General features: G+C 71.6%; 36 protein-coding genes and 1 pseudogene (1 of these 37 running past the window's edge). 17 read left to right on the top strand and 20 right to left on the bottom strand.

Annotated elements, in window-relative coordinates:
- Window positions 1-155 carry the beginning of a serine/threonine-protein kinase gene (locus ABZ267_RS31545; protein WP_356753984.1) on the bottom strand. It extends 1,093 nt beyond the left edge of the window, so the window shows 155 of its 1,248 coding nt (coding positions 1-155); the start codon lies at window positions 153-155; the stop codon falls past the left edge of the window.
- A gap of 170 nt (window positions 156-325) precedes the next feature.
- Window positions 326-2,008 (bottom strand): serine/threonine-protein kinase, encoded by a 1,683-nt coding sequence (locus ABZ267_RS31540; RefSeq protein ID WP_356753982.1) that lies wholly within the window; start codon window positions 2,006-2,008, stop codon window positions 326-328.
- Window positions 2,009-2,484: 476 nt separating this feature from the next.
- Between ABZ267_RS31540 and ABZ267_RS31535 the strand changes: the two genes are divergently transcribed.
- The 5 genes from ABZ267_RS31535 to ABZ267_RS31515 all read left to right on the top strand — a co-directional run bounded on the left by ABZ267_RS31535 (window position 2,485) and on the right by ABZ267_RS31515 (window position 12,556).
- Entirely contained in the window at window positions 2,485-6,123 is a 3,639-nt protein-coding gene (locus tag ABZ267_RS31535) for an FHA domain-containing protein (protein WP_356753980.1), read from the top strand.
- Between the two features lie 308 nt (window positions 6,124-6,431).
- Window positions 6,432-7,793: an ABC transporter substrate-binding protein gene (locus tag ABZ267_RS31530; protein WP_356753978.1), complete on the top strand. Its 1,362-nt coding sequence runs from the start codon at window positions 6,432-6,434 to the stop codon at window positions 7,791-7,793.
- A gap of 91 nt (window positions 7,794-7,884) precedes the next feature.
- The gene (locus ABZ267_RS31525; RefSeq protein ID WP_356753976.1) at window positions 7,885-9,171 is read left to right on the top strand and encodes an ABC transporter permease subunit; all 1,287 of its coding nucleotides are present in this window, start codon (window positions 7,885-7,887) and stop codon (window positions 9,169-9,171) included.
- A gap of 100 nt (window positions 9,172-9,271) precedes the next feature.
- On the top strand, window positions 9,272-10,150 hold the full coding sequence (locus tag ABZ267_RS31520) for a carbohydrate ABC transporter permease (RefSeq protein ID WP_356753974.1): 879 nt from the start codon (window positions 9,272-9,274) through the stop codon (window positions 10,148-10,150).
- Window positions 10,151-10,336: 186 nt separating this feature from the next.
- Entirely contained in the window at window positions 10,337-12,556 is a 2,220-nt protein-coding gene (locus ABZ267_RS31515; RefSeq protein WP_356753972.1) for a bifunctional glycosyltransferase family 2 protein/CDP-glycerol:glycerophosphate glycerophosphotransferase, read from the top strand.
- Window positions 12,557-12,583: 27 nt separating this feature from the next.
- On the opposite strand, the gene ABZ267_RS31510 is transcribed toward ABZ267_RS31515, so the two are convergent.
- The 6 genes from ABZ267_RS31510 to ABZ267_RS31485 form a co-directional block, all read right to left on the bottom strand.
- On the bottom strand, window positions 12,584-13,726 hold the full coding sequence (locus ABZ267_RS31510; protein WP_356753970.1) for a glycosyltransferase: 1,143 nt from the start codon (window positions 13,724-13,726) through the stop codon (window positions 12,584-12,586).
- Window positions 13,723-16,566, bottom strand: coding sequence for a CDP-glycerol glycerophosphotransferase family protein (locus tag ABZ267_RS31505; RefSeq protein WP_356753968.1), 2,844 nt, complete (start codon window positions 16,564-16,566; stop codon window positions 13,723-13,725). The genes ABZ267_RS31510 and ABZ267_RS31505 overlap by 4 nt, the downstream gene beginning before the upstream one ends.
- Window positions 16,563-20,060 carry a CDP-glycerol glycerophosphotransferase family protein gene (locus ABZ267_RS31500; protein WP_356753966.1) on the bottom strand — a complete coding sequence of 1,166 codons (3,498 nt, stop codon included), beginning with the start codon at window positions 20,058-20,060 and terminating at the stop codon, window positions 16,563-16,565. Before ABZ267_RS31500 ends, ABZ267_RS31505 begins: the two co-directional genes overlap by 4 nt.
- Window positions 20,061-20,301: 241 nt before the next feature.
- Complete coding sequence (locus ABZ267_RS31495; protein ID WP_356753964.1) at window positions 20,302-21,186, bottom strand: TylF/MycF/NovP-related O-methyltransferase; 885 nt, start codon at window positions 21,184-21,186, stop codon at window positions 20,302-20,304.
- 11 nt (window positions 21,187-21,197) lie between these two features.
- Complete coding sequence (locus ABZ267_RS31490) at window positions 21,198-21,956, bottom strand: methyltransferase domain-containing protein (protein WP_356753963.1); 759 nt, start codon at window positions 21,954-21,956, stop codon at window positions 21,198-21,200.
- A gap of 40 nt (window positions 21,957-21,996) precedes the next feature.
- Entirely contained in the window at window positions 21,997-23,193 is a 1,197-nt protein-coding gene (locus ABZ267_RS31485) for a CDP-glycerol glycerophosphotransferase family protein (RefSeq protein WP_356753961.1), read from the bottom strand.
- A 101-nt stretch (window positions 23,194-23,294) separates the two neighbouring features.
- Here ABZ267_RS31485 and ABZ267_RS31480 point away from each other — a divergent pair, with 101 nt between their 5' ends.
- A complete protein-coding gene (locus tag ABZ267_RS31480) occupies window positions 23,295-26,825 on the top strand; it encodes a CDP-glycerol glycerophosphotransferase family protein (RefSeq protein ID WP_356753959.1) in 3,531 nt (1,176 codons plus the stop codon).
- An 82-nt stretch (window positions 26,826-26,907) separates the two neighbouring features.
- A complete protein-coding gene (locus tag ABZ267_RS31475) occupies window positions 26,908-28,131 on the top strand; it encodes a hypothetical protein (protein ID WP_356753957.1) in 1,224 nt (407 codons plus the stop codon).
- Window positions 28,132-28,215: 84 nt separating this feature from the next.
- On the opposite strand, the gene ABZ267_RS31470 is transcribed toward ABZ267_RS31475, so the two are convergent.
- Complete coding sequence (locus ABZ267_RS31470; RefSeq protein ID WP_356753955.1) at window positions 28,216-28,824, bottom strand: TetR/AcrR family transcriptional regulator; 609 nt, start codon at window positions 28,822-28,824, stop codon at window positions 28,216-28,218.
- Between the two features lie 206 nt (window positions 28,825-29,030).
- Between ABZ267_RS31470 and ABZ267_RS31465 the strand changes: the two genes are divergently transcribed.
- On the top strand, window positions 29,031-29,936 hold the full coding sequence (locus ABZ267_RS31465) for an ABC transporter permease (protein ID WP_356754127.1): 906 nt from the start codon (window positions 29,031-29,033) through the stop codon (window positions 29,934-29,936).
- Between the two features lie 61 nt (window positions 29,937-29,997).
- Window positions 29,998-30,789, top strand: coding sequence for an ABC transporter ATP-binding protein (locus tag ABZ267_RS31460; protein WP_356754125.1), 792 nt, complete (start codon window positions 29,998-30,000; stop codon window positions 30,787-30,789).
- 108 nt (window positions 30,790-30,897) lie between these two features.
- Here the strand turns inward: ABZ267_RS31460 and ABZ267_RS31455 are convergent, their stop codons facing one another.
- The 3 genes from ABZ267_RS31455 to ABZ267_RS31445 all read right to left on the bottom strand — a co-directional run bounded on the left by ABZ267_RS31455 (window position 30,898) and on the right by ABZ267_RS31445 (window position 37,663).
- Complete coding sequence (locus tag ABZ267_RS31455; RefSeq protein ID WP_356753953.1) at window positions 30,898-35,895, bottom strand: NAD-glutamate dehydrogenase; 4,998 nt, start codon at window positions 35,893-35,895, stop codon at window positions 30,898-30,900.
- Window positions 35,896-36,425: 530 nt separating this feature from the next.
- Window positions 36,426-37,103, bottom strand: a complete 678-nt coding sequence (locus ABZ267_RS31450; protein ID WP_356753951.1) for an HAD family hydrolase — start codon at window positions 37,101-37,103, stop codon at window positions 36,426-36,428.
- 53 nt (window positions 37,104-37,156) lie between these two features.
- On the bottom strand, window positions 37,157-37,663 hold the full coding sequence (locus ABZ267_RS31445; RefSeq protein ID WP_356753949.1) for a hypothetical protein: 507 nt from the start codon (window positions 37,661-37,663) through the stop codon (window positions 37,157-37,159).
- Window positions 37,664-37,937: 274 nt separating this feature from the next.
- On the opposite strand from ABZ267_RS31445, the gene ABZ267_RS31440 reads away from it, so the two are divergent.
- Window positions 37,938-38,375 (top strand): Rv3235 family protein, encoded by a 438-nt coding sequence (locus tag ABZ267_RS31440; RefSeq protein ID WP_356753947.1) that lies wholly within the window; start codon window positions 37,938-37,940, stop codon window positions 38,373-38,375.
- A gap of 68 nt (window positions 38,376-38,443) precedes the next feature.
- On the opposite strand, the gene secA is transcribed toward ABZ267_RS31440, so the two are convergent.
- The gene (gene secA, locus ABZ267_RS31435; RefSeq protein WP_356753945.1) at window positions 38,444-41,260 is read right to left on the bottom strand and encodes a preprotein translocase subunit SecA; all 2,817 of its coding nucleotides are present in this window, start codon (window positions 41,258-41,260) and stop codon (window positions 38,444-38,446) included.
- Window positions 41,261-41,500: 240 nt separating this feature from the next.
- Between secA and ABZ267_RS31430 the strand changes: the two genes are divergently transcribed.
- Window positions 41,501-42,118, top strand: coding sequence for a GNAT family N-acetyltransferase (locus tag ABZ267_RS31430; protein WP_356753943.1), 618 nt, complete (start codon window positions 41,501-41,503; stop codon window positions 42,116-42,118).
- Between the two features lie 67 nt (window positions 42,119-42,185).
- Window positions 42,186-43,373, top strand: coding sequence for a crosslink repair DNA glycosylase YcaQ family protein (locus tag ABZ267_RS31425; protein ID WP_356753941.1), 1,188 nt, complete (start codon window positions 42,186-42,188; stop codon window positions 43,371-43,373).
- Window positions 43,374-43,385: 12 nt separating this feature from the next.
- On the opposite strand, the gene ABZ267_RS31420 is transcribed toward ABZ267_RS31425, so the two are convergent.
- From ABZ267_RS31420 to mtnA, 7 genes are all read right to left on the bottom strand, one after another.
- Complete coding sequence (locus ABZ267_RS31420) at window positions 43,386-44,138, bottom strand: response regulator transcription factor (protein ID WP_356753939.1); 753 nt, start codon at window positions 44,136-44,138, stop codon at window positions 43,386-43,388.
- A gap of 185 nt (window positions 44,139-44,323) precedes the next feature.
- Window positions 44,324-45,013 carry a ribosome-associated translation inhibitor RaiA gene (gene raiA, locus ABZ267_RS31415; RefSeq protein ID WP_356753937.1) on the bottom strand — a complete coding sequence of 230 codons (690 nt, stop codon included), beginning with the start codon at window positions 45,011-45,013 and terminating at the stop codon, window positions 44,324-44,326.
- A 330-nt stretch (window positions 45,014-45,343) separates the two neighbouring features.
- Entirely contained in the window at window positions 45,344-46,072 is a 729-nt protein-coding gene (locus ABZ267_RS31410; RefSeq protein ID WP_356753935.1) for a ComF family protein, read from the bottom strand.
- 85 nt (window positions 46,073-46,157) lie between these two features.
- Window positions 46,158-47,993 (bottom strand): LpqB family beta-propeller domain-containing protein, encoded by a 1,836-nt coding sequence (locus ABZ267_RS31405; protein ID WP_356754123.1) that lies wholly within the window; start codon window positions 47,991-47,993, stop codon window positions 46,158-46,160.
- 28 nt (window positions 47,994-48,021) lie between these two features.
- On the bottom strand, window positions 48,022-50,037 hold the full coding sequence (mtrB, locus tag ABZ267_RS31400; RefSeq protein WP_356753933.1) for an MtrAB system histidine kinase MtrB: 2,016 nt from the start codon (window positions 50,035-50,037) through the stop codon (window positions 48,022-48,024).
- Window position 50,038: 1 nt separating this feature from the next.
- A complete protein-coding gene (gene mtrA / locus ABZ267_RS31395) occupies window positions 50,039-50,728 on the bottom strand; it encodes a two-component system response regulator MtrA (RefSeq protein WP_007448372.1) in 690 nt (229 codons plus the stop codon).
- A 4-nt stretch (window positions 50,729-50,732) separates the two neighbouring features.
- Complete coding sequence (gene mtnA / locus ABZ267_RS31390; protein ID WP_356753931.1) at window positions 50,733-51,875, bottom strand: S-methyl-5-thioribose-1-phosphate isomerase; 1,143 nt, start codon at window positions 51,873-51,875, stop codon at window positions 50,733-50,735.
- 140 nt (window positions 51,876-52,015) lie between these two features.
- Between mtnA and ABZ267_RS31385 the strand changes: the two genes are divergently transcribed.
- The 5 genes and pseudogenes from ABZ267_RS31385 (at window position 52,016) to ABZ267_RS31365 (ending at window position 57,489) form a co-directional block, all read left to right on the top strand.
- The gene (locus ABZ267_RS31385; RefSeq protein ID WP_356753929.1) at window positions 52,016-53,212 is read left to right on the top strand and encodes a hypothetical protein; all 1,197 of its coding nucleotides are present in this window, start codon (window positions 52,016-52,018) and stop codon (window positions 53,210-53,212) included.
- Between the two features lie 4 nt (window positions 53,213-53,216).
- The gene (locus ABZ267_RS31380; RefSeq protein ID WP_356753927.1) at window positions 53,217-53,903 is read left to right on the top strand and encodes a DUF4129 domain-containing protein; all 687 of its coding nucleotides are present in this window, start codon (window positions 53,217-53,219) and stop codon (window positions 53,901-53,903) included.
- Window positions 53,900-55,149, top strand: a pseudogene (locus ABZ267_RS31375) (DUF4350 domain-containing protein). Before ABZ267_RS31380 ends, ABZ267_RS31375 begins: the two are co-directional and overlap by 4 nt.
- The gene (locus tag ABZ267_RS31370; RefSeq protein ID WP_356753925.1) at window positions 55,146-56,165 is read left to right on the top strand and encodes a MoxR family ATPase; all 1,020 of its coding nucleotides are present in this window, start codon (window positions 55,146-55,148) and stop codon (window positions 56,163-56,165) included. The pseudogene ABZ267_RS31375 and the gene ABZ267_RS31370 overlap by 4 nt, the downstream one beginning before the upstream one ends.
- A gap of 10 nt (window positions 56,166-56,175) precedes the next feature.
- Complete coding sequence (locus tag ABZ267_RS31365) at window positions 56,176-57,489, top strand: DUF58 domain-containing protein (RefSeq protein ID WP_356753923.1); 1,314 nt, start codon at window positions 56,176-56,178, stop codon at window positions 57,487-57,489.
- The last annotated feature ends 182 nt before the right edge of the window (window positions 57,490-57,671 follow it).

Here is a 57,671-nt window from a genome sequence, read left to right as displayed (position 1 = left end):
AAGCGGCCCACGAGCTCCTGGTCGGACGCGAGGTCCTCACGGAGCAGCTTGATGGCGACCGGCCCCTCGGGCCCGTCGCCGAGCCACACCGTGCCGGCGCTGCCGCGCCCCAGGATCTGGCGGGCCGTGTACCGGCTGCCGATATTCCGTGCCAAGACTGCTCCCTCAGCGGCTGGCGGTGGACCCCCGGTCGACAAAGTTACGCGGCGTTCGGAGTGGTGCGTGCCCGGGATGGCGCCAACCTGCACTTCTCCGGGCCGAATCCGCCCGGAGAAGTCGACAAAGGGACAGAGTCGGGACCGTTGAGGCCCCTCGCCTGCGGCCGTCAGGCGCCGCTCGCGCCTCCGCCGCCGGTGGTCTCGCCGATCTTGGAGATCCAGTCGGTGACCGTGCCGATCGCGTCGCCGATGGCCTCCCAGTAGCCCTTGCCCTGGGCGACCCAGTCCTGGAGCGGGGTCAGCTCCCAGATGAGCCAGCCGGCGATGATCAGCAGCACCACGGTGAAGAGGCAGCCCTTCAGGCAGCCGAGACCGGGGATGCGCATCGGGTTGGCACCGCGCTGCCTCGGCGGACGCGGTTCGCGCGGCGGGCGCTGAGCGGGCTGCTGGGGCTGCTGCGGCTCAGGCGCGTACTGCCGGCGCTGGGGCTGCTGCGGGGCCTGGTAGCGCTGCGGCTGCTGTTGCTGTTGTTGCTGCGGGTACTGCTGCTGGAGCGGCTGCTGCCGGTGCTGCGGAGGCTGCTGGCGCTGCGGAGGCTGCTGAGGCGCCTGGCGCTGCGGGCGGCGGCGCAGCGGGTCCTGGCTCGGGTCCAGGTACTGCACCTGTGTCTGCTCGTTGCGGTCGCGGGCGGCCTGGAGCTGCGACTGCCAGGGGTGCGGGCCGTCCGGCTGCTGTCCGTCGGGGTGCTGCGGCGGTACGGGCGGCATGACGGCGGTCGGGTCGGCGTGGCCTTGGCTGCCGTGACCTTGGCTGCCGTGGCCCTGGTTGCCGGTCTGCGGGAGCACGCTGGTCGCGGCGGCCGGGTCGTACGAGCCCGCGTTGCTCGGCAGCACCTGCGTGGGGTCGGCGGCTCCGGGCGTATCCGGGACGGCGGTGGGCGCCGGGTCCGGCGCGAGCAGGGCGCCTACGCCGTCGGCGGCGGCGATCTGGGCCGAGTTGGCGTGGACGCCGATTCCGGCGGCGACCGTACGCAGGCCGCGGGCCAGGTTCTCGGCGCTGGGCCGGCGGTCCGGGTTCTTGCTCAGGCAGCGCTCTATGACCGTCCACAGCGGTTCCGGGACGGTGGAGGGGCGGCGTGGCTCCTCGCTGAGGTGGCGGTGCAGGACCTCCAGAGCGGTGCCGCCGGCGAACGGCGGGCGGCCGGTGACCAGCTCGTACAGCAGGATGCCGGCGCCGTAGATGTCCACGGCGGAGGTCTGCGGGCGGCCTTCGGCGGACTCCGGCGCCACGTACGCGGGCGTGCCGACGAACTCGTGCGTCCGGGTCAGTCCCGGGGAGTCGGCGAGGCGCGCGATGCCGAAGTCGGTGAGCATCGGCGTCATGCCGCCGTCGCGCTCGTCGAGCAGCACGTTGGCCGGCTTGAGGTCGCGGTGGACGACGCCGTCGGCGTGGCTGGCGGCGAGCGCGTCGGCGATCTGCGCGGTGAGCAGGGACGCGGCGACCGGCGTGAGCGGGCCGTTGGCGCGTAGGTAGCGGTGGAGGTCGGGACCGTCGATCAGGTCCATCACCAGGGCGAGGAGATCGCCTTCGACGACCAGGTCGCGGGTGCGCACGATGTTCGGGTGCGTGAGCCTCAGGAGGACCGAGCGCTCCCGCAGGAACCGCATCACGACGTCGGCGTCGTTGGCGAGCTCCTCCTTGAGGACCTTGATCGCCACGGTCTCGCCGGGCTGCCCGGCGACGGCCGCCTCGGCGCCCGCGGTCTCCCGCTGGCGGGCTCGCCAGACGGTGCCCGTGGCGCCGCGTCCGAGCGGTTCCTCGAGCAGGTATTTGCTGCCTACCGGCCGCACGTCATGCGCTCCCTGCTGATCGTGGTGCTTGCGGTCCCCCGGGCCCGCCCGGATGTTCCGGGCCACTCTAATGCCGTTGGACAAGAGGCCGGGGAGTCGCGTTTCGGGGGAAGACGCGCACACCGGACAGATGGTTGCCGCACACGGTTAACGTTCGGACGTCGGAGGCTCGAACGGCCGTGCCGTACGCCTGTGCGGAATGCGGCGGACAACCCTCGCCACCAGGGTCCGAGCGTCGGGAACCGGACGCAAGCAGGCACTTTTGCGCCCACAGCCGACCATTCAAGATCATTTAAAGGTGACCGCCGGGCGTGTTGTCAGTGGCAGGTGCGAGGATGCCTCCAAGGACGGATCTGACGGGTCGGGAGCCCGGGGTCCGTGACGACCTGTACGGACGACCTGTCCGTGCCGGGTGGGGGGAATCACAGGGCGTTTCCCCTGCCGGGCACCCCGCGCAGAAGGGACCGCCGACGGCGATGCAGATCCGGCTGACCGTCCTCGCGCCGCGCAGCGGCCAGACCCCGGCGCGCGCCTGCGACGTGCTCGTCACCGCTCCCGCCGGGACAGCGCTGGCCGCGGTCGCCTCCGGCCTGGCCCAGGCAGTCTCCGGGCCCGAAGGGTCCCAGGGCGGCGGGGCGGTGGTGCTGTTCGCCGGGCGGGAGCGGCTGGACGCCCACCGCATCGCGCTCGGTGAGCCGCCGCTGGTGGACGGCGCGGTGCTCTCGCTTCAGGTCCCCGGCGAGGACGAGGCGACGGACGACACCGTTCCGGCCCAGCTCCACGTGGTCGCCGGGCCGGACGCGGGCGGGGTCCACCTGCTGCACGGCGGCCGGATCCGGATCGGCCGCTCCGCCGAGGCCGATGTCCCGCTGGACGATCCGGACGTGTCCCGGCTGCACTGCGCGGTGACGGTCTCCGAGGACGGCCGGGTCGCGGTCGCCGACCTCGGCTCGACGAACGGCACCTCTCTGGACGGTACGGAGGTCCGCGAGCGGCCCGTCCCCTTCCCGTCCGGCGCGCTGCTGCGGCTCGGCGAATCGACCCTCCGGCTCACGGCGGGCGTGCGCACGGTGACGCTGCCGACGGCTCCGGACGGCGAGGGCCACCTGCGGGTGAGCCGCGCCGAGGTCGAGCCGTACGCGCCGGGTCAGGCCTCCGCCTCCGCGGCCACCGCTCACGCGTACGGCGACGGGCCGGCGGCCACGTATGAATCCCGGCCCGAAGCGGCGGCGTACGAGGAGCAGGGGCTTGGGTCCGGTCTCGGCGGGCCGGAGGCGGCCTCGTACCGGGGCACGCACGGCGGCCGGGAGCCGTTCGGTGGAGGCGAGGCGCCTCGGCGCGGCGGCATAGGCGCCTGGGCCCGGCGGCTCAAGGGCGGCGGTGGCCGGAACGAGCAGGCGCAGGGCGCGGAGCGGTCGGGCCGGGAGGCGTGGCAGGAGGCCGGGAGCGCCGCGTCCGGTCACTATCCGGAGGCCCCGGGCACAACGGCGTACGGCTACTCCGGCTCCTCCGGTCCAGGCGGTCCAGGCGGTTCGGTCGGCTCGGTCGGTTCGGTCGGCGACTCCGGTCACGCGCACCTTTCCTCCCCTTCCTCGCCGCTGTCTCCGTTCTCCGCCGTGCCGTCCGCGCCCGAAGGCACGTGGCCGGATCCGGCGGCGGTGCTGCTGACCGCGCTGGGCCCGGGGCCGCGGCTGTGGGAGCGGCACGACGGGCATCCGGAGGCGCTGGTGGTGCGGCTCGGGACGACCGACCGGGCCGAGGTGAAGTCGGTGCCGGTGACGGTGGGGCTGCGGGAGGCCGGTTCGCTGGGCCTGGCCGGACCGCGTGCGCGGCTGGCGGGGCTGGCCCGCGCCACGGTGGCGCAGCTCGCCGCGTTGCACTCGCCGTTCGACCTGGAGATCGTGCTCATCTCCACGGACCGCGCCCGCTCCTTGGAGGAGCGGCGGCGCGAGTGGTCCTGGCTCGGGTGGCTGCCGCATCTGCGCCCGATGCACGGGCAGGACTGCCGGCTCCTCCTCGCGTACGACCGTGAGCAGGCGGCCGCCCGGACGGCCGAGCTGGTCCGCCGCCTGGACGAGGGCCCGCTCGGTCCCGGCTGGCCGAACCTGGACCGTACGGAGGTGGCCGACGCGGCCCGCGCGCACAAGGGCCCGCACACGGTGGTCGTCGTGGACGGCGATCCCGGTACAGCGGCGCTGCGCGAGGCCACGGCCCGGCTGGCCGGCGCGGGAGCGGCGGCGGGCATCCACCTGATCTGCCTGGCCGAGACCCCGGCGGCCTCGCCGACCTCGCCGGTGGCCGCGACGTACGACGCCGCCTGCCGGGCCTCGATCGCCTTCCGCGAGTGCGGGGCGGTCGCGATGCTGAGCGGCGATGTGGCGACGGCGTTGCGCCTGCTGCGTACGGCGGGCGGTCAGGCGGCGGGCCACGGCACGGTGGCGGCGGTGGACGCGGTGTCGGCGGCCTGGGCCGAGCGGTTCGGCCGGGCGCTGGCGCCGCTGCGGGACGAAGGTTCGGCCGCACTGGCGGGCCGCCCGACGACGGCCGCGCTGCCGCCCTCGGCCCGCCTGCTGGACGAGCTGGGCCTGGCCCGCGCGACCCCGGCCTCACTGATGGCCCGCTGGGCCTCCACGGCAGAGGACCAACCGGGCGCCTCGGTCCCGCGTACCACCGCCGCGCCTCCGTCCCTGATGGACCTGGAGACCCCAGGCTCAGGCCGCACCTTGAGCACGGGCCCCCGAGTCGGCCCTCAGCGCACGGCGTCACCGGGCGACCGGGACTCGAGCCGTACGCCGTATCCACCGGCGGGCGAGGGAAGGGGCTCGGGGCGTTCGGCGTATCCGGGAGCCGACGGCCGGGATTCGACCCGTACGCCGTATCCGGCTGCCGACGGCCGGGATTCCAGCCGCACCCTGTACCCGGAGGGCCTGGACTCCGGCCGTACGCCGTACCCGGGCGTCTCGACCCACGACTCCAGCCGCACCGCCTCCCGGGTCGGCCCGCAAGGCGGCGAGGCTCAAGGGCAGGCCGGTCACACACCGCAAGCCGGGCGGCCCGTGCTCGTGCTCGGGGCCGGGCCTCGGGGTGCCCTCAGTGTCGATCTCGCCGACGAGGGACCGCACCTGCTCATCGAGGGCCCGGCCGGCAGCGGACGTACCGAGCTGCTGCGGGCCATCGCCGCCTCGCTCGCTTCCTCCGCACGGCCCGACCGGCTCGGCATCCTGCTGGTCGACGGCGCCGGCGGAAAGCCCGAGGAGCGCGGCAGCTCAGCACCGGGACTGCTCCCGTGTACGGAGTTGCCGCACGTCTTCACGCACCTCGTCGCCTCCGACCCGGTCCGGATGCGGGAGTTCGCGCAGGCCCTCGGTGGCGAGCTGAAGCGCCGCGCCGAGCTGCTCGGCCCGCTGGACTTCGCCGCCTGGCACGCTCGGTACGCGGAGGCGGCCGAGCAGGAGGAGCCCCGGCGGGTCGTGGGCCAGCGTCCGCCGAGCGGCGCCGAGCGGCGGGGCGACCTGGACTCCGCAGCCAGCGGTACGCTGCGGCTGCGCCAGGTCACGCCACGGGCGTCGGACCCGGGCCCCTCACCGCTGCCGCGCCTGGTCGTGCTGGCCGACGACTTCGACGCACTGGTCGCTCCGGGGCTCGGCAGCCCCGGCCGGCCCGCCGCCGGTTCCGTGGTGCGGGCGCTGGAGGCCGTGGCGCGGGACGGCGGCCGGCTCGGGGTGCACCTGGTCGCCACCTCGGCGCGCCCGGACCGCACGGAGGACACCGAGCTGGCCCGCGGAGCGAGGCTGCGCATCGTGCTGGACGCGCCGGTCCTGCCGCCTTCTCCGGACGAACCGGCCCCTGGCCGAGGCCGGTTGGGCCATCCGGACGGCCGGGTGACGCCGTTCCAGGGCGGCCGGGTCACGGGCCGCATCCCGCGTACGGCGACCCTGCGACCCACCGTCGTACCGCTGGAGTGGGAGCGGATGGGCGATCCGCCGACCCGCCGCCCGGTCCGCGAGCTGGGCAACGGGCCGACGGACCTGGCCCTGCTCGCCAGCGCCTTGGAGCGCGCGGCCCGTTCGGTCAACGCCGAGCGCCTGCCCCCGCTGATCCCGTTCCCGACGTGAGGCCACGAGCCTGACGAAAGCCTGATCCCGTACCTGACGTGAGGCCATGAACCTGCCGAGCTACGGATGCAGCCCCTGAGGCACACACCCGACCTGTCACTCCTGCTCCTGCCCGCCCGTCCCTCACCTCATTCCGCCACATCCGCGGCCATTCGCTGACGCCACGTCACGAGGCCATCACGATCACCGTGTTGGGCCGGACGGCGGTATTGCGGGGCCCGTGCGCCGGGCGTAGGACTGTGCGCACGGACGACGCAGCCCGGGCAACGACAACGAGGTCGGGCGCGTACGGAAGAGACGGGGCAGGAATGCGTACAACCCTTTCCATACGCAGGGCCGCACTCGTCTTCACGGCGGTCGGCGCGCTGGCGCTGACCGGCTGCGGGGACGGCGGCGAGCCGAAGAAGTCGGGCGACGGGACGGACAAGGGCACGGACAGCGCCCCCACCGTCACCCTGCCGAAGCTGGACGGCGAGGACATCTCCGTCGCCGCGGTCTGGACAGGACCCGAACAGGCCAACTTCACCAAGGTGCTGGGCGAGTTCGAGAAACGTACGGGCGCGAAGGTCACCTTCGTCCCGGCCCAGGACCCCATCGTCAACTTCCTCGGTACGAAGATCGCGGGCGGCCAGCCCCCGGACGTCGCGATGATCCCGCAGGTCGGCGCCATCCAGCAGGCGGTGGCCAAGAAGTGGGCCAAGCCGGTCGGCGACGAGGCGAAGGCGCAGCTCACCAAGAACTACGCCAAGGTCTGGCAGGACCTCGGTGCGGTCGACGGCACCCAGTACGGCGTCTACTTCAAGGCCGCCAACAAGTCCCTGATCTGGTACAACGCGGCGGCCTTCGACAACGCGGGCGCGAGTGAGCCGAAGACCTGGAAGGACTTCATCACCACCGCGGAGACCGTCTCCGCCTCCGGTGTCACTCCGGTCTCCGTGGCGGGCGCCGACGGCTGGACGCTCACCGACTGGTTCGAGAACGTCTACCTCTCGCAGGCGGGCCCGGAGAAGTACGACCAGCTGGCCAAGCACGAGATCCCGTGGACCGATCCGTCCGTCAAGGACGCGCTGACCACGCTGGCCGAGCTGTTCGGCAAGCCGGAGCTGATCGCGGGTGGCGCGGACGGCGCGCTCCAGACGGAGTTCCCGGCCTCGGTGACCCAGACGTTCACCGGCGACGACCAGCCCAAGGGCGCCATGGTCTTCGAAGGCGACTTCGTCTCCATCAACATCGCGCAGACCGAGGCGAAGATCGGTACGGACGCCAAGGTCTTCCCGTTCCCGGCGGTCGGCGCGGACTCGCCGGTGGTGACCGGTGGCGACGCGGCGGTGGCGCTGAAGGACAGCGAGGGCGCGCAGGCGCTGCTGACCTGGCTGGCCTCGGCGGACGCGGCGAAGATCTGGGCCGAGGCGGGCGGGTTCATCTCGCCGAACAAGTCCCTGGACACGGCCGCGTACCCGAACGACGTGCAGCGCACGATGGCCGAGGCGCTCGTCGCGGCCGGTGACGACGTCCGCTTCGACATGTCCGACCAGGCCCCGCAGTCGTTCGGCGGGACGCCCGGAAAGGGTGAGTGGAAGATCCTCCAGGACTTCCTGAAGAACCCGAAGGACATCGCCGGGGCCCAGAAGAAACTGGAGTCCGAAGCGGCCAAGGCGTACAAGAGCTGACGCGGTGGCGACCATGAACGCGGAGGGCGCAGGACCGGCGCCCTCCGCCTCCGCAGACACGGACCCTCGGACGCCGACGAAGAACAGGAGCGTGACCGGGACCCGCCGCCTCATAGCGGCGGCGTTCCTGCTGCCCGCGCTGGTGCTGCTCGGCGCGCTGGTGGTCTATCCGATCGGCTACTCCGTCTACCGGTCGTTCTTCGACCAGGCCGGTACCAGCTTCGCCGGGATCGACAACTACAAGGCGCTCTTCACCGACGACACGATCCTCACCGCGGTGAAGAACAACGCGATCTGGGTGGTGTTCGCGCCGACCGTCGCCACCGCGCTGGGCCTGATCTTCGCGGTGCTGACCGAACGGATCCGCTGGGGTACGGCGTTCAAGCTGATCGTCTTCATGCCGATGGCGATCTCGATGCTGGCGGCGGGCATCATCTTCCGCCTCGTGTACGACCAGGCGCCCGAGCGCGGAGTGGCCAACGCCGTCGCGGTGAGCGTGCACGACACGTTCAACGAGTCGGCGGGCTTCCCGAAGGCCCGGCCGTTGCCCGTCCATCCGCTGGAGAAGGGTGAGGGCGGGTCGTACGTCTCCAAGGAGCCGGTACGGGCCGGGCAAGCCGTCCAGGTGCCGCTGGTCGGCATCGCTCCGGCCAAGATGCCCGGCGATGCCCGTCCGGCGCAGGCGGACCCGGCTGCGGACGGCGACCGGATCACGGGCACGGCCTGGCTGGACTTCACCCGGGGCGGCGGCGGTAAGCCGAATGTCGTCGACCCGGAGGAGCTGGGCCTGAAGGGCCTGAAGGTGGAGGCGGTCAAGGACGGCAAGGTGGTCGCCACCGCGACCGCCGGCGCCGACGGCGTCTTCACGCTGCCCGCGTCGGCGGACGGAGCCCAACTGCGCCTGCCCGCAGACAACTTCCGCGAGCCCTACAACGGCGTCGACTGGCTCGGCCCGTCGCTGGTGACGCCCGGCATCATCGGGAGTTACGTGTGGATGTGGGCCGGGTTCGCGATGGTGCTGATCGCGGCCGGGCTGGCCGGCCTGCCGCGCGAGCTGCTGGAGGCGGCCCGGGTCGACGGCGCCAACGAGTGGCAGGTGTTCCGCCGGATCACCGTGCCGATGCTGGCGCCGGTCCTGGCGGTGGTGCTGGTGACGCTGATGATCAACGTACTGAAGGTCTTCGACCTGGTCTTCATCATCGCGCCGGGCTCCAGCCAGGACGACGCGAACGTCCTGGCGCTCCAGCTGTACCGCTCCTCGTTCGGCACGGACGCCGACCTGGGCATCGGCAGCGCGATCGCGGTGCTTCTGCTGCTGCTGGTGTTGCCGGTGATGTTGTTCAACATCCGGCGCATGCGGAAGGAGGCGCAGCGATGACGGAGCCGGCCCGCCCCGTGACGCCTCCCGGCCGGGGGCCCGGGGGTTGTCCCCCGGGAAGGCACAGCAACATCCGGCGCATGCGGAAGGAGGCGCAGCGATGAGCACACCGACGGAAGCCAAGGCCAAGCAGTCACTCGGCGCCCGGATCGCCACGCGTCTCGGCGGCGGCGTGATGCGGGTCTTCCTGATCCTCGTCGCGCTGTTCTGGATCATGCCGACCATCGGCCTGTTCCTCTCCTCGCTCCGCGGAGCCGAGGACATCGCCGCCACCGGCTGGTGGAAGATCTTCACCGCCCCGTCCGAGCTGACCTTCGACAACTACCAGCGCCTGCTGGACAATTCGACGATCACCGGCTCGCTCGTCAGCACCATCATGATCACCGTGCCGTCCACCGTCCTGGTGGTGGTGATCGGCTCGCTCGCCGGATACGCCTTCGCCTGGATGGACTTCCCCGGACGCGACTGGTGGTTCCTGCTGGTCGTCGGCCTGCTGGTGGTTCCCGTACAGGTCGCGCTGATCCCGGTCTCCGAACTCTTCGGCACCATCGGGATCTTCGAGACGACGCTCGGTGTGGTCCTGTTCCACACGGCCTTCGGGCTGCCGTTCGCGATCTTCCTGCTGCGGAACTTCTTCGCGGAGATCCCGCGTGAACTGCTGGAAGCCGCACGGCTGGACGGCGCCGGCGAGATCCGTCTCTTCACCCGGGTCGTGATGCCGCTCGGCGGTCCGGCGATCGCCTCGCTCGGGATCTTCCAGTTCCTGTGGGTGTGGAACGACATGCTGGTGGCGCTGATCTTCGCGGGCTCCGACTCGCCGCCGATCACCGTGGCGCTCCAGCAGCAGGTACGCCAGTTCGGCAACAACATCGACGTCCTGGCGCCCGGTGCCTTCGTGTCGATGATCATCCCGCTGGTGGTGTTCTTCGCCTTCCAGCGGCAGTTCGTCTCGGGCGTCATGGCGGGAGCGGTCAAGTAGCACCCGCGGCAACGCCCTCACGTACGACGGTACGTACAGCCGTACGTCAACCCGAAGCGGCCCGGTTCCCCGGAACCGGGCCGTTTCGGCGTGCGTTTCGCCCGAATGCCACGCCCGGCGTAACCCTGTCATTCCATCCGACGTTTGCGGGCCACCTGGTTCCCGCGAACGACCCATGGATGTGTAGTGCCCCGGTTCTCCGTCATCGTGCCCGCATTCCGGGTCCAGGCGTATCTGCACGCGTGTCTGGATTCCGTGCTGAACCAGTCCTTCAAGGACTTCGAGGTCGTCGTGGTCGACGACTGCTCCCCGGACACCTGCGGCCCGATCGCCGACGAGTACGCCCACCGGGACCCCCGCGTCACCGCGCTCCACCTCCCCCGCAACGCCGGCCTCGGACCGGCCCGCAACGCCGGTATGGAGCGGGCCACCGGCGACTACCTGATCTTCCTGGACGGCGACGACACGCTCCTGCCCGACGCGCTCCAGACCATCGCCGACCGGCTCGGCGCGACCGGCGACCCCGACGTCCTGATGTACGACTACACGCGAACGTACTGGTCGGGCCGGAGCGTACGCAACGTCCTCGCGGACCGGCTCGCCGAGCACGGCCCGGCCTCCTTCCGGCTGGCCGACCGTCCCGAGCTGCTCCAGCTCCTCATGGTCGTCTGGAACAAGGCGTACCGGCGTACGTTCGTCGAGGCCGAAGGCTTCACCTTCCCGCCCGGCTACTACGAGGACACGCCGTGGACCTATCCGGTGCTGATGTCCGCCGGGTCGATCGCGGTCCTGGACGCGGTCTGCGTCTCCTACCGGCAGCGGCGGCGCGGCAACATCCTCTCCACCACCAGCGAGAAGCACTTCGACATCTTCGACCAGTACGACCGGGTCTTCGCGTTCGTCGACGCACGGCCCGAACTGGCGCTCTGGCGGCCGGTGCTGTTCCGCCGGATGCTCGACCACTTCTGCGCCGTGTACGCCTCCCGGGACCGTCTCCCGCACCCTAGCCGCGCCGCCTTCTTCCGCCGGGCCACCGCCTCCTGCCGCCGCTACGCCACCCCCGGCGCCCCGGCGCCCCGACGCGCCCGGCTCCGCCACGGTCTGGTCCGGCTCGGCGCGCGCCGCACCTACCGGGCCCTGGCCGCGAGCCGGCGGATCGGCGACAGCCTGCGGCGCGGCACGGCGGCACTGCGCCGGGCGGTGCGCGGCGCGGTGCTGCAGGCGCACTACCGCCTCCAGCTCCGGCTGCCGCTGCGGCCCAGGGACGCGGTCTTCGCCACCGGCGGCGACGGCGGATACGCCGGTGAGCCGGCCGCGATCGAGGCGAAGGCGCGCGAGCTGGTCCCGGGCCTGCGGACCGCGTGGATCTGCCGTCCCCGTCACGCCTCCACCGTGCCGCCCGCCACCCGCACCCTCGCGCCCGGCTCCTTCGCGTACTGGTCGGCACTGGCCCGCTCCACGTACCTCGTGAACGACGGCGCCTTCGACCGGCGGCTGGTGAAGCGGCGCGGCCAGCTCCTCCTCCAGACCCACCGCGGCACCCCGCTGAAGACCGTCGGCACCGATCTCCTGGACCGGCCGGCGGCCGCCCGGTCCACCGACTTCGAGCAGCTGCTGCGCGACGTCGACCGCTGGGACTTCGCGCTCTCCGCCAACCCGCACTCCACCCTCGTACGGGAACGGGCCTACCCGTCCGGCTACACGACGCTCGAACACGGCTCCCCGCGCAACGACGTCTACCACCGCACCGGCCCCGCCGACGTGGCCCGCCTCCGCGAGACGCTCGCCATCCCGCCGGGCACCACGGCCCTCCTGTACGCGCCGACGCACCGCGACTACCGGCGCGTCCAGCGGCCCGCGCTGGACCTGGAGCGGCTGGTCCGGGTCCTGGGCCCGCAGTTCGTGATCCTGGACCGCGCTCCCGTCAGCGGCCGTACGCGTACGGCCCATCCCCGGATCATCGACGTCTCCGGCCATCCCTGCCTGGAGACGCTGGCACTCGCCTCGGACGCGCTGATCACGGACTACGCGTCGCTGATGTTCGCCTACGTCAACCTGGACCGTCCGGTCGTCCTGCATCTGGAGGACATCGAGGCGTACGAGGCGGCCCGGGGAACCTACTTCGACATCACGGCGTTCCCGCCCGGCGTCGTCGCGCGCAGCCAGGACGAGCTGTTCGACATCTTCGCCACGGACCACTGGCGGGGCTCACGCTCGGCGCAGCTGCGGGCGGCGTTCCTGGCCCGGTTCTGTCCGTACGACGACGGGCACGCGGCCGAGCGCGTGGTGCGGCGGGTCTTCCTCGGCGAGACGGACGGACTGCCGCTGCCGGTCCCGCCGCCGGCCCGCCGGACGGCCCTCCCGCCGCAGCAGCACCCGGCGGGCGCGCGGATGTCCCGGGGCTGAGCCGGAACGCCCACGCACCGCTCCAGCTCACCGCTCCAGGAACGCGAACAGCTCCTCCCAGCGCCGTCCCACCTCCGGCTCGGAGAACCGCTGCGCGCCGCTGCGCGCCCGGCTGCCCAGCGCGTCGCGCAGTCGCGGGTTGCCGGTCAGCCGGAGCAGCCGGTCGGCGAGGGCCGCCGTGTCACCGGCAGGGGCGAGGAGCCCGTCCTCGCCGTCCCGGACGATCTCGCGGACGCCGGGCGCGCAGTCGAACGCGGCACACGGCACGCCGCTCGCCATCGCCTCCAGCAGCGCCAGCGGGAAGCCCTCGCCACGGGAGGACTGGACGAAGACGGAAGCTTCCGCGAGGGCCGCCTCCACGTCGTCGGTACGGCCCATCCACTCCACGGACCCGTCGAGCCCGAGCCCGGTGCACCGCTCCTTCAGTGCGGCCTCGTCCTCGCCCGTCCCGTACACGCGCAGCCGCCACTCCGGTCGCTGCGGCGCGACCAGGGCCCAGGTGTCCAGGAGCAGGTCGATGCCCTTCTGGTCGCTGAGGCGGCCGATGCTGGCGACGGTCTTCGCGGTGCGCGGCGACGGCACGTGTGGCAGCCGGGCCAGCGCGTTCGGGAGGAAGCCCACGTTGTTCATGCCGTCGCCGGCCCACCGGTCGGCGTCCTCCTCGGTGAGGACGAGCCAGTGGTCGATGTCCTTGTAGTGGTTCCTGATCCAGCGGTAGCGGTGGCTCGCTCGCGAGTAGTCGTAGGACTCGTGGCTCATCCCGATGGTCCGCACACCGCTGGTGTCGGCCTCTTTGACCCACTCCATCGCCCAGACCTGCGTGACGACGACGACCGCGCCGGGCCGGGCGGCGGCGAAGAGTTCGGAGAGCCGCGCGACCGCCACCCGCTTCTCCGCGACCCGGGCCGCCTCCCGGCGCCGGGTCGGGAGGCGGAAGCGGTCCCGGATGCCGTGCGGCGTCCACGGGGTCGGCGGGTGGGCCGGGTAGAGAGCGGTGACGGGGTGGCCGGGGTCGGCGGGCAGGGCCATCTTGCGGTCGGAGGCGTGGATGCCGATGGTGTGGACGCGGTGGCCCTGCTCGGTGAAGAGGCGGGCGGTCTGGTGCATCCAGGCGGTGACCCCGCCGAGTTCGTCGGTGCTGTTGGAGACGATGAAGATGTCACGGCTCATCGGCCGGCCCCTTGCTGGTGGTCGGTGGTGCGGTGGGCGCTCTGCGGGCCGAAAACGGCGGCGACGGTACGGCGGGCCGCGTCTCCTCGGTCATAGCCGCCGAACTCGGCTGCGAACGCGGTTCGTTGAGGCGCGGAGCGGATGTCCGACCGCTTCAACTCGGTGAGTTCGGTGAAGAGTTCCTGCTGCGTCGCGGCCACCGGACCGGGCGCCTTCTCGCGCAGGTCGAAGTAGCTGCCGCGCTCGGCGGCGTACGCGTCGAGGTCCGGGGCGTACAGGATGACGGGCCGGTCCAGCAGCGCGAAGTCGAACATGATCGAGGAGTAGTCGGTGACCAGGACGTCGGCCAGCGCGAGGAGTTCGCTGACGTCGTGGTGGCGCGAGACGTCGATCACCGTGCCGGGCGGACAGACCGGGAGCCGGGCGGCCTCCAGGTAGTGCGCGCGGACGAGGAGCGTGTGCGTGTCCCCGAAGCGCTCGGCGAACTCCCGTACGTCCAGCAGCAGTCGGCGCCTGGTCTGCTTCCCGCCCGTCGGGCCGCCACGGAACGTCGGCGCGTACAGGACCACCTTCTTGTGGTCGTCGATGCCCAGCGCCTCGGCCAGCGGCGGACGCGGCAGCCGGCCCTCGGTCTCGGCCCGGACGCGCTCGGCGATCAAGGCGTCGTTGCGCGGGTAGCCGGTGCGCAGCAGCCGGTCCTCGGGCAGGCGGTAGGCGCGGGCGAGGGTGGCCACGTCGTGCTCGGAGCGGACGAGGAAGTGGTCGAAGCGGTGGACGGCCTGCTGGAGCCGTTCGCGCTGCGGCGCGGCCAGGAGCTGTACGCGGGTCTCGTCGAAGCCCATCCTCTTGTACGCGGAGCCGTGCCAGGTCTGGAGGTAGGTGGTGCGGGCGGGCTTGCGCAGGTGCTGCGGGAAGCCCTGGTTGTCGACCCAGAACTCCGCGCGGGCCAGCGCCCAGAGGTAGCGCCAGGACCAGCGGCGGACGAGGCGGGCGTCGGCCGGGAAGCCGGCCGGTGAGGTGTCGTAGGACCAGGTGGCGTGGAGCTTCAGGCCCTGGCGGCGGATCTCCTCGTGGAGGGCGCGCGGGCTGTCGCCGTAGCAGCGGCCCATGTGGCTCTCGAAGACGACGGAGCCCTTGCGCACGGGCAGCCGGGTGAGCCAGGTGTTGTAGGCGGCCGCCTTGAAGGGCCGGGAGCGGTAGCGGTCGGCGCGCTTGCGCAGGGCGCGGAGGAGGAGCCTGGCCTTGCGGGCCGGGCGGAAGTGGGTGGCGTACCGGACCAGGCGGCGGGTGGTGCGGGCCGGGCGGTGGCGGGCGGTGAGGCGGAGCGCCATGTGGTCCTTGAGCGTGATGTACGGCTCCCAGGTGTCTCCGGCGAGCGGCCCGAGCCTGGGCCGGGCGGCGAACCGGACCGGCCCTTCCACCAGGTCCTGCGGCCCGAAGAGATCGCTGACGGACCGCACTCCTCCCGCCTCCACGATCAGCCGCGCGTCCCAGGCGGTGTCGCGGACGCCGACAGGCCGCAGGAAGCGCGTGACATCCGCGCACGCCCCCCAAGTGATCCCGTTCCCGTCGCGGCGTACGTCCGTCACCGGAAACGCGACGGCGCGCGCCCCACCACGTGCCCGGAACTCCAGCGTGGCGGTGAACGGGCCGTCGGGTGCGGTGTGCGGCGGCAGCACGAGGCGGCCTTCCAGCAGCAGCCGGCCCCGCTCGGCGGTGCAGCGGATGAGCCGGTTCATCAGCCGGGCCTCGCCGAACACCCGGTACTGGTGGCCGAGTTCGGTGACGTCCACCGGACAGCGCTCGTCCCACTCCACCCGCCCGTCCTCACTCGTGGTGACCGGCGCGCAGACGGTGGCGGGCCGGCTCAGCGCGTACGCCGCCGTCACCACGCCCTCCGCGTCGCCGCGCGCGAGCAGCGTGGCCGCGACCCGCTCCAGCGGCGGCAGCTCCTGCGGTACGGGCACGGTCAGGACGCGGGCGGCCGTGGCGGCGGTCCGGGTCCGGCGGGCGGCGGGCAGGCGCGGGAAGGAGCGGGCCAGCGGCACCAGATGATCGCGTACGAAGGCCCGCTCCCGCTCCTCGCTCAGTGCGGGCAGCCCGAGGGCGTCCAGGGTGGAGGCGACCCGGCGGTGCGCGGCGACCAGAGCGGTGAGGTCGCGGGCCCGGTCAGGGACGGCCCGGCCGGTCACGATGAGCCGCCGGACCAGCGCGATCCGGCCGACGGCCACCGCGGCGAGCGGGCCGAACAGGATCTCGCCGTGCGCCAGGTCCTCCTCGTACCGCAGCCCGTGGAGCCGGGCCGCCTCGCGGCGCAGACAGAAGCCGGTCACCAGAGCGTCCCGGACGACGAGCCCGGGCGCCTCGTCGAACCGGGCGACGGTGCGGGAGCGGGCGTACAGCTCGTCCTGCCACGGCGGCTCCTGCTCCTTGCCGCTCTCCGCCACGGTCCTGCTCCACCGCCCGGCCACCAGGTCGGCGCGGCTGCGTTCGCCGGCCTGCCAGAGGTTGCGGCAGGCGTGGCGGTGGAGGCGTTCGCCGGGCGTGAGGACCAGGACGTACCGGCCGGTCGCCGCGTCGAGGCCCGCGTTGCGCAGGGCGCCGGTGGTGCGGACGGCCGGGTCGGCGTGGATCAGCCGGACCCGGTCCGGGGCGCGGTCGGCCAGGGCGCGGGCGGCGGTGCGGGTGGGCGCGTCGGCGCCGGAGGCGAGGACGACGAGCGCCTCGGAGGCGCGCAGCGACTGGCCGAGCACGGAGTCGACGGATCCACGCAGGGCGTCGGCGCCGCTCGGGCCTTCGCTGTCTCCGCCCGCGGTGATCACACAGCTGAAGTCGGTCACGCCTGCGCCTCCTCGGCCATGGAGCCGTCGTCGGTCCTGGAGCCGTCTTCGGCCATGGAGCCGTCCTTGAGCATGCGGTCGACGACCTTCACCGCCGCGCTCCCGTCGTCGAGATCGCAGAACGCCTCCCGGAACCGCTCGTACGCCTCCCGGTGTCCTGCGACGGCGGCCTCCGGGTCGCGCAGAGCGGCCACGATGCCCGCTGAGTCGGGAATCAGAGGCCCGGGCGCGCGGTGCTCGAAGTCGAAGCAGAAGCCGCGCAACGTGTCGCGGTAGTGGGCCAGGTCGTAGGTGTGGAAGAGCATCGGGCGGCCGGTCTGCGCGAAGTCGAACATGATCGAGGAGTAGTCGGTGACCAGCACATCGCTGATCAGCAGGAGTTCGGCGACGTCCGGGTGGCGCGAGACGTCACGGACGGTGTCGGTGTCGGGGACGCTGCCGCCGACGAGGTAGTGGCGGCGGACCAGGAGGACATGGTCACCGTCGAGCACCTCTCGGGCCTGGTCCAGGTCGAGTTGGTGGCCTGGGTCGTACCGCCCGGCCCGCCGTGGCCGGTCCTCGCGCCAGGTCGGCGCGTACAGGACGACGCGTCGGCCCTGGGGGATCGCGAGCCGCTCCCGTACGGCGGTGGCGACCTTGGCCCGGTCCGGCGCGTACAGCAGGTCGTTGCGCGGATAACCGCACTCCAGCACCTCGCCCTGATACCCGAAGGCGCGGCGGAGGACGGGCGTGGAGAAGCTGTTCGGTGAGACGAGCACGCTCCACTGGGCGGACCGGCGTTCCATGGAGGCCATGTAGGCGGCGTCCGCGTGCGGAGTGCCGGCGAGGTCGCGGCCGATGCGCTTGAGCGGTGTGCCGTGCCAGGTCTGGACGACGCACTGGCCATCGGCCCGCTCGAACCACTGCGGCAGATGGGTGTTGGTGACGATCCAGCGGCTCCGGGCGAGCGCCTCGTACCACTCGGCGCTGTGCAGCGCGATGGCGCGGACGCCTTCGGGCACGGCCGTCTGCTGGTCGCGGACGGTCCAGAGATGCTCGATGTCCGGTGCGCGGGCGGCCAGTTCGCGGTGGATGGCGCGCGGCGAGTCGGAGAACTGGCGGCCGTCGAAGCTGGAGTAGAGCGCGGCCGGGCGCAGTTGGCCCCGGTCGGCGGTGCGCAGTCCGGCGTACCGCTCGCGCTGGATCCGCTGGCCGTACGGACCTTGCTCGGCGGTCGGCAGGGCGCTGCCGGACTCCAGGACGAGCCGGTCGTGGTAGCGCCGCTGGAGGGTGAAAGGACGCCCGGCCGAGGTCTGTTGGCGGGGCAGTGTGGCGTGGAGCGCGGTGGTCAGGCGGAGCGGACGGTACGCGTCGGGGTCGCGCTCGCCCGGCTCGCGGAGGAAGAGGTACCAGCGTCCTTCCGCGAGCGGCAACGGCCCGGCGGACCCGTCGACGGCGGCCGGGCGGATGGCGCCACGGAAGCCGCCATCCGTCCTCAACTCCAGCTCGCACACCGCCTCTTCACTATGGCCGCCGTGCCGCAGCACCAGCTCACCGATGGTGCCGGACGGCTCCGGGAAGGTCCCTTCGAGGACCAGCTCGCCATCCTCGGACCACCGCACGGAGGTGACGACGGGCTGTACGGCCCGCTCGGTGAGAACGAGGTCGCCGGACGGGTTGGCGGCCACGTGCAGCTCGCGTCCGTCCGGGAGCGGATAGCGGCCGTCCTCGGCGTCGGTCCGGGCGGCGACCGTCAACCGACCTCTGCCACCAACGAGTTGTACGCCCCAGATGTCATCGCCGCCTCGGAAGGCGCTGAACGGAATGTCGGCCGACCGGGACCGCAGCGAACCGCGCAGAGCGAACTCCTGGGTCTCCTTGGTGCGCCACTCGGTCAGCCGCAGCGCGACGGGCCCGTCGTCGTCGAGGACCTTCACGTCCAGGTGGAGGCAGTCGTCGGCGGCCGAGTGGCTGGTCAGGACGGCCACGATCCGTTCGGTGCGGAGCTCCAGCTTGTTGCCGGCGAGGACCGGAACGACCCGGGTCCGCTCGTCGGTGTACAGAGCGGCGGGCGGGGCCGGCGTACCGGTGAGCCGCATCGGGCCTCGGCGGAGGCGGCCGGCGCCGAACAGAGCGGCCTCCAGCTTCCACGTCGTACGACCGGCCTTGGCCTTGGAAGCGATCGAGCGCGGGTCGACGGCCGCCTCGAATCCGGCGCGCGTATAGCGGTGCAGCGAGCGTCCGGAGCGGGCGGTGGCCTCATCACCGGCGGTCGGCCGCAGCCGCAGCGGGATCAGCCGCTTCCCGGACCGCAGCCAGCCGAGCCGCGGCGGCCCGCCGGGTGCGTTGCGCACGTACGCGTATCCGGTCAGCCGCAGCAGTCCGTCCCGCCACACGGCCTCGGTGAGGTGCGCGTGGACGGGGAGGTCGGCCGACGTGAGCGCGGTGGCGGCGGAGGGCAGCGGGTCGCGGACGGCCGGGTGGTGGGCGCGGAGGCGGAGGAGGCCGCGTACGTGGAAGGTGTCCCGGTCGCTCTTCTCCTCGCCGAGCAGCGCGAGGAGTTCGGCGATCCGGCGCTCCCGGATGAGCTGCCACTTGACCCGCAGGTCCAGCGGCAGACCGGCGAAGACCTCGGGATCGACGGTGGCGGCGAAGGCGCCCGCGTGGTCGAGGAAAGCGGTGTGGAACTCCTCGTCGCCGTCCGGCAGGGCCTCGATGAACAGCCACAGGTCGCCGGAGAGCGCGTGCGCGTCGTAGCGCCGCTTGGCCTCCGCCATCCCGTCCCGGCCGGAGAGGAAGGTGCTGACCGTGGTGACGGCGGCGACCCGGTCGCGGATACCTCGCGGGACGGCCCGGCGGGTGGTGATCGAGCCGTCCCGGTCGCGCCAGTGGTAGACCGGCTCCTCGACGACGTCGACCGAGCGGGCCAGGAAGTGCGCGGGCAGGACGACGGCGATGTCCTCGTACAGCACGCCGGTCGGGAAGGCGAAGGCGTGCTCGTCCCAGAAGGTGCGGCGGAACACCTTGTTGCAGGCGATGCGGTCGCCCAACAGGATCCAGTCCCGGGTGACATGGGTGGCCGGGCGGGCCTTCTCCATCGGCTTGCGGAACATCGGCGACTGTTCGAGTGCGCCGTTCGCACGCAGCCGCTCCACGTTGCCGGTGGCGAAGTCGGAGCCGGAGCTGTCGAGTTCGGCCATCATCCGTGCGTACGCGCCCGGCGGGACGACGTCGTCACTGTCGACGAACGTGAGGAACTCGGCTTTCGGATCGGCCTCGCGGACGCCGGCGTTACGGGCCGCGCCGAGTCCGGCGTTCTTCTGCCGGATCAGCCGGAAGCGCGGGTCGCGGTCCACGAACTCCTGCGCCAGAGCGGGCCCGTTGTCCGTGGAGCCGTCGTCGACGAGGACGACCTCCAGGTCCGCCATGGTCTGTTCGGCGAGCGAGGTCAAGCAGGCACCGAGGTACTCCTCGACGTTGTAGAGGGGGACGACGACGGTGAGACGGGGTGCCATCGCAGCGCACGATCCTTCCGGGCGGACGACATCGGGGAGATGACCATCAAGAGGGAGGCAAGAGGTATGAGGGGGCCACGGTGTACAACCCGCGTCACCGGGACCGGTCACCCGACGGGAGCCATTCGAGTGACAAAGAGGGCGGGTTCAGGCGTGCGGGGGCGCGCCCGTGACGCGGTCGAGCCCCGTGCCGGGCGAGGGCACGGGGCTCGGGTCAGGTCCGGCGGTCCGGTCCGGCGGATCAGGGCTTGACGGCGATCCGGCCCTCGTCCATGCGCAGCAGCAACAGCCGCTCGCCGGTCTTGTCGAGGAACTCGTCGACGGCCTGCCGCGAGCCCTGCCAGTAGCCGTAGTCGTCGATCAGCAGCACACCGCCGCTGACCAGCCGCGAGTAGAGGTGCTCCAACTCGTGCTTGGTGGAGGCGTACCAGTCGGTGTCGAGCCGCAGGATCGCGATCTGCTCCGGCGCCTGCTCCGGAACCGTGTGCTCCACCCGGCCCTGCACGTAATGGATGTGCTCCTTCGGGTACGGCACCTCCCCGAACCCCGCCTGTACGTCCTCCAGCGAGGCGACCGCCCAGATCGGCCGGTCCTTGGCCTGGGCGTCCAGCAGCTCCTGCGCCGGACGGCCGTCGCGCCGCAGGTCCTCGGCGGTGGGCGGGGTCATGCCCTCGTACGTGTCGAAGAGGTACAGCTCGCGCTCGGTCTCGCCGACGGAGAGCAGGGTCTTGGCGCAGGCCTGCATGGAGCCGCCGCGCCAGACGCCGCACTCGACGATGGAGCCGGGGATGTCGTGCCGCGCGATGTACCGGGTGGCGAGGATGAAGGCGTTGAGCCGCTCCGGTGAGGTCATCGAGTACGGCTTGACCGCCCGGATGATGTCCCTGGCCTCGTCGTCGTAGTCCTCCGGGAAGGCGAGGGCGGACTTCTTCGCGGTGGGCTTCGGGGCTGGCGCCGCCGCAGGGGCAGGGGCACGGGTCGAGGCCGCGAGGGATGCGGCCGGGGCCGTGCGGGCGGCGGGCACCGTCACGCGCCTGAGCTGGTAGCCGGTGAGCTGCTGAAGGACGCCGTTGACGGCGTTGCGCCAAGCCATGGACCGGGACAGTACGCGCGCTTTGTGGCGCATGTCACTTTTCGTCAACCTGTCATTGATCGGTCCGATTCCTGTTCGAGCGAGGACGCCTGTACGGGCACGGCCTCCGGACGCCCGCACCGCTCGCGGCCGTCCAGCGGCGCTGGCAGCGGAACGGCATCGACACCGCCGACCCGGTTGGCCCACCAGACCGCCAACTCCCGTACGGCGAACATCGTCAGCCGCGGATAGCGCTGCGGCTTGCGGAAGACACCGACCGAGTCACCCCAGTAGGCGGCCTTCTTGTCGATGGCCCGGTAGTCGTGCCAGATGCCTTTCTGCGGCGGGAAGTCCGTGTAGGCCTCGCGGAGTTCGAGCCGGGAGTGAGCGGCGAGGGCGCGGAACCCGTCCGGGTAGTAGCGCCAGCAGTCCTGCGCATCGTGGACATGGCCGCGCGAGGGTGCGGTGATGAAGGCGTGGCCGCCTGGCTTCAGAACCCGGGCGATCTCCAGCATGGAGGCCCAGAAGAACGGGATGTGCTCGAACGCCTGGCCGGAGAGCACGACGTCGGCGCTGTTGGAGCGGGCCGGGATGCGGTACGGCTTCTTCATGACCGCGTCGACGTTGGGCCCGTCCTGCACGTCGACGCCGAAGTAGTCGATGGCGTGCCCGGCGAGGAGCGCGCGGTGGGTGCGGGTCTGCTGGCCGGAGATACGGGAGCCGAGGTCGACGACCCGGTAGCTGCCGTTGCCGGACGCGGGCCCTTCGACCGGCAGATACTCCTGGACGCAGAGTTCCATCTGCTCGTAGGCGGACCGGTGCATGGACGTCTCCCAACCTGGCGGTGTGCGTGAGCTGTCGGAATCAACGACTGGGCGGGGCAAAGGGGACGCCGAAGAACCGCCGTACGACCCGTTCCGCCGCGTGTCCGTCGTCGTACGGGCAGAACCGCTCCCGGAACGCGGTGCGTAGCGCGGCCGACGCCGGCGAGCGCCACTCGCCTGTCCGGAACACCTCGGTCAGCTCTTCCTGAGTGGTGGTGACGGTGCCGGGGGTGTCACCGGGCCGGCCGGAGAGCAGGTCGAAGTACGTACCGCGTGCCGTTCGGTAGGCGCTCCAGTCCGGGGCGTGGACGATGATCGGGCGGTCCAGGCAGGCGTAGTCGAAGGTCAGCGAGGAGTAGTCGGTGATCAACGCGTCGGCGGCCAGGCAGAGTTCTTCGACGCGCGGATGCGCGGTGACGTCGAGGACCCGGCCGGTCGGTGTGCCGCCGACTCCGGCGGACCGTCCGTAGAAGTAGTGCGCGCGCAGCAACACCACGTACTGCGGGCCGAGTTCGCGGGCGAGGCGCTCGGGGTCGAGATCGGGGACGAAGCCGTCGCGGTAGTCGCGGTGGGTCGGTGCGTAGAGGAGTGCGATCCGGTCCGCCTGGATACCGAGTTCGGCGCGGATCTTCGCGATGTCGTCGGCGGTGGCGGTGAAGTAGACGTCGTTACGCGGATAGCCGAGGCCGAGATGCTCGTACGGGCCCGGGTAGACACGGTTCCAGACGGCGGTGGTGTGCGGGTTGGCGGAGAGGCTGACGTCCCACTGGCCCACGTGCGCAAGGATCTTGGCGAAGTCCGCCTTCCGGGCCAGCTCGGGATAGGCGCGCTGGTCCAGGCCCATCGTCTTGAGCGGCGTGCCGTGGTGGGTCTGGAGGTAGCGCTGACCGGGACGCTTGGTGAAGCCGCCGGGAAAGCTGGAGTTGTTGACCAGGTACGTGGCGGTGGCCATGGCCCGCCAGTAGGGCCGCGAGCCCTCGATGACGTACGGCACGCCTGGAGGCATCCGGTCGCGGTGCCGGGACGAGACGACCCACACGCCCTTGATGTGCGGGGCGAGTTGGCGGGCCTTGGCGTGGATGGCGGCCGGGTTGCAGGCGACGCCACGGTTCCAGTAGGCGCCGTAGAGCGCGAGGTTCGGGTCGAGCGGACGGCGGAGGTCGGTGCGGTAGGCGGCCCGCATGGCCTGCCTGCGGACGAACCGCTTCACGGACGCGGCGGAGGCTCTGGGCGGCATGGCAGCCGAGCGTAATGGCGGAGGCGGGCGGCAGGCGCTCCGCGTTCACCCGTTCGGGTCAGCGCCGGTGACCCCGGCGGCCGCCTCGTGTTGACCAGAGCATGAAGCCACTCCTCAGCGTCGTCGTCCCGGTCCACAACGTCGAGGACTATCTGGAGGACTGCCTGCGCTCGGTGGCGGAACAGAGCCTCGGCGCGATCGAGGTGGTGATGGTCGACGACGGCTCGACGGACAACAGCGCGGCGATCGCCGAGGACGTCGCCGCCCGGGACAGCCGCTTCCGGCTGGTGCGGCAGCCGAACGCCGGCCTGAGCGCGGCCCGCAACACCGGCGTCCGGCACACCACGCCGTCCGTGCCGTACCTGGCGTTCGCGGACAGCGACGACTTCGTCGTCCACGACGCGTACGAGCGGATGGTGGCCTCGCTGGAGTCGACCGGCTCCGATCTGGTGGCCGGCAATGTGTGGCGGCTGACCGGTCAGGGACGGCAGCAGGCGTGGCAGTACCGCTGGCTGACCGCCACGCGCCCGCGCACGCACATCACCCGGGATCCGCGCCTGCTCGCCGACCGGGTGGCTTGGAACAAGGTGTTCCGGCGCTCCTTCTGGGACCGGCACGCCTTCGCCTTCCCGGAAGGGAAGCTGTACGAGGACACGCCGGTGATGATCCCGGCGCACTACCTCGCCGGGTCCGTCGACGTCCTGCACGAGCACGTCTACTACTGGCGGGTGCGGGAGGGTTCGATCACCCGGCGGCGTACGGATGTCACCGGCGTACGGGACCGGATCGACGCGTGCGAGCAGGTCAGCGCGTTCCTCGGCGAGCACGGAGGCGCGGAGCGGCGGCTGGCGTACGACGCGTCCTGCCTGCGCGACGACTTCGGGTACTTCCTGGACGGGCTGCCGATGGGCGGTGAGGCGTACCGGTCGGCGTTCCTGGAGGGTGCCGGGGCCTTCGTGGACCGGGCCGGGGACGGGGTGGTGGAGGGGCTGCCGGTGGAGTCGCGGATCAAGTGGCGGCTGGTGCGGGAGCGGCGGATGGACGAGCTGCTGGCCGTTCTCGCCTTCGAACGGGCCAACGGCGTCGGGACGTTCGCGGTGGAGGGGCCTCCGGGTCGGCGGCGGGCCGTCTACCCCGGCGTGCGCGGCGCGAGCGCCCGGCTCGCGCGCGCCGACGTACCGGCGGTCGCGCGGCTCGTGGAGGCGCGGTGGGGCGCGGACGGGAAGCTCCGGCTGCGCGGATACGCCTACCTGCGGAACCTGCCGGCTTCCTCGGCCCGGCAGCAGCTCACCGTAGGGATGATCCGGGCGGAGCGAGGGCGGCGGGTGCGGACGGTGCCGGTGCGGTCCGTGAGTGCGCCCGAGGCGACGGTGAACTCCGGTCAGGAGCTGCACGGTTACGACCATGCGGGCTTCGAGCTGGTCCTCGATCCGGACCGGCTGCCCGGCGGCGGCTGGCTGGTCGGACTGGTCGTCGCGGCGCGCGGAACCGTACGGCGGGTCGCGGTGCGCGCGGCGGACGCGGGCGCGGACCAGCCGCTGGTGCACGACCTGGGCGACGGCCGGCGGGCGGTGCTGGACCACCGGGGCGGACGGCTGCGGCTGACGGTGTCGCGGCTTCCGGCTCTCGTGGAGGCGCACGGTGGCGGTTGCGGTGGTGGTACGGAGACGGCGCGGCTGGAGTTGTCGGGACGGCTCTTCGGCGGGACCTCCCGGCCCACGGCGGTGCTGCTGACGCGCGAAGGGGCCGAGGAGCGCTCGTGTCCGGTGGAGTACGGGGACGACGGCAGGTTCGCGGTGTCGGTCCCGCTCGACGGCCTCGCCGCCGTCCCGCCGGTCCCGCACCGGGCGCCTCGCGAGGTCGAGGCTGCCGGCGCGCGCTGGCGGGCCCGCCTGCTGCTGGCCGACGGAACCCGCACACCGCTGCCCGCCGCCCCGGATCTGCCTGCGCCGGCGTGTGCGGACGCGGCGGGTGAGCTGGTGGTGGAGCTGGGCGGGCCGCCGGTGGCGGATGAGGTGGAGCGGCTGGAGGACGGGGCGCTGCGGGTCTCGGGGACGTACGCGCCGAAAGCCTTCACCGCCTTGTGGGCGCACACGCCGAAAGCCTCCACGGCCTCGGGGACGTACGGGCGAGCCTCCGGCACGCAGGCCTCCGCGGCCTCGGGCCCCGCGTCCGGCGCGAGCGCCCGGCTCGTCCTCCGTCACGAGACCCTGCACGAGGCCGTCCCGGTCACCGACATCACGGTGGACCGTGCGGCCGGCCGGTTCTCCGCGCGAATCGCCTCGCCGCTCCCAGAAGGCCGCTGGACCCTCCACCTGGACGGTCATCCCGTCCGCGTCCGCACCTCGCTCGCCGAGCACCTCCCTTGCGGCGACTCCGTCCTGGCCCTGGAGCGGCGCAACGGCGACCGGCTGACCGTGGTGGCCGGAGGAGCGCTCGCGGTCGCCGAGCGGAGCGCGTACAGCAGGCGGCTCCTGCGCGACGCGCACCACCTCGCGCGACGCACCACCGCGCACCTCCCGCTCCTGGACACCGTCCTCTACGCCGGCGGCGACTCACCGCGCGCCGTGCACGCCGAGCTCGTGCGCCGAGGCACGGAGGTCGAGCACCTGTGGATCACCGGCACCGCTCCGGGCCGCACGACCCACGTGCCACCCGGTGCACGCGCCGTTCCGGTGCACAGCGCCGCCTGGTACGAGGCGCTGGCCCGCTCCCGGCGGATCGTCACGGACGAGCAGCTGCCGACGTGGTTCGAGCGGCGGCCCGGACAGACCGTCGTCCAGACCTGGCACGGCACCCCGCTCGGCCGCTTCGGCGCCGGCCTGGCGGAGACCCTCTACGCCGACCACCAGCATCTCGCCACCTTGGCGCACCGGTCGGCCCAATGGTCGGTACTGGTGTCGCCGAGCCGCTTCGCCACGCCGTTGCTGCGCAGCTCACTGGCGTACGCGGGTGAGGTGCTGGAAGCCGGATCGCCGGCCAACGACCTGTTGTGCGCCCCCGACCGCGACAAGGCCGCCGAAGAGATCCGGCGCACGCTCGGCGTACCGCAGGACCACCGCATCGTCCTCTACGCGCCCACCTACCGCGACCACCTGGCCCACGCTCCGTCCGCGACCCGCGACGCGCCCGACCGCACGGCCCCCGGCCCGTACCGCTGGGATCCGGCGCTCGACCCGCACGCGCTGGCCCGCTCGCTGGGCCCCGGCCACACCGTGCTGGTGCGCCGGCACCCCAGGGTCACCGGCGGGTTCCAGGACGGGCCCGGCGTGCTCGACGTCTCGCGCCACCCGGGCGCGGCGGAACTGCTCCTGATCGCGGACGTCCTGGTCACGGACTACGCGGGGCTGGTGTTCGACTTCGCGCTGACGGGCCGCCCGATGCTCTTCCACACGTACGACCTGGAGCACTACCGCGACACCGTGCGCGGCTTCTGCCTGGACTTCGAGACCCGGGCGCCCGGTCCGCTGCTGGTGACGACGGAGGAGGTGGCGCAGGCGCTGCACGGCCTCGCGGCGGTGGCGGCGCGGCACGCCGACGCGTACGAGAGCTTCCGCCGCGACTACTGCGACCTGGACGACGGCGGCGCGGCGGGCCGGGTGGCGGACCGACTGCTGGCGGACGCTCTTTAAGGGCCTGCCGTAGAGCTTCCCGTACATCCCCCGGAAGAGTGGCGGGCGGGAGGGACGGTCCCGCGCACGGAACCCATGACCTGTGTCCCTCTCCTCTCCCACACCCGCCCCGTCCGACACTCCTACCCCTGCTCCTCCTCCCACGCCGACCGAGGACGTCGCACGCGTCGTAGCGCCTCGGTGGCTGCCTTCGCCGTACGTCCTGCTGGGCGGGCTGCTGTGGGCGGTGCTGTCGGCGGCGGCCTGGAACGTGCCTATGTGCTGCGAGGCCGGGCTCAACGCGGCCGTCGTCGAACGGCTGCGGACCAGCCTGCTGCACCCGGCGTTCCCGATGACGGACCTGCCCGCCGTGGCCAGCGCGCACTACTCGCCGTACGCCCTCCTCCAGGGCCTGACCGCCCGGGCCGGCGGGCTCTCCGGGCAGTCGGTGCTGGCGCTGTCGGCCGCCGTGAATCTGGCGCTGCTGCTGACCGGAATCGGCCGGCTGGCCCGGCTGCTGACGGCGAACCGCTGGGTACCGGTCCTCGCGCTGATCCCGCTGGCCCTGATCCACTGGGCGGATCCGGGTCGGTGGAGCGCGCCGAGCACGTTCGCCGTCGCGGTCACGCTGAACCTGTGGGCGTGGACCGGTCACGCGGTCACCAGGCTTCCGCGCGCGAGCTCCGGGCGGCCGCCAGTAAGGACGCCTCGATGGGCGGAGGCGGCCGGGATCGGGGTCCTGCTCGGGCTCGTCCTGCTGGTCCATCCGCCGACGGCGCTGGGTGCGGCGCTGGGCGTGGTGGCGCTGGTCGCGGTGAAGCAGCGGACCCGGATCCGGCCGACGCTGCGGCGGTGGACGCTGGCCGGGCTGTGCGCGGTGGCCGTGGCGGCGGTGTGGCCGTACTACAACGGGCTCACCGCCGCGCAGCCCCCGTTGTCCGCCGGGACCACGAGCAGCCCGGAGTCCGGCGGGAAGCCGACGACCGGCGAGCCCTACACCTGGGCCACCGCGCACGTGCCGCCCGGCGAGGTGGTGCTGACGGACAGCGTCCCGGCGATGTACGCGCTGGCCGGGCACGGGGCGTTCATCCTGGCGGACGCGGTTCCGGACGCGGGGCTTCCGGCGGCGGAGCGGCGCGCGCGGAGCCAGGCGGTCACCGCCTACCTGGACGCGGCGACCGCGCAGGAGGAACGGGACCGGATCAGCGCGCGGTACGGGGTGCGGTGGGTGCTGCTGACCCGGTTCCAGAAGCTGCCGGCGGACGCGTCGGTGCTGGCGTACAGCTCGCGTACGGGCGAGGTGCTGGCGCGCGTACCGGAGCGGTGATCCCTCGGGCCTCCTCAGGCGCCGTTGCGCAGGGGTGCGGTCCTCTCCGCTTCAGCCGTTGCGCAGCGGTGAGGCCGCTCCGGTTCAGCCGTTGCGCAGCGCCGCGACCGCCGAGGCGGCCAGGTCGTCGAGGTATCCGTCGGGCAGCGCGCCGCGGACCACGACGAGCCGCCAGTACAGCGGCCCCACGATCAGGTCGAGCGCCCGGTCCGGATCGCTCCCTTCCGGCAGCTCACCGCGCGCCACCGCCTCCCGCACCACCACGGCCGCCACACCCTGCTGCTGGTCGAGGAGCGCGCCCTTGATCGCCTCGGAGATCTCCGGATTGCGGGCCGACTCCACCAGCAGGTCCGGGATGACCTGCGAGGCAACCGGGTGGCGCAGAGCGTAGGCGGCGAGTTCGAGGACCGCGCGCACATCGCCGTACAGCGAGCCGGTGGCCGGTGCGGGCATGCCTTGCGCGGCGACGGCCGCGACCAGGTCGAGGACGAGGGCGAGCTTGGACTTCCAGCGGCGGTAGACGGCCGTCTTGCCGACCCCGGCGCGCCGCGCGATGCCTTCGATGGACATCCGGGCGAACCCGACCGCGGCCAGCTCCTCGAAGACGGCCGCGCGGATGGCGTCGGTGACGTCCTCGCGCAGGACGGCGGCGCCTGCGGGGGCGCGGCGGCGGGTTCCCCGTTCGGTGGTCATGGCCCGAATGATAGTCGGTGACGACGGAACGGTTGCGTTGCGACGTACAAGCGTCCTACTCTCGGCGTTACGACGGTACGGTCCCGTCCCAACGAGGGCGTCCCTACGGGTCCGTACCGTTCCCACGCCTCGCACCTCTTCCGTCTTCCGTCTTCCGTCGAAAGTGATCCTTCGTGGTGAGCCAGACAGCAGCCCCGCCACCTCCGGTGAGCTCCGCGGCCCCGGCCGTCCCCGCCTACGCGCCCGGTGAGCTGGCCGCCCTCGCCGCCCGGCACGGCCTGAAGGTCAGCGGCGCCCGGCCCTCGCTGCCCGCGTACGTCCGGCAGCTCTGGGGCCGGCGGCACTTCATCTCCGCGTTCGCGACGGCCAAGCTGACGGCCCAGTACAGCCAGGCGAAGCTCGGCCAGATCTGGCAGATCGCGACGCCGCTGCTGAACGCGGCGGTCTACTACTTCATCTTCGGCGTCCTGCTGGACACCAAGCGCGGTGTGGAGGACTTCGTTCCGTTCCTGGTGACCGGGGTCTTCATCTGGACGTTCACCAGCAACTCGATCACCGCGGGGACGCGGGCGATCAGCGGCAACATCGGACTGGTGCGGGCCCTGCACTTCCCGCGCGCCTCGCTGCCGGTGGCGCTGGCGCTCCAGCAGTTGCAGCAGCTGCTGTTCTCGCTCGGCGCGCTGACGCTGATCCTGCTGGTGTTCGGCCAGTTCCCGCGCCCGTCCTGGCTGCTGGCGATCCCGGCGCTCGCGCTCCAGGCGGTGTTCAACACCGGCGTGTCGATGGCCGTGGCCCGGCTGACGGCCAGGACCCCGGACATCGCGCAGCTGATGCCGTTCGTGCTGCGGACCTGGATGTACTCCTCCGGCGTGATGTGGAGCCTGGACCACCTGCTCCACGGCGAGCGGGTGCCGCACGCGGTGATGGTGGTACTGGAGTACAACCCGGCGGCGATCTACATCAACCTCATGCGGTACGCGCTCATCGACAGCTACAGCGCGGCGCAGCTGCCGCCGCACGTGTGGGCGGCCGCGGCCGGCTGGGCGCTGCTGTGCGGTGTGGCGGGATTCGTGTACTTCTGGAAGGCCGAGGAGACGTACGGACGTGGCTGATCTCAAAAGTTCCCTCGACCACCGGGTGCCGACCGACCACCGGGTGCCGACCGACGAGCGGGTGCCGACCGACGAGCGGGTGCCGACCGACGAGCGGGTGCCGACCGTCGTCGTGGACGACGTCCACATCACGTACACCGTCAACGGCGCTCGTACGGGCAAGGGCAGCGCGACCTCGGCGCTCAGCCGGATCACCTCGCGCCGCCGTACGCCCGGCGCACGCCAGGTGCACGCCGTGAAGGGCGTCAGCTTCGCCGCGTACAAGGGCGAGGCGATCGGCCTGATCGGCTCCAACGGCTCCGGCAAGTCGACACTGCTCAAGGCGATCGCCGGCCTGCTCCCGCCGTCCCACGGCAAGGTCCACACGCAGGGCCAGCCGTCGCTGCTCGGTGTGAACGCGGCCCTGATGGGCGACCTGACCGGCGAGCGGAACGTGGTGCTGGGCGGACTGGCGATGGGCATGACGCGCGAGCAGATCCGCGAACGCTACGACGACATCGTCGACTTCTCCGGCATCAACGAGAAGGGCGACTTCATCACGCTGCCGATGCGCACGTACTCCTCCGGCATGGGCGCCCGGCTCCGCTTCTCCATCGCGGCCGCCAGGAGCCACGACGTCCTCCTGATCGACGAGGCGCTCTCCACGGGCGACGCGAAGTTCCAGCGCCGCAGCAAGGACCGCATCCAGGAACTGCGCGCGGAGGCGGGCACGGTCTTCCTGGTCAGCCACAGCAACAAGTCCATCACCGAAACCTGCGACCGAGCCCTGTGGCTGGAGGCGGGCACGCTGAGGATGGACGGCCCGGCGGAGGAAGTAGTGGCGGAATACACAAAGTTCACGAAGCGCAAGTAGTTCCCTAGCCCGTCCGGCCACTTCCAGCCCGTCCGGCGTTTGAGGACGGAACCCCCACGCCGAGGGGGCCGGCGCCACCAACGGCACCGGCCCCCACAGACGTACCCCCTACGCGTGCGTACGCAACAACGTCCGCATCGTCCGCATGGCCACCGACAGATTCGCCAGATCAAACGCGTCCGACCCCTGGATCTCCTCCAGCGTCGCCCGCGACCGCGCCAGGATCGCCGCGTTCTTCTCCTCCCACGCCCGGAACCGCTCCTCCGGCGTGGACGTCCCGTTCCCGACGCTCAGCACGTCCGACGTGAGCGCCGCGTGCGCCGCGTACAGGTCCTCGCGGATCGAGGCGCGGGCCATGGACTGCCAGCGGTCGGCCCGCGGCAGCTCGATGATCCTGTCCATCAGCTGGGTGATCCGCAGCCGGTCCGCCAGGTCGTAGTAGACCTCGGCGACCTCCAGCGGGTCCTTGCCCGTCCGGTCCGCGATCGCGACGATGTCCAGCGCCGGGAAGGCGGAGGAGAACCCGGCGACCCGCACCGCCAGCTCGCTCGGCACACCGGCGGCGGTCAGCTCGTCCAGGATCGAGTGGTACCAGTCCAGGTCGGCACCGCGCACCAGCTTCGGCAGCTCGTTCCAGACCTGCTCGACGCCGTCCCGGAACATCGCGATGGTCTCCGCGATGGCGACGGGCTGCGGCCGGTTGCCCAGCAGCCAGCGCGAACCACGCTCGACCAGCCGCCGCGAGTGCAGCCGGATCCGGGTCTGGACATCGGCCGCGACCTGGTTGTCGAGCGCCTCGACCGCGTCCCACACCGAGGACAGCCCGAAGATCTCGCGGGCCGTGAACTGGGCTCGCACGATCTCCTCGATCGACGCCCCGGTCTCCTCCCGCAGCCGGTGCAGGAAGGTCGAACCGGCGGTGTTCACCGTGTCGTTGACCAGCACCGTCGTGATGATCTCGCGCCGCAGCGCATGCCCGTCGATCGCCTCCGGGAACCGCTCGCGCAGCTCGCTCGGGAAGTAGGCGTGGACCAGGCCCTGCAGGTGCGGGTCGTCCGGCAGGACGGTGGAGATCAGCTCGTCCGCCGTCGTGATCTTCGTGTAGGCGAGCAGCACGGCCAGCTCGGGCTGGCTGAGCCCCTTGTCGTTGCCGAGCAGTTCGCGGATCTGCCGGTCGGCGGGCAGGAACTCCAGCGCCCGGTCCAGCGCGCCGTCCCGCTCGAGGCGTCGCATGAAGCGCTGCTGGGCGTGGAGCAGGGAGGGCGCCTGGGCGGAGGCGTTGGAGAGGGCGACGTTCTGCGCGTAGTTGTTGCGCAGGACGAGCGCGCCGACCTCGTCGGTCATGTCGGCGAGCAGCTTGTTGCGCTGCTTGACGGTCATGTCGCCGTCCCGGACCAGCCCGTTGAGCAGGATCTTGATGTTCACCTCGTGGTCGGAGGTGTCCACACCGGCGCTGTTGTCGATCGCGTCGGTGTTGATCCGGCCGCCGTTGCGGGCGAACTCGATCCGGCCGAGCTGCGTGGCGCCGAGGTTGCCGCCTTCGCCGACGACCTTGGCCCGCAGGTCCTCGCCGTTGACGCGGATCGCGTCGTTGGCCTTGTCGCCGACGTCGGCGTTCGACTCGGAGACCGCCTTGATGTACGTGCCGATGCCGCCGTTCCACACCAGGTCGACCGGGGCCTTGAGGATGGTCTGCATCAGGTCGGCGGGCGTCATCTTGCTCACCGACGCGTCGATGCCGAGCGCCTCGCGGATGTGGTTGTTCAGCGGGATCGACTTGGCGCTGCGCGCGTGGATCCCGCCGCCCGCGGAGAGCAGCCCGGTGTCGTAGTCGGCCCAGGAGCTGCGCGGCAGGTCGAAGAGGCGGCGGCGCTCGGCGTACGAGGTGGCCGCGTCCGGGGTCGGGTCGATGAAGATGTGCCGGTGGTCGAAGGCGGCGACCAGGCGGATGTGCTCGGAGAGCAGCATGCCGTTGCCGAACACGTCACCGGACATGTCCCCGACGCCGACGACGGTGAAGTCCTCGGTCTGGGTGTCGTGGCCCAGCTCCCGGAAGTGCCGCTTGACGGACTCCCAGGCGCCGCGCGCGGTGATGCCCATGCCCTTGTGGTCGTAACCGGCCGAACCGCCGGAGGCGAACGCGTCGCCGAGCCAGAAGCCGTACGCGACGGCGACCTCGTTGGCGATGTCGGAGAAGCTCGCGGTGCCCTTGTCGGCGGCGACGACGAGGTAGGTGTCGTCCTCGTCGTGGCGGACGACGTCGGCGGGCGGCACGACCTCGCCGGCCACCATGTTGTCGGTGATGTCCAGGAGCGCCGAGATGAACGTGCGGTAGGCGGCGATGCCTTCGGCGAACCAGGCGTCCCGGTCCACGGACGGGTCCGGGAGCTGCTTGGCGACGAAGCCGCCCTTGGCGCCGACGGGCACGATGACGGTGTTCTTCACCATCTGCGCCTTGACCAGGCCGAGCACCTCCGTACGGAAGTCCTCGCGCCGGTCCGACCAGCGCAGACCGCCTCGGGCGACCTTGCCGAAGCGCAGGTGGACACCTTCCACACGCGGTGAGTGGACCCAGATCTCGAACGCCGGACGGGGCGCGGGCAGGTCCGGGATGGCCTGCGGGTCGAACTTCATCGAGATGTAACTGTGCGGCGTGCCGTCGTCCGCGTTCTGGAAGAAGTTGGTGCGCAGGGTCGCCTTGATGACGGTGAGGAAGGACCGCAGGATCCGGTCCTCGTCGAGTGAGGCGACCTGGTCGAGCGCTCCGTCCAGCTCCTCCAGGAGACCGTCGGTCAGCTCGGTGCCGGCGCTCTGGCGGCCGGGCGACATCCGAGCCTCGAAGAGCGAGACGAGCAGCCGGGTGGTGTGGACGTTGTTGCGGAGCGTGGACTCCATGTAGTCCTGGCTGAAGGTCGAACCGGCCTGCCGCAGGTACTTCGCGTAGGCGCGCAGCACCATGGCCTGACGCCAGTTCAGCCCGGCGCCCAGCACCAGCGCGTTGAAGCCGTCGTTCTCCGCCTCGCCCTTCCAGACGGCGGCGAACGCCTCCTGGAAGCGGGCGCGGGCATCGTCGGCGAGGTGGCCGGTGTGGCCGTTGGTCTGCGGCATCCGCAGCCCGAAGTCGTAGATCCAGGCGTGTGTGCGGTCGGCGCAGCGCAGCTCGTACGGACGCTCGTCGACGACCTCGACACCGAGCTGCTGGAGCGCCGGCAGGACGGCGGAGAGGGAGACCTGCTCGCCGGTCCGGTAGATCTTGAAGCGGCGCTCGCCGGGGCCAGCGCCGACCGGCTCGTACAGGCTGAGCGCGAAGTCCTTCTCGCCTTCCTTGAGGGTCTCCAGGTGGACCAGGTCGGCCACGGCGGCGCGCGGCGAGTGGTCGGCCTTGTAGCCCTCGGGGAAGGAGTGGCCGTACTGGCGCTGGAGTTCGGCGGCGCGCTCCTCGCCCAGCTCGGCGTTGAGCGCCTCTCCGAAGCCGTCGGCCCAGGAGCGGGCGGCCTCGACGAGGCGGGCCTCGACGCGGTCGGCGTCGGCGTCGGTGAGGTGCGGCAGCTCGGTGCCCGGCGGGACCCGGATGACGAAGTGCAGCCGGGAGAGGATCGACTCGGTGTTCCAGGCGGTGAAGTCGACGCTGGTGCCGCCGAGTTCCTCCTTCAGGATGTCGATCAGCCGCAGGCGTACGCCGGTGGTGTACCGGTCGCGCGGGAGGTAGACGATCGCGGAGTAGTAGCGCCCGTACTCGTCCTGGCGCAGGTAGAGCCGCAGCCGGCGGCGCTCCTGGAGGTAGAGGACGGAGGTGACGACGGCGCGGAGCTGGTCGACGGGGGTCTGGAACAGCTCGTCGCGCGGGTAGGTCTCCAGGATCTGGAGCAGGTCGCGGCCGTCATGGCTGTTGTACGAGAAGCCCGCGCCCTCCACCACTTCGGCGACCTTGCGGCGGATGACGGGCACCCGGCGCACGGACTCGGTGTAGGCGGCGGAGGAGAAGAGGCCGAGGAAGCGGCGCTCGCCGACGACGTTGCCCTTGGCGTCGAACTTCTTCACGCCGATGTAGTCGAGGTAGCTCGGACGGTGCACGGTGGCGCGGCTGTTGGCCTTGGTCAGGACGAGGAGCTTGTGCTCGCGGGCCTTGGCGCGGGCGTCGGCGGGCAGCCGGTCGAAGGACGGGCTGACCGGGTGGTCCTCGCTCTCGCTGTGGTGCGGGTCGGAGCGCAGGATGCCGAGGCCGGTGCCGGGTACGGCGGCGAGCGCGTCGCTGTCCTTGAGCTCGTACTCGCGGTAGCCGAGGAAGGTGAAGTGGTCGGCGGCCAGCCAGCGCAGCAGCTCGCGGGCCTCCTCGACCTCCTCGTCGGCGAGGTCGTCCAGCGGCTCGCCGGGCAGGTCGTCGGCGATCCGGAGGGCGGCGTCGCGCATCTTCCCCCAGTCCTCGACGGTCTCCCGTACGTCGGACAGGACGCGGCGCAGGTCGGCGGTGATCTGCTGGAGGTCGGCGCGGTCGGTCTCACGGTCGATCTCGACGTGGATCCAGGACTCGACCAGCGCGTCGTGCGGCAGCTCCGCCTTGGCGTTCCTGCCGCCCTTGACGGCCCTCGGGATGCCGGGGCCGCCGGCGAGGACCTCGATGAGCTTGCCGGTGACATCGCGGCGGACGGTGACCTGCGGGTGGATCACGACATGGATGCCGCGGCCCTGCCGGGACAGCTCGTTGGTGACGGAGTCCACCAGGAACGGCATGTCGTCGGTGACGACCTCGACGACGGAGTGGCTGCAGGTCCAGCCGTTCTCCTCGACGGTCGGCGTGTGCACCCGGACGTTGGCGGTGCCCTGAGGACGGTTCTCGGCCAGCCGGTAGTGCGAGGCGGCGGCGCCGAAGACATCGTCCGGGTCCCGGCCGCTGAGGTCCTCGGGAGCCGTATGCAGGTAGTAGCGCTGAAGGTAGGCGAGCGTGGCGTCCTGACCCGGACGGGCGTCCTCGTCGGCCCCGGCGGCGGCGACCCGCACCCCGGGGGTACCGCCCGGGCCACCGACACCACCGCCCGGGCTGTTGTCAGCTACCTGGGCGGCCCGTGCGAGCTGCTCGGCCTTGGCTTCGTCCAGCTTGGTCTGCATGTCCTCTGGCTCCTGTCGCGCGCCGTTGCGTGACGTAGGTGAGAAAAACGACGTACCGCCACGACACGGGGTTTCCGGTCTGGGTCGACGCTATGCCGCTTCGAGAGTTACCCGGGACCACATGGGCCGTTTTTGACGGCCGGTCCGGGGTCGGAAGATCGCGGATCGCCCGGGTGCGGTGGCACTCCGGGCGGCGGCCGGGGGCTTCGCTGCCCCCGAGGCGTATCGCGCTGATCACGGCACCAGGCTATCGCCCCGGTACCCCACCCCGTCATGAGCCGCATGTGTACAAAAGAAGACATCGAACTTTGACACTTCGGACAGTGCGGTGCATCACCTTGGCGAATGTACGTAACGGGGGCAACCTGAGTGGCTGCCGCACCACCGCGTACCCGCCCTGGAGCCAGGCATGCGGAGCGCGGGCGCAACGAGAGTTCCTGAGGGTGCTGTGCGGACCATCCAGCCCGGCCCGATCAAGCCCGTCCGGCCACATCCAGCCCGTCCGGCGTTTGAGGACGTCCTTCAGGCCGTCAGGCCGAGAACGTCTCCGCCAACGCCACCGCCTCCGCCAGGCTGTCCACCACCGGCACCCCCGCCGCCAGCAGACTGCTCCGGCTGTGCGACCCCCCGGTGTACAGCACCGCCCGCGCCCCCACATGCGCCGCCGCCACCGCGTCGTCCACCGCGTCCCCGATGACCACCGAGTTTTCCGGAGATATCCCGCCCGCGCGCGCCAGCGCCTCGAAGTGCCGCTCCATGTACAGCGCCTTGCTCCCGCCCGACGGCCCGGTCCGCCCGTCCACACGGACGAAGTGCGCCTCGATCCCGTACCCGCGCACCACCGGCACCAGGTGCTCGTGCCCGTACATGCTCAGCAGAGACTGACTGTGCCCGGCCAGCTTCCACCGCGCGAGCAGGTCCTCGGCCCCGGCGGTGAGCCCGCAGGCGACCCGGCGCTCCGCGTAGTACCGGTGGAAGATGTCGTCCATCCGCTCCCACTCGGCCTCGGTGGGCAGCCGGCCCAGGAGCCGCTCGTAGAAGTGGGGTATGGGCACGCAGTACATCTCCCGGTACTGCTCTAGCGTCAGCGGCGCCAGCTCCACCTCAGCGAACGCGGCGTTCGTCGCGTGGATGACGGCGTGGATGTCGTCGAGCAGCGTGCCGTTCCAGTCCCAGACCAGATGCGTGCGTGTCTTCCCGGGTGTCATACGGAAAACGTACCCGCAGGGTCTGACAACGCCGAGGCCTCGGCCTGAGAGCTTCAGCCGATGAGCTGCGGAATCTCCTGGACGCCGAACCAGAGCAGTTCGTGGTCCTCCGCACCGTCCACCGTGAACTGCGCGTCATCGTCCCCGAGGTCCGCCGCGCCCAGGGCCGCCGCGGCCGCGGCCACGTCCTTCTCGGCCTCGTCGGCATCCACGTGCACCGCGGCCGCCTTGGCCAGCGGCAGGGCGGCGGCGAGGCGCACTTCACCGAGCGAGGCGGCGCTCAGCCCGTGGTCCGGGTCGGCGGTGGCGGCCCTGTCCGGCACGTCGACGGCGACGACGATCCGGCGCCGGGCCTCGTCCGGGTCTCCGGCGATCAGGCGGAGCGAGGCGGCGGCGGCCCGGGTGAGCGCCGCGTACTCCAGCTCCTCGATGTCGTCGGAGACGTACCACTCACGCAGTCCGGGCGTGACCGCGTAGGCCGTCAGCGGCCCCGGGCCGACCTCACCGGACGCGTGTGCCGCTGCGAGACCGGAGAGGGTCAGGGGGACGTACACGCGCATGGCAGGCCGCTTTCGTAGTCGGAGACGCCTTCAGGATACGTGGGGACCGTCCCCTTTCGGGTTTCGGCAACCGGGGGCCCACGTCCACCCGCGACGCTCCGTCACCCCCGCGATCACCCTTGCGCCCCATGGCCCGCAACCCGGATAGGTGAATCGTCCCGAGCCCCTGACCGGACGCGGGAGCCCCTTGCGGTGTTGCCGACCGTCCCCGTAGAAGATCCCCAGCACAAGTTACCGCCCGGTATTTCCGGGCCCGGTTCACGGGGCGATGAGCATGAGCATGAACAGCACGAGGCCCGCCGGCCGCCGCGACCAGCGCCGGCCGCAGGCCGTACCTCCTCAGCGGTCCCGGCGCCTCCAGCCGCACCGCCCGCCGCGGCCCCACCAGTGGTTCGCCGAACGGCTGCTCGCGGTCCTCAGCGGCCAGCGCCCGGTGCACTGGATGCTCGGCCACACCATCGGCGACGCCTACGACCAGCTCGCCGAACTGGCCCCCACCACCCCGCTCGGGGCCATCCGGGGCCACCGACCGGTCCTGCGCCACTGCCACGGCGCCCAGCCCGCCACCGGCGTGGTCGAGGCGTTCGCCAGCATCGCGGCGGGCGACCGGGTCCAGGCCATGGCCTTCCGCCTGGAGCAGGGTCCCGACCAGCGCTGGCGCTGCGCGGCCGTGGAACTGGGCGGCGAACGCCTCGTCCCGGCCGGCCGGTGACGCTCACAACGCGGCCGGGGCCGGACACCCTGCGGTGTCCGGCCCCGGCCGGTGCGGCGCTGCTGGTGCTACTTCTTACGACGGCGACCGCCGCCGCCACCGCTCTTCTGCGCCTTGCGGCGCTCGGCACGCGTCATCCCGTCCGAGGAACCGGACGGCGCGCCCTCGGTGGCGAAGTCGCCCTCGACGACGCCGCCCTCGCCGTCCACCGTGGGGGCGGAGAAGTGCAGCCGGTCCGGACGCTGCGGGGCCTCCAGGCCCTTGGCGCGGATCTCCGGACGCGCGGCGGGAGCACCCTCCTTGGAGAGCGAGGTGCGCTCGGCCGCGTCCTGCACGGGAACCTCTTCGACCTGCTGCTCGACCTGGACCTCCAGGTTGAACAGGTAGCCGACGGACTCCTCCTTGATGCCCTCCATCATGGCGTTGAACATGTCGAAGCCCTCGCGCTGGTACTCGACCAGCGGGTCCTTCTGCGCCATGGCCCGCAGGCCGATGCCCTCCTGGAGATAGTCCATCTCGTAGAGGTGCTCACGCCACTTGCGGTCCAGCACGGAGAGGACCACGCGCCGCTCCAGCTCACGCATGATGTCGGAGCCGAGGGTCTTCTCGCGCTCCTCGTACTGCTCGTGGATGTCGTTCTTGACGGACTCGGCGATGAACTCGGCGGTGACGCCCGCCAGATCGCCGGCCGCCTCCTCCAGCTCCTCGACGGTGACCTTCACCGGGTAGAGCTGCTTGAAGGCGCCCCACAGCCGGTCCAGGTCCCACTCCTCGGCGAAGCCCTCGGAGGTCTCCTGCGCGATGTAGTCGTCGATCGTGTCGTCCATGAAGTGCCGGATCTGGTCCTGGAGGTCCTCGCCCTCCAGAACACGGCGGCGCTCTCCGTAGATGACCTCGCGCTGCCGGTTGAGCACCTCGTCGTACTTCAGGACGTTCTTACGCGTCTCGAAGTTCTGCTGCTCGACCTGCGACTGGGCGGAGGCGATGGCGCGGGTGACCATCTTGTTCTCGATCGGCACATCGTCCGGGACGTTCGCCATCGACATGACGCGCTCGACCATCTGCGCCTTGAACAGCCGCATCAGGTCGTCGCCCAGCGACAGGTAGAACCGGGACTCGCCCGGGTCGCCCTGACGGCCGGAACGACCGCGCAGCTGGTTGTCGATCCGGCGCGACTCGTGCCGCTCCGTGCCGAGCACGTACAGCCCGCCCAGGTCCTTGACCTCTTCGAACTCCGCCTTCACGGCCAGCTCGGCCGACTCCAGCGCGGCGGGCAGCGCGGCCGCCCACTCCTCGACGTTCTCCACCGGGTCGAGGCCGCGCTGGCGCAGCTCCGCCTCGGCGAGGTCGTCCGGGTTGCCGCCGAGCTTGATGTCGGTGCCTCGGCCGGCCATGTTCGTGGCGACCGTGACCGCGCCCTTGCGGCCGGCCTGGGCGACGATCGTCGCCTCCCGGTCGTGCTGCTTGGCGTTGAGGACCTCGTGCTGGACACCGCGCTTGGAGAGCTGCTGCGAGAGGTACTCGGATTTCTCGACCGAGGTGGTGCCGACCAGGATCGGCTGGCCCTTCTCGTGCTTCTCGGCGATGTCGTCGACGACGGCGGCGAACTTGGCGACCTCGGTGCGGTAGATCAGGTCCGACTGGTCGGCCCGGACCATCGGCCGGTTCGTCGGGATCGGCACCACGCCGAGCTTGTAGATCTGCTGGAACTCGGCGGCCTCGGTCATCGCCGTACCGGTCATGCCGGAGAGCTTGTCGTACAGGCGGAAGAAGTTCTGCAGGGTGATCGTGGCGAGGGTCTGGTTCTCGTCCTTGATGTCCACCCCTTCCTTCGCCTCGATCGCCTGGTGCATGCCCTCGTTGTAGCGGCGGCCGGCGAGGATACGGCCGGTGTGCTCGTCGACGATCATGACTTCGCCGTCGATGACGACGTAGTCCTTGTCCTTCTTGAACAGTTCCTTCGCCTTGATGGCGTTGTTCAGATAGCCGACGAGCGGGGTGTTGACCGACTCGTAGAGGTTGTCGATGCCGAGCCAGTCCTCGACCTTGGCGACACCGGTCTCGTGGATGGCCACGGTCCGCTTCTTCTCGTCGACCTCGTAGTCGCCGGTCTCCTCGATGCCCTTGAGCTGGTTGCCCGCCTCACCCTTGGTGAGGCGCGTGACCAGCTTGGCGAAGTCGCCGTACCACTTGGTGGCCTGGTCGGCCGGGCCGGAGATGATCAGCGGCGTACGGGCCTCGTCGACGAGGATCGAGTCGACCTCGTCGACCACGGCGAAGTTGTGGCCGCGCTGGACGAGCTCGTCCTTGGACCACGCCATGTTGTCGCGAAGGTAGTCGAAACCGAACTCGTTGTTCGTGCCGTACGTGATGTCGCAGGCGTACTGCTCGCGGCGCTGCGCCGGCGTCATGTTGGAGACGATGCAGCCGATGGTCAGGCCCAGGAACTGGTGGACCCGGCCCATCATCTCGGAGTCGCGCTGGGCGAGGTAGTCGTTGACCGTGATCAGGTGCACGCCCTTGTCGGAGAGCGCGTTGAGATACGAAGGCAGGGTGCCGACGAGGGTCTTGCCCTCACCGGTCTTCATCTCGGCCACATAGCCGAGGTGCAGGGCGGCTCCGCCCATGATCTGTACGTCGTAGTGGCGCTGCCCGAGGACGCGCTTCGCGGCCTCACGGACCGTGGCGAACGCTTCGGGAAGCAGGTCGTCCAGGCTCTCGCCGTCCGCGTACCGTTCCTTGTACTCGTCGGTGAGCGCCCGCAGCTCGGCGTCGGAGAGGTTGACGAAGTCCTCTTCGATGGAGCTGACCTGGTCCGCGATGCGGTGCAGTTTGCGCAGGATCTTGCCTTCGCCTGCACGCATGAGCTTGTTGAAGACGGACACTGAGGCTGGTCTCCTTGCCGGTCGGGCCTGGCACTGGGTCGTGTGATGGACTCTGGCGCGGGCACGGCAGGTGGGCCCCACCGCAACGGCCATCGTAAGCGAGGACACCACCGCGTCGGGAGGGCTGCCGTCGCGTGAACCTCGCCGCACCCTCTCCGGACAACGTGCCAGAGGCGCGGAAGGTGCCGGGAAGCCCCGAAAGTGCTCGCATCCCGGCTCTCCGCTCATGAGAATCACCGTATGGAGCCGATCACTCTCACCACGCGACGACTTCTTCTGCGCCCGTTCGGTCCGCGGGACACCTACAAGGTGCACGCGGCCTGTCAGGATCCGGACATCCAGCGCTGGACGGTGATCCCCTCGCCGTACCGGCTGACCGACGCGGAGCTGTTCACCGCGAAGCTCGCTCCGGCGGGCTGGCGGGACGACTCCGCGTACAGCTTCGCCCTGGAGCTGCCGGAGTCCGCGACGCTCGTCGGGGCGCTCTCCATCGACCGCCGCAGCCGACCGGGGACGTACGAGGTCGGCTACTGGTCCACCAAGGAGCACCGCGGTCGCGGATACGTCACCGAGGCGGTGCTCGGCTCCGCCCGCTGGGCCTTCACCGCGCTGCGGGCGGACCGGCTGGAGTGGCGGGCCGAGATCGGCAACCTGGCCTCGCGTGCCGTGGCGCTGCGGGCCGGGTTCCGGCTGGAGGGCGACCAGCGGTCCGGGCTGCTCAACAAGGGTGTGCGGCGCGACGCCTGGACGGCGGCACTGCTCCCGTCCGACCTGGGCCTGCCCGGCGCCCATCCGTACCTGCCCGGGCAGCACGCCGATCAGCCCGACGGCGCTCCGGACTCGGCACGTGAACGGTGAGCGGACCGGTGGGAGGCGTTGGCCGGATCCCCTCCCGTTGTCAGTGGTGCCGTCTAGGGTTCCACGTATGACGCCTGTGCCTCCTCCCGCAGTCGAACTCTCCGCCGACCAGGCCCGCCGCATCGCGCTGCGCGCCCAGGGCTTCCTGGGGGCTCCGGACCGCCGGGCGGGGGTTCCGGGGGTGCTGCGGCATCTCGGGGGCGTCCAGTTGGACACCATCTCGGTGCTGGCCCGCTCGCACGAGCTGATCCCGTACGCCCGGCTCGGCGCGGTCGGCCGGCGCACGGTGGAGGAGGCGTACTGGTCGGGCGGCCGCTCCTTCGAGTACTGGTCGCACGCCGCGTGCATCCTGCCCGTCGAGGAGTGGCCGCACTTCGCGTTCCGCCGCCGCGCCTACCGCGCCCGCCCGCAGTGGCACCACGACCTGCCCCACGGCGTGTACGACACGGTGATCAAGCAGCTGAGCGCCGAGGGCCCGTTGACGGCGACCGAGCTCGGCGGCGCGAAGAACGGCGGCGAGTGGTGGGACTGGTCGGCCTCCAAGGTCGCGGTCGAACGGGCCCTGATGTACGGCGAGGTGGTCTGCACCGAGCGGCGCGGCTGGAAGCGCGTCTACGACCTGGCCGAGCGCGCCATTCCGGACGCCGTGCTCCATGACGACCTGAACGACACCGAGTGCCGGCGGCGGCTGGTCGCGCTGGCGGGCAAGTCCCTGGGCGTCGGCACGCGGAGCGACATCGCGGACTACCACCGGCTGCGGGGCGAGGAGTTCGACGCGGTGGTGGCGGACTCGGGCCTGGTCCCGGTGGCGGTGGAGGGCTGGGTCAAGCCCGCCTGGGCAGACCCCGAGGCACTGGCCAAGGAGCCGCGCGGACGCCACCGTACGACGCTGCTGTCACCGTTCGACTCACTGGTGTGGGAGCGGGCGCGCACCGAGCGCATCTTCGGCTTCACGCACCGGCTGGAGGCGTACGTTCCCAAGCCGAAGCGGATCCACGGCTATTTCGCGATGCCGTTGCTGGCGGGCGGAAAGCTCCAGGGCCGCGTCGACCCGGCGCGCGACGGCACCACGCTGGTCGCCCGGCAGGCCACGCTGGCCGGTCCGAAGGCGGTGGTCCCGATGGCCGAGGCCCTGGTGGAGGCGGCGGCCTGGGTGGGCTGTACGGACATCCGGCTGGAGCGGATCGACGCGCCGGAGCTGCGCGACCCGCTCAGGGACGAGATCGGCCGGGCGCTGCAGCGCGCCTATCGCTGAGGGCCGCGGTGGCTACCTGATCTCCAGGATCTTCTCGCGCATGGCATAGACCACGGCTTCCATGCGGGAGTGCAGCTGCAGCTTCTCCAGAATGTTGCGGACGTGGTTCTTCACCGTGTTCTCGGAAATGAACAACTCCTTGGCGATATCCCGGTTGTTCATGCCGGTCGCCACGAGTTTGAGCACCTCCAGCTCCCGTTCGGTGAGCCGGGGCGCGGGGACGAGCCGGCGCTCGTCGGTGCGCTGGATCATCGATTTGAACTCGGTGAGCAGCTTGGAGGCCATCGACGGGCTGATCTGGGACTGGCCGTCCGCGACGGCGCGAATGGCCGTCGCCACCTCGTCGGTGGAGATCTCCTTGAGGAGGTATCCGGTGGCGCCCGCCTTGATCGCGTCGTAGAGGTCGGCTTCCTCGTCGCTGATCGTCAACATGATGATCTTCGCGCTGGGAGCCACCTCCTTGATGGCGGTGCAGGCCTCGATGCCACCGCGCTTGGGCATCCGCACATCCATCAGAATGATGTCGGGCAGCAGGTCCGCGGCCTTGTCGACCGCCTCGGAGCCGTCACCGGCCTCGCCGACGACCTGGATGTCCTCCTCCTGCGCGAGGACGATCTCCAGACCCCTGCGGAAGAGCGCGTGGTCGTCGACCACGAGGACCCGGATGGGCTCCTTGCGCGAGATGCCGTCCGGGGCGTCGCCGGTACGGTCACCGCCGTCGCCGGAACCGCTCGCGTCACGCACGGGCCCGAAGGTGTCCGCCATCGTTCCTCCCCCTGAAGGCCACGGCCTGATAGTCATCGGTCGTCCGCCAACGGCGTTTCACCGACCGCCGATTGGCTTGGGGCGCCATGATTCCATGCCGCGAGGCCGAAGCGGTGATCCCGCACCAGCGCGCAGGTGCCCCTGGTGGCGTGAAAACGCTCCAGGGGCACCGTGGTGGTGTGGTGTCAGCCGCCGAGCGCGCCGCCCGCGCCGCCTGCCTCATCAGCGGCGAGCGGGTCGGTCCTCAGGTGGATGACGCCGTAGTCGTAGGCGTGCCGCCGGTAGACGACACTGGGCTCCTTCGTCTCGGAGTCGATGAACAAGTAGAAGTCGTGCCCGACCAGTTCCATCTCGTAGAGCGCCTGGTCGAGCGCCATCGGTGCGGCGGTGTGGGTCTTCTCGCGCATCACGAGAGGCCCTTCGCCCTGCACCTCGATCGATCCGACCTTGGTGGTCGGTACGGGTTCCGACGACTGCTCGCCGACCAGCTCGCCGTCCTCGTCGAACGAGGCGACACCCGGCACCACGTCCCCGACCTCGGCGGCCGACAGACGGCCGTTGCCACGGCGGCTGTAGCGCTTGTCGTGCTGCTTGCGCAGCCGGGCCTCCAGCTTTCCGGTGGCCAGGTCGAGCGCCGCGTACGGGTCGCCCGCCGCCGCCTCCGCCCGGATGACCGGGCCGCGCGAGTGGAGCGTGATCTCCACCCGGTCGGAGCGGTCGGCCTGACGGGGATTCGGCTCCTTGGACACCTCGACGTCGACGCTGATCACCTTGCCGTCGAACTTCTGGATCTTGTCCAGCTTCAGCTTCTCGGCCACGTGCTTGCGGAACCGCTCGGGCACCTCGGTCTTGCGGCCCTTGACGACGATGTCCACGCAGAACTCCGTTCCCGGATCGCCCCGCTTCGGCGGCGGGGCATCTCCCTTTTGCACCAGCCCCCGGTGATCCCCAGGGGCCTCGGACTCGGTGACTTTCGCCTCCTCCTCCCCCGTCGGAGAGGTCACCACCCCACCGGCTCGAGCGCTTCCGGTCTTTCGGTGAGTTACCTGCCCGAAACCTCAAGGTGCATTCATCGAGGTTCGGCCTTCACCGTTCCTCACAACCGAACATAGCCTGCACACCGGGGTATCGGCACCCGCTACCGGCGCTTACCTCCGTTCAGGTGGTTTTGCCCTCGCATTACCTGCAACGACGCAAGTTCTCGGTCAGTTCCGGTTTATTTCGAAGGCGGACGGAGAAGCGGAGACGACCGCCGCCGCGCACACCGTCCGGCCGGAGGGTCTCCCGCCGCTCCCGAGCGCCTCGGCGACCGCCCGAGCCGCCTCGGCCAGCGTCGATCCCGTCGTCAACAGATCGTCCACCAGGACCACCCTTCCGTGGGCGAGCAGCCGCTCCGACCCCGCGGCCACTCCCAGCGCACCGGCGAGATTGGCCCGCCGCCGGTGCGCCCCGAGGCCCGACTGATCGGCGACCACGCGAAGCTGCCGCAGCACCGGGAGCACCCGGACCCGCCCGCCCGTGCTCCGCAGCTCGTCCGCCGCCGCCCGAGTGATCCGGAGCACCGGGTCATGGCCGCGCGCAGCGGTCGCGGAGCGCGCGGAGGGCACGGGCACCAGCAGCAGAGGTCCCACGGCTCCCGCCTGCCCCGTCCCGGCCCGCACGGCGGCCGCCAGGGCCCGTCCGAGCGGTCCGGCAAGCCCGAGTGCACCGCGCTCCTTGTGGGCCAGCAGCACCGCGCGTACGGCGTTCTCGTAGGGCGCCGCCGCATGCACCGCCGGAAGCCCCGCGGGCCGGGGCGAGGGGAGCACCCTGCGGGCCGGCGCTCCGTTCAGCGCGGCACCGCAGACCGGGCACAGCTCCGTACGTGGCCTGCCGCAGCCCGCGCAGGCCACCGGCAGGACCAGGCCGGAGAACTCCCGCCACCAATCCCGCATGGATCCACGGTGCCCGGCCCCCGCGGCACCGTCCACCCCTGTGGAAAACCGCGGTCACGAGCCGGTCCCACGACCGGCACCGGCGTCAGCCCGGGTAGACCAGCGAGGTGCCTTCGTCCAGAACCGTCTGCCAGTTGTCTCCCGGCGAGAGCTTCACTATGCCGTCGCCCTCGGTCTCCGCCATCAGCGGAAGCAGCTCGTCGTCCGCCGCGGCGACCGCCTGGACCTGGTTGACCCCGGGCAGCACCCCGGAGGCGCCGGAGGCCGGCGTGGAACCGTCCGCCTGCACGTACCGCACCTGCTGGACACCGCCCGCCTCCTTGCCGACCACCACGAGACGGCTGCGGCCCGACCAGGAGATCGCCGTCACGTCCGTGAGCTGCGGCGCGGCCTGGCGCAGGTCCTCGACCGAGATCTCGGGCGCCTCGTCGGTCCCGCGCCGTTCGACCCGGCCGATCTTCAGCGTCGTGCGTCCGTCCTCCGTCACCAGCAGAGCGATCCGCACGCCGTCCGCCGACAGCCGCAGCTCCTCGATCCGCCCGCCGTCCAGCCCCGGGACCCGCACCTCCTGCGGCTCGCCCTCACCCTCGGCCAGCCGCAGCAGCCTCGGGCGCGCCTTGTCGCGGTCGGCGACCCACAGGTCACCCCGTCCGTCCCAGCTCGGCGACGACAGCCGGTCGGCGGTCTTCTTGCCGGCGCTGGTCACCGCGGGAGCGGCCAGCTCACCTTCCGCGTCCAGGGACGCGACGTACAGGTTCTGCCCGGTGGCCGAGACCGCGGCGGCCCGCTGTTCGTCCCTGGCCACGCCGACGGCGCCCATCGCTACCGTGCCGGTGCCCAGAGGGCCGCGCACCGCCTCGGGCGTACCGATGCCCTCGATGGCGCTGGGGATCCGCTGGACCCTGCCCTTGGCGTCGATGAAGTACTGGCTGTCGGGCCCGTCGGAGCCGCTGTCGGAGGAGAACTTCGCTGCCTCGTCCGCGTCCAGCGCGCAGAGCCGGCCGCGTCCGCCCTCCAGCTCCACCTGCTCGACCCGCGCGGAGGTCAGGTCCCGCAGGGTGAAGAGCACCTGGGCGGCCATCATCCGGCAGGCCGCCCGGCCCGCCTTGTCGGCCTTGCCGTTGAGCGGCACCTTCAGCACGTTCTGATCGTCGGGGGCCAGCGCGACGACGTCCTTGCGCAGGGCGGTCCCGGTGGGGAACCGGGAGTCGACCACGGGCCGCAGCCAGTTCGTCGGCCCCTCCAGCAGCGTCCTGACCGTCTGCGTCGCCGTGCTCATCCGTGTGACCGGATCGGTGCCGGTGCGTACGTAGACGGGGTCGGCGACGAGCGTCGGCTGCCCGTTCGTCCGGCCGGTGGCAAAGTAGTACTTGTTCACGGAGCGGTAGAGCCGCTTGAAGTCGGACTGTCCGAGGACCAGGCCGTCCGGCACGATGTCGATGCGCCACTCGGTCTTGCCGTCCGCCAGCTTCTCCCGCACCAGGTGCAGCACCTGGGAGTAGTCGGTGGGGGCGATCGGCTGGTAGGAGCTCTGCGCGTCGACCGCCGCCACCTTCTCGCCGGTCAGCGTGTAGGAGGTCTCGGAGTCCCGGCGCTCCTCGTCGTGGAGCAGGGGACCGTTGCGGTTGGGTGCCTGGGAGAGCACCGTGGTGCCCTCGCCCGGCTGCCAGGTCTCGGCGGCGTCCTCGCTCAGATACATGCGCGTGGTCCGGAAACCGGGGTCGTCGCTGGTCATCGACTCCAGAAAGCCGTCGACGATCTCGCTGGGCCCCGCGCCCTCGCGGGGCTCCACCGCGTACACCTGCACCTGGGAGTCGCCCGGCTGCGAGGCGTCGACCGCCTTGACGTCACCGGTCACCGGCATCGACCCGCAGCCGACGAGCGCGAGGACGGAGCAGCCGAGCAGCGCGGTGATCCGCACGCCGCGTCCGGGGCCACCACGACGGCGGTCAGTACCCACGAGTGGTGTCCTCCTGGTCGGAATTCTGCGCGGCGGAACCGGCGCCGCCGGAACGCTCCGGTGCCGGGCGGGCCACGACCCGGGCTCCGCTGCCAGGCAGCGCCGCCGGGTGCGCCGAGGCGGGCGCCGGATGCGGCACCGTGGAGCCGCGGCCGGGCACGGGCAGCGGCGAGCGCTCCTTGGCACCGGACTGGTTCGGTACGGAGACCAGCCGGTTCTCGCCGGCCGGCGCGTCGTCACGCTCCCGGCTCTCCCGGTTGCGCCGGGAGTCCTCGGGCTCCAGCGGTATCGGCGAACCGCGCAGCGGCTCGTCCGCCGTACGTGGCAGGGTCAGCCGGAACTGGGACCCGCCGCCCGGCTCGCCCCACGCCTGGAGCCAGCCGCCGTGCAGCCGGGCGTCCTCGACGGCGATGGAGAGCCCGAGACCGGTCCCGCCGGTCGTCCGGGCCCGCGCCGGGTCGGCGCGCCAGAACCGGTTGAAGACACGGGTCGCCTCGCCGGGCTTGAGCCCGACCCCGTAGTCCCGTACGGCCACGGCGACCGCGCCCTGCGCCACACCCATCCGCACGACGACGTCCCGGCCCTCGCCGTGCTCGACGGCGTTGACCACGAGGTTGCGCAGCACCCGCTCGACGCGCCGGGCGTCGGCCTCGGCGATCACCGGCTGGTCGTCGCCGAGGACCAGGATCCGGCTGCCCTTGCGCTCGGCGAGCGGTTCGGCACCGCCGATCACCCGGTGCACCACGGTCCGCAGGTCTATCGGCTCGGCCTCCAGCGCCGCCGCGCCCGCGTCGAACCGGCTGATCTCCAGCAGGTCGGCCAGCAGCGACTCGAAGCGGTCGAGCTGGTCGCCGAGCAGCTCGGCGGAGCGCGCGGTGACGGGGTCGAAGTCGGCGCGCGCCTCATGGATGACGTCCGCCGCCATCCGTACGGTCGTCAGCGGAGTCCGCAGCTCGTGCGAGACGTCGGAGACGAAGCGCCGCTGCATCCGGGAGAGCTCCTCCAGCTGCTGGATCTTCAGCTGGAGGTTCTGCGCCATCTTGTTGAAGGCCTCGCCGAGCCGCGCGATGTCGTCCTCGCCGGTGACCTTCATCCGTTCCTGGAGCTTCCCGGCGGAGAGCCGCTCGGCGATGCCGGCCGCCATCCGCACCGGTGTGACGACCTGCCGCACCACGAACCACGCGATGGCGCCGAGCAGCACGACGACGAAGAGACCGGCGGTCGCCAGGGTCGTCTTGACCAGCGCCAGGGACTTCTCCTCCTGCGTGAGCGGGAAGAGGTAGTACAGCTCGTACGGCTGCTGGTCGATGTCGTAGAGCCGCTTGCCCACGACGAGGCCCGGCTGGGACTCGTTGCCGTTGGAATAGCGGATCAGGGAGTACGTCTGGAACGCGCCCTGCCCCTTGCCCACGTCCTGGCGCAGGCGCTCGGGCACGCTGGCGGCCTCGACGCTGCCCGAACCACGTGGCGCACGGCCCGCGCCCTCGCTCACCGAGTCCGCGCTGAGCGCGACCACGTTGAAGGCGTTCTTGCCGCCACTGGCGAGCTGGTCGACGAGCTCGGTGCGCCACGAGGTGTTGGCGGTCATGCCGTCGGGCCCCTCGGTGCCCGGTGCCAGGGAGGCGTTCGCCTTCTCCTGGGCCGCGGCGAAACCACCGGCGGCCTGGGTCTGGGCGGCCTTGCCCTTCGCGTCGAGCAGACCGTTGCGGACCTGCCCGATCACGACGAAGCCGAGCAGCAGCACCACGCCGATCGACATCAGCAGCGTGCCCGCGACGACGCGGAGCTGCAGATTGCGCCGCCACAACCGGACGGCGGGCAGCAGGGGACGGCGAACCCACCGCATCAGCAGACGCGGTACGGGCCCACCGGGCGACCGGTCCTCGAACAACCGGCCGCCCTGGAGGAAACGGCTCATACGAGAGGCCTTCCGTCCCGGACCGGCAGCCCGCTCCGCACGGACTCCCGGCTCCCCGGGGATCGGAGCAGCGCTGCCTTCGGCCATGTCAGCTCGGTCCGGCCTTGTAACCGACCCCTCGGACGGTCACGACGATCTCCGGCCGCTCCGGGTCCTTCTCGACCTTGGAGCGCAGCCGCTGGACGTGCACGTTCACCAGCCGGGTGTCGGCCGCGTGCCGGTAGCCCCAGACCTGCTCCAGCAGGACCTCACGGGTGAAGACCTGCCACGGCTTGCGGGCGAGGGCGACCAGCAGGTCGAACTCCAGCGGGGTGAGCGCGATGGACTGCCCCTCCCGCTTCACGGAGTGACCGGCCACGTCGATGACCAGGTCACCGATGGTCAACTGCTCCGGCGCGGGCTCTTCGGACCGCCGCAGGCGGGCCCTGATCCGGGCGACCAACTCCTTAGGTTTGAACGGCTTGACGATGTAGTCGTCGGCCCCTGATTCCAGGCCGACCACGACATCGACGGTGTCGCTCTTGGCAGTGAGCATGACGATCGGCACACCGGACTCGGCCCTGATCAGCCTGCACACCTCGATGCCGTCCCTTCCGGGCAGCATGAGGTCGAGCAGCACCAGGTCCGGCTTGGCCTCACGAAATGCGGCCAGTGCCTTGTCGCCGTCCGCTACGAACGACGGCTCGAAACCTTCTCCACGCAGCACAATCCCGAGCATCTCGGCCAGTGCGGTGTCGTCGTCGACGACAAGGACGCGTCCCTTCATAATCGACATCATCCCATTAGCTAATCGTTACCTGCGATGACCTGGCACACAGCTCCGCCAGTCCGACCCCCGTGACCGGGGAAACGACCCCCTCCTCGGTGACGATCGCCGTGATCAATTCTGGCGGCGTGATGTCGAAAGCCGGGTTGTACACCGGGGCCCCGAGGGGTGCGACGACCTTCCCACCTCCGGCACCCGCCGATACGACCTGCGGCCATGTGACCTCCGTCACTTCTTGTCCAGAACGCTGCTCGACGATGATCGATGTGCCTTCAGCCGTGTCCATGTCCACGGTCGTCGTCGGCGCCACCACGATGAACGGCACATGGTGGTACTTGGCGAGCACGGCCAGCGGATAGCTCCCCACCTTGTTGGCCACCGAGCCGTCCGCCGCGATGCGGTCCGCCCCGATGAGCACGGCATCCACCTCACCCGCCGCGAACAGCGAACCCGCCGCGCTGTCCGTGAGCAGGCTGTACGCCATCCCGTTGCGCGCCGCCTCGAACGCCGTCAGCCTCGTCCCCTGGAGCAGCGGCCGGGTCTCGTCCACCCACAGCCGGCGCAGCCGCCCCTGCCGGTGCACCCGCAGCGCCACCGCGAAGGCCGTCCCCTCGCCTCCGGAGACCAGTGCCCCGGTGTTGCAGTGGGTCAGCAACTGATAGCTCCGTCCCGGCAGCAGCTCCTCCAGCAGTGCCGTCCCGTAATCCGCCATCCGCACACTGGCCCGGGCGTCCTCCCGGTGCAGCGCCTGAGCCTCGGCCAGAGCCACGGCGGCAGCCCCCCCGGCTCCCGCCCCCTTCCCGGCAGCCGCCCAGTAGGCCGCGGCCACCCGCCGCACCCCATAACCGAGGTTCACCGCGGTGGGCCGCGCCCGCTCCAGCAGCCCGGCGGCCTCCGCCACGTCGTAGCCCCGTGCCGCCGCGAGCGCCACCCCGTAACCCCCGGCGATCCCGAGCAGCGGAGCCCCTCGCACCGCCAGCGTCCGGATCGCCCGCACCAGCGCGGGCACATCCGTACACACCAGCTCGACCTCCTCCGCGGGCAGCCGCGTCTGGTCGAGGAGCACCAGAACGGGACCTTCCGGAAGCTCGTCCCAACGGAGTACGGGAAGCGCGGGAGGCTCGCTGCCCACCGGCGTTTGCGCGTCCTGATCAGCCATCCGTCCAGTCTGCCCGGTAAGCCGCCCACAAATGAAGGCACGAAGGAGAGAAGGCTCCCGGTCCGCACCGCACCGGCCCGTGACACGATGGCTGCCAACCTGCCGCCCCGATGAGCGGACAGGACGGTGAAGGAGCGAGAATGAACGACTCTCCGGGCTGGGCGAAGCCCGGATCCGCCCCCTCGGACGGCCAGGAGGCGGCCATTCCCCGCCCCTCCGCTCCCCAGGACGCCGGCACGCCCACGGGACAGTGGTCCCCCGAGCAGCCGCCTCCCGGGCAGTGGTCCCCACCGAGCCACCCCGGCAGCGGCCCCGGCTCCCGTCCGCCCGCCTCCGGCTGGGGCGGCGGCCCGCAATCGAAGCCTCCGGCGGCGAAGCCCGGCGTCATCCCCCTGCGCCCCCTGGGTCTCGGTGAGATCCTCGACGGCTCCGTCTCGGCCCTGCGCGCTCACTGGCGTACCGCACTCGGCTTCAGCCTCGCGGTCTCCGTGGTCATCCAGGTCGCCTCCATCCTCATGCAGCGCTACCTCCTGCCCAAGCCGACCACCGTCGACCCGAACGCCACCGGCACCGAAGCCCTCCGCCAGGCCTCCGAATCCGCGCGGACGACGCTGCTCTCCCTCGCCCCGGTCTCGCTCCTCACGATGATCGCCACGCTCTTCACCGCGTCCGTCGTCACCGTGGTGATCAGCCGCTCGGTACTGGGCCGCTCCGTGACGCTCTCCGACGCCTGGGCCGAAGCCCGTCCCCGGATCCTCCCCCTGGCCGGACTGACCCTGCTGGTGCCCCTGATCACCGCCGCCGTCATGGCCGTCGGCATCGGTCCCGGGCTGCTGGTGGGCGAAGAGGCCGGCGTGGCACTGGCGCTCCTCGGCTTCATCGCCGCCTGCGTCGTGATCATCTGGCTTCAGGTCAGCTTCACCCTCGCCGCCCCCGCCCTGATGCTCGAACGGCAAGGCGTCATCGCCGCGCTGCGCAGGTCAGCGAAGCTGGTCCGCGGCGCCTGGTGGCGCACCTTCGGCATCCTCGCCCTGACCTACCTGCTGGTCTTCCTGCTGAGCTTCCTCGTCTCCATCCCCTTCGGCACCATCGGGGTCATCGCCGACGGAACCGACATCAGCGAGTTCTTCGAAAGCGGCGGCGCCTCCTTCGGCTGGCCCTTCCTGATCATCACGGGCATCGGCGAAGTGATCGTCTCCACGCTGCTCTACCCCTTCGTCGCCGGCGTGATGGCACTCCTCTACGTGGACCAGCGCATCCGCCGCGAGGCGCTCGACCTCGACCTCGCCCGGGCCGCTGGCCTCCCCGGCCACGACACCGACACCCCTCGGAGCTGATGCGGTGACGGGGGCGGGGGGCAGCAGAGCAGGACGGCAGGTCATCGGCGCGGGCGGCATACCCGTGGACACTCCGCGTGTTCCCGCCCGCGAGGCGGCCGAGAGCGAGCTGTCGAAACCGATGTACCACGAGAACGATCCGAACATCCTCCAGCGCGGCCTGAACCGCTTCTGGGACTGGGTCACCGGCGTTTTCGACGCCGCCGCGGGCGCCGTCCCCGGCCCGGCCGGGCTGGTCGTCCTGGTCCTCGTCGTCATCGGCCTCGCCGTCGCCCTCTGGTGGCGGCTCGGCACCCCGCAACGCTCCTCCCGCCCCGCGGACGCCCTTTTCGAGAGCGACGGCCCCCGTAGTGCCGCCCAGCACCGCGCCGCGGCCGACGCGCACGCCGCCGCTCTCCGCTGGACCGAAGCCGTCCAGGAACGCATGCGGGCCATCGTCCGGTCGCTGGAGGAACGCGCCCTGCTCGACCCCCGCCCCGGCCGCACGGCGGACGAAGCCGCGGCGGAGGCCGGCCGCGCTCTGCCGGACCACGCCACCCGGCTGCGCTCGGCCGCCCGCGACTTCGACGACGTCACATACGGCGGCCGCACCGGGGGCCAACACACGTATCTGGCCCTGCGCACCCTGGACACGGAACTCGACGAGGCGAAGCCCCTGCTGCCCGGAGCCTCCCGAGGAGCCACCGGATGACCACGGCCAACGTCTCCTCCCCCACCTCGACGACGCCCACCGCACATGAGGTCTGGAAGCGCTCGCGTGGGCTGCTGATCGCCCTGCTCGTCCTCGTGATCGCGGGCGTCACCTTCGCCGCCGTCCGCTCCGGCACCCACCACGGACACCTCGACCCCCGTTCCGCCGACCCGAAGGGCAGCCGCGCCGCAGCGGAGCTCCTCAAGGCCCGCGGGATATCCGTCACCGTCGCGACGACCCTCGACGAAGCCACCGCCGCGGCAGGACCCGACACCGCGCTCCTGGTCACCGCCCCCAACCTCCTCACCCCCTCGCAACAGCGCCGGCTCCACGAGACGACCGCCGCCTCCTCCGGCCGCACCCTCCTCATCGCCCCGGGCGCCGCAGCCGTATCCCGCCTGGCCCCCGGCGTACGCGCCGAGCCCCACCGCCCGGTGAGCGTGCTTCACCCGTCCTGCGCGTTCCCCGCCGCCCGCAGCGCCGGCCCGGCGGACATGGGCGGCGTCCGCTACACGGCACCGGACTCCACCACCACCGCCTGCTACCCCAGCGGCCGAGCCCCAGCCTGCTGATCCTCGAGAACCGTGAGGACGGCGACACCGTCCTGCTCGGCTCCTCCGACTTCCTCCACAACGAGCGTCTCGACCACCAGGGAAACGCCTCTCTCGCCCTGCAACTCCTCGGTTCGCGACCGCATCTCGTCTGGTACCTCCCCTCACTTGCCGATCCATCCGCCACCACCGATGACGGCACCTCAGGTGACAACAACCACGACAGCGACGACGGCAGCGGCGAAGGGGCCTCGGGCGACGAGAGCAGCTTCCTCGACCTGATCCCCTCCGGCTGGATCTGGGGAACGCTCCAACTCACCCTCGCCGCCTGCCTCGCCGCGATCTGGCGGGCCCGCCGACTCGGCCCCCTCGTCGTGGAACAGCTGCCGGTCTCCATCCGCGCATCGGAATCCGCAGAAGGCCGCGCCGGCCTCTACCGCAAGGCCAACGCCCGTGACCGGGCCGCCGCATCACTGCGAGCCGCCGCCCGAACCCGTATCGCCCGCCTCACCGGCGTAGCCGCCCGTGAGGCCCACACATCCGACGCCCTCCTCCCTGTCGTCTCCACCCGCACCACCACCACAGGCGACGACCTGAGCACCCTGCTCTTCGGCCCTGCCCCCGCCGACGACGCGGCACTGGTCCTGCTGGCCGAGCACCTCGACGCCCTCGAAAGAGAGGTACGCACTTCATGAGCGCCCCGACCCCCGAGCCGGCCGACCCCGCAGCGGTCCCCGCGACCCCTGCGACTCCGGAGCCCGCCGACGGCGCCCGCGCCTCCTTGGAAGCGCTCCGCACCGAGATCGCCAAGGCCGTGGTCGGCCAGGACCCGGCTGTCACCGGACTCGTCGTCGCGCTGCTCTGCCGCGGACACGTACTCCTCGAAGGCGTCCCAGGCGTAGCCAAGACCCTGCTCGTCCGAGCTCTCGCCGCCTCCCTCGAACTCGACACCAAGCGCGTCCAGTTCACCCCCGATCTCATGCCGAGCGACGTGACAGGCTCACTCGTCTACGACGCCCGCACCGCCGAGTTCTCCTTCCAGCCGGGCCCGGTCTTCACCAACCTGCTGCTCGCCGACGAGATCAACCGCACCCCTCCCAAGACACAGGCCTCCCTCCTGGAAGCGATGGAGGAACGTCAGGTCACCGTTGACGGCACCCCCCGCCCGCTCCCGGACCCCTTCCTCGTCGCCGCCACCCAGAACCCGCTCGAATACGAGGGCACCTACCCGCTCCCGGAAGCCCAGCTGGACCGCTTCCTGCTCAAGCTGACGGTGCCTCTCCCCTCCCGGCAGGACGAGATCAACGTCCTCACCCGTCACGCCGACGGCTTCAACCCCCGAGATCTCAAGGCAGCAGGCATACGGCCCGTCGCAGGCCCCGCCGACCTGGAGGCGGCCCGATCAGCCGTCGCCAAGACCGCCGTCTCCCCCGAAATCGCCGGCTATGTGGTGGATATCTGTCGTGCCACGCGCGAATCCCCCTCGCTCGCCCTCGGCGTCTCTCCCCGAGGCGCTACCGCACTGCTCTCGACCGCACGCGCCTGGGCCTGGCTCACCGGCCGGGACTACGTCACCCCGGACGACGTGAAGGCCTTGGCGCTCCCCACACTCCGTCATCGCATCCACCTGCGGCCCGAGGCGGAAATGGAGGGAGTCACCCCCGACTCCGTCATCACCTCGGTGCTCGCCCACGTCCCCGTACCCCGATGAGGCGGTGACCATGGCCCTCACCGGACGTACCGCGCTGCTGGCCGCGCTGGGATCACTCCCCGTAGGCATCCTTGCTCCGAGCTGGACCGGGATGCTCGCAGTCAACGCACCGCTCTCACTGGCGATTCTGTGCGACTACGCCCTGGCAGCGCCAGTGCGAACGCTCCGATTCACTCGATCCGGTGACACATCTGTTCGACTGGGTGACACGGCGACCGTGCAACTCACCGTGGCCAACAGCTCGCGACGGCGGCTCCGGGCCCAGCTCCGCGACGCCTGGCCGCCGAGCAGCTGGCCGACAGGCACCGGACAGGCCTCGTCCCGCCACACGTTGACGATTCCTCCCGGTGAACAGCGGCGCCTGGCCACCGTCCTCCGCCCGACCCGCCGCGGCGACCGCCAGGCCGAGCGCGTCACGGTCCGTTCGTACGGCCCGCTCGGCCTCACCGCACGCCAGGGCCACCACCGCGTCCCGTGGACCGTGCGGGTGCTGCCCCCGTTCACCAGCCGAAAGCACCTGCCTTCCCGGCTCGCCCGGCTCCGGGAACTCGACGGTCGCACCAGCGTTCTGACGCGGGGTGAGGGCACGGAGTTCGACAGCCTGCGCGCGTACGTACCGGGAGACGACACCCGGTCCATCGACTGGCGGGCGACAGCACGCCAGTCGGCCGTCGCGGTCCGGACCTGGCGCCCCGAGCGCGACCGGCACATCCTCATCGTCCTGGACACCGGACGCACCTCCGCAGGCCGCGTGGGCGACGTCCCGCGCCTCGACGCGGCCATGGACGCCACGCTCCTCCTCACCGCGCTCGCGATACGCGCCGGCGACCACGTGGACCTCCTCGTCTACGACCGCCGCGTACGAGCCCGGGTACAGCGCCGGACCACCGCCGGTGACGCCCTGGTAGCGGTCGTCGACACCCTCGCCTCACTGGAGCCCGAGCTCGTCGAGACGGACGCCAGAGGGCTCAGCACCGCAGCCCTCTCGGACGCTCCTCGCGGTTCGCTGATCGTTCTCCTGACATCTCTGGAGGCCGCTCCCATCGAGGAGGGCCTCCTCCCGCTGCTCCCTCAGCTCACCCAGCGCCATACGGTTCTGCTGGCAGCCGTCTCCGACCCACGGATCGAGGAGATGGCGAGGAGCCGGGGAACGGTGGAAGCGGTGTACGACGCCGCCGCCGGCACCCAGGCGGAGGCCGAACGACGCAGCACAGCGGAGAAACTCCAGCGCCACGGAGTCGTCGTCGTGGACGCCACCCCGGACAACCTGGCCCCCGCACTCGCCGACGCGTATGTGGCCCTCAAGGCAGCGGGTCGCCTCTGAGGAGCTGAGGAACCGGATCCTCTTGGTGAGCAGTGGGTTGGCGACCATGCATCACCCACCAGGAGGATCCGAAGGTTTTGGACACCTTCAGAACGCAGAAAAGCCCCGCACCATACGGTGCGGGGCTTTCCCGGAAAAATTGTTCGGCGGCGTCCTACTCTCCCACAGGGTCCCCCCTGCAG

Origin of the sequence: Streptomyces sp. NPDC006174 (assembly GCF_040614075.1) — a bacterium.
In the GTDB taxonomy this organism is placed as follows: domain Bacteria; phylum Actinomycetota; class Actinomycetes; order Streptomycetales; family Streptomycetaceae; genus Streptomyces.
This window is presented reverse-complemented; position numbering and strand designations above follow the sequence as displayed.

Bases quoted from the DNA above. Each gene is read 5' to 3' on its own strand.
- ABZ267_RS31420 (WP_356753939.1), bottom strand. From the start codon at position 44,138: ATGGCGGACACCTTCGGGCCCGTGCGTGACGCGAGCGGTTCCGGCGAC.
- ABZ267_RS31385 (WP_356753929.1), top strand. From the start codon at position 52,016: ATGAACGACTCTCCGGGCTGGGCGAAGCCCGGATCCGCCCCCTCGGAC.
- ABZ267_RS31365 (WP_356753923.1), top strand. From the start codon at position 56,176: ATGGCCCTCACCGGACGTACCGCGCTGCTGGCCGCGCTGGGATCACTC.
- ABZ267_RS31500 (WP_356753966.1), bottom strand. From the start codon at position 20,060: ATGGCACCCCGTCTCACCGTCGTCGTCCCCCTCTACAACGTCGAGGAG.
- ABZ267_RS31440 (WP_356753947.1), top strand. From the start codon at position 37,938: ATGAGCATGAACAGCACGAGGCCCGCCGGCCGCCGCGACCAGCGCCGG.
- ABZ267_RS31495 (WP_356753964.1), bottom strand. From the start codon at position 21,186: ATGCGCCACAAAGCGCGCGTACTGTCCCGGTCCATGGCTTGGCGCAAC.
- ABZ267_RS31490 (WP_356753963.1), bottom strand. From the start codon at position 21,956: ATGCACCGGTCCGCCTACGAGCAGATGGAACTCTGCGTCCAGGAGTAT.
- ABZ267_RS31485 (WP_356753961.1), bottom strand. From the start codon at position 23,193: ATGCCGCCCAGAGCCTCCGCCGCGTCCGTGAAGCGGTTCGTCCGCAGG.
- mtnA (WP_356753931.1), bottom strand. From the start codon at position 51,875: ATGGCTGATCAGGACGCGCAAACGCCGGTGGGCAGCGAGCCTCCCGCG.
- ABZ267_RS31425 (WP_356753941.1), top strand. From the start codon at position 42,186: ATGACGCCTGTGCCTCCTCCCGCAGTCGAACTCTCCGCCGACCAGGCC.
- ABZ267_RS31430 (WP_356753943.1), top strand. From the start codon at position 41,501: ATGGAGCCGATCACTCTCACCACGCGACGACTTCTTCTGCGCCCGTTC.
- mtrA (WP_007448372.1), bottom strand. From the start codon at position 50,728: ATGATGTCGATTATGAAGGGACGCGTCCTTGTCGTCGACGACGACACC.
- ABZ267_RS31520 (WP_356753974.1), top strand. From the start codon at position 9,272: ATGAGCACACCGACGGAAGCCAAGGCCAAGCAGTCACTCGGCGCCCGG.
- ABZ267_RS31535 (WP_356753980.1), top strand. From the start codon at position 2,485: ATGCAGATCCGGCTGACCGTCCTCGCGCCGCGCAGCGGCCAGACCCCG.
- ABZ267_RS31455 (WP_356753953.1), bottom strand. From the start codon at position 35,895: ATGCAGACCAAGCTGGACGAAGCCAAGGCCGAGCAGCTCGCACGGGCC.
- ABZ267_RS31510 (WP_356753970.1), bottom strand. From the start codon at position 13,726: ATGAGCCGTGACATCTTCATCGTCTCCAACAGCACCGACGAACTCGGC.
- ABZ267_RS31470 (WP_356753955.1), bottom strand. From the start codon at position 28,824: ATGACCACCGAACGGGGAACCCGCCGCCGCGCCCCCGCAGGCGCCGCC.
- ABZ267_RS31445 (WP_356753949.1), bottom strand. From the start codon at position 37,663: ATGCGCGTGTACGTCCCCCTGACCCTCTCCGGTCTCGCAGCGGCACAC.
- ABZ267_RS31450 (WP_356753951.1), bottom strand. From the start codon at position 37,103: ATGACACCCGGGAAGACACGCACGCATCTGGTCTGGGACTGGAACGGC.
- ABZ267_RS31530 (WP_356753978.1), top strand. From the start codon at position 6,432: ATGCGTACAACCCTTTCCATACGCAGGGCCGCACTCGTCTTCACGGCG.
- ABZ267_RS31480 (WP_356753959.1), top strand. From the start codon at position 23,295: ATGAAGCCACTCCTCAGCGTCGTCGTCCCGGTCCACAACGTCGAGGAC.
- mtrB (WP_356753933.1), bottom strand. From the start codon at position 50,037: ATGGCCGAAGGCAGCGCTGCTCCGATCCCCGGGGAGCCGGGAGTCCGT.
- ABZ267_RS31410 (WP_356753935.1), bottom strand. From the start codon at position 46,072: ATGCGGGATTGGTGGCGGGAGTTCTCCGGCCTGGTCCTGCCGGTGGCC.
- ABZ267_RS31370 (WP_356753925.1), top strand. From the start codon at position 55,146: ATGAGCGCCCCGACCCCCGAGCCGGCCGACCCCGCAGCGGTCCCCGCG.